The 56,881-nt window shown below is 54.2% G+C and carries 58 protein-coding genes; 28 read left to right on the top strand and 30 right to left on the bottom strand.

Going from position 1 to position 56,881, the window contains the following annotated elements; translation table 11 throughout:
- Positions 1-85: 85 nt before the first annotated feature.
- Entirely contained in the window at positions 86-991 is a 906-nt protein-coding gene (locus tag Y71_RS18315; RefSeq protein WP_007374068.1) for a flagellin N-terminal helical domain-containing protein, read from the bottom strand.
- Positions 992-1,809: 818 nt separating this feature from the next.
- Here Y71_RS18315 and Y71_RS18310 point away from each other — a divergent pair.
- Both Y71_RS18310 and Y71_RS18305 read left to right on the top strand, forming a co-directional pair.
- Positions 1,810-2,712: a LysR substrate-binding domain-containing protein gene (locus Y71_RS18310; protein ID WP_007374070.1), complete on the top strand. Its 903-nt coding sequence runs from the start codon at positions 1,810-1,812 to the stop codon at positions 2,710-2,712.
- Between the two features lie 188 nt (positions 2,713-2,900).
- Positions 2,901-3,359: a hypothetical protein gene (locus Y71_RS18305; RefSeq protein WP_233218358.1), complete on the top strand. Its 459-nt coding sequence runs from the start codon at positions 2,901-2,903 to the stop codon at positions 3,357-3,359.
- Positions 3,360-3,402: 43 nt separating this feature from the next.
- Here the strand turns inward: Y71_RS18305 and Y71_RS18300 are convergent, their stop codons facing one another.
- Positions 3,403-4,032, bottom strand: coding sequence for a glutathione S-transferase family protein (locus Y71_RS18300; RefSeq protein ID WP_007374072.1), 630 nt, complete (start codon positions 4,030-4,032; stop codon positions 3,403-3,405).
- Positions 4,033-4,266: 234 nt separating this feature from the next.
- Here Y71_RS18300 and dacC point away from each other — a divergent pair, with 234 nt between their 5' ends.
- Entirely contained in the window at positions 4,267-5,469 is a 1,203-nt protein-coding gene (dacC, locus tag Y71_RS18295; protein WP_007374073.1) for a serine-type D-Ala-D-Ala carboxypeptidase, read from the top strand.
- 30 nt (positions 5,470-5,499) lie between these two features.
- Here the strand turns inward: dacC and deoR are convergent, their stop codons facing one another.
- On the bottom strand, positions 5,500-6,258 hold the full coding sequence (gene deoR / locus Y71_RS18290) for a DNA-binding transcriptional repressor DeoR (protein WP_007374074.1): 759 nt from the start codon (positions 6,256-6,258) through the stop codon (positions 5,500-5,502).
- 65 nt (positions 6,259-6,323) lie between these two features.
- Positions 6,324-6,932, bottom strand: a complete 609-nt coding sequence (gene ybjG, locus Y71_RS18285) for an undecaprenyl-diphosphate phosphatase (RefSeq protein ID WP_007374075.1) — start codon at positions 6,930-6,932, stop codon at positions 6,324-6,326.
- A gap of 273 nt (positions 6,933-7,205) precedes the next feature.
- Here ybjG and Y71_RS18280 point away from each other — a divergent pair, with 273 nt between their 5' ends.
- Positions 7,206-8,438 (top strand): MFS transporter, encoded by a 1,233-nt coding sequence (locus Y71_RS18280; RefSeq protein ID WP_035885886.1) that lies wholly within the window; start codon positions 7,206-7,208, stop codon positions 8,436-8,438.
- Between the two features lie 23 nt (positions 8,439-8,461).
- On the opposite strand, the gene Y71_RS18275 is transcribed toward Y71_RS18280, so the two are convergent.
- On the bottom strand, positions 8,462-9,664 hold the full coding sequence (locus tag Y71_RS18275; RefSeq protein ID WP_007374078.1) for an MFS transporter: 1,203 nt from the start codon (positions 9,662-9,664) through the stop codon (positions 8,462-8,464).
- A 79-nt stretch (positions 9,665-9,743) separates the two neighbouring features.
- Between Y71_RS18275 and Y71_RS18270 the strand changes: the two genes are divergently transcribed.
- Entirely contained in the window at positions 9,744-10,286 is a 543-nt protein-coding gene (locus Y71_RS18270) for a TetR/AcrR family transcriptional regulator (RefSeq protein ID WP_007374079.1), read from the top strand.
- Here the strand turns inward: Y71_RS18270 and Y71_RS18265 are convergent.
- On the bottom strand, positions 10,257-11,006 hold the full coding sequence (locus Y71_RS18265) for a 2-phosphosulfolactate phosphatase (protein ID WP_007374080.1): 750 nt from the start codon (positions 11,004-11,006) through the stop codon (positions 10,257-10,259). The genes Y71_RS18270 and Y71_RS18265 overlap by 30 nt on opposite strands.
- A 47-nt stretch (positions 11,007-11,053) precedes the next feature.
- On the opposite strand from Y71_RS18265, the gene Y71_RS30090 reads away from it, so the two are divergent.
- Together Y71_RS30090 and Y71_RS18260 are read left to right on the top strand one after the other, a co-directional pair.
- A complete protein-coding gene (locus tag Y71_RS30090) occupies positions 11,054-11,311 on the top strand; it encodes a hypothetical protein (RefSeq protein ID WP_007374081.1) in 258 nt (85 codons plus the stop codon).
- Positions 11,271-12,260: an alpha/beta hydrolase gene (locus Y71_RS18260; RefSeq protein WP_007374082.1), complete on the top strand. Its 990-nt coding sequence runs from the start codon at positions 11,271-11,273 to the stop codon at positions 12,258-12,260. The genes Y71_RS30090 and Y71_RS18260 overlap by 41 nt, the downstream gene beginning before the upstream one ends.
- Before the next feature lie 240 nt (positions 12,261-12,500).
- On the opposite strand, the gene Y71_RS18255 is transcribed toward Y71_RS18260, so the two are convergent.
- Entirely contained in the window at positions 12,501-14,186 is a 1,686-nt protein-coding gene (locus tag Y71_RS18255; protein ID WP_035885883.1) for an aspartate:alanine antiporter, read from the bottom strand.
- A 274-nt stretch (positions 14,187-14,460) separates the two neighbouring features.
- Between Y71_RS18255 and ybjM the strand changes: the two genes are divergently transcribed.
- On the top strand, positions 14,461-14,820 hold the full coding sequence (gene ybjM, locus Y71_RS18250) for an inner membrane protein YbjM (RefSeq protein ID WP_035885882.1): 360 nt from the start codon (positions 14,461-14,463) through the stop codon (positions 14,818-14,820).
- Positions 14,821-14,853: 33 nt separating this feature from the next.
- Here ybjM and Y71_RS18245 read toward each other — a convergent pair whose 3' ends face one another.
- Positions 14,854-15,117: a GrxA family glutaredoxin gene (locus tag Y71_RS18245; RefSeq protein ID WP_007374085.1), complete on the bottom strand. Its 264-nt coding sequence runs from the start codon at positions 15,115-15,117 to the stop codon at positions 14,854-14,856.
- A gap of 177 nt (positions 15,118-15,294) precedes the next feature.
- On the opposite strand from Y71_RS18245, the gene nfsA reads away from it, so the two are divergent.
- The 11 genes from nfsA to Y71_RS18190 all read left to right on the top strand — a co-directional run bounded on the left by nfsA (position 15,295) and on the right by Y71_RS18190 (position 24,551).
- Positions 15,295-16,017: an oxygen-insensitive NADPH nitroreductase gene (gene nfsA, locus Y71_RS18240; RefSeq protein WP_007374086.1), complete on the top strand. Its 723-nt coding sequence runs from the start codon at positions 15,295-15,297 to the stop codon at positions 16,015-16,017.
- Positions 16,018-16,089: 72 nt separating this feature from the next.
- A complete protein-coding gene (rimK, locus tag Y71_RS18235) occupies positions 16,090-16,992 on the top strand; it encodes a 30S ribosomal protein S6--L-glutamate ligase (RefSeq protein ID WP_007374087.1) in 903 nt (300 codons plus the stop codon).
- Between the two features lie 84 nt (positions 16,993-17,076).
- Positions 17,077-17,562 carry a type III secretion system chaperone family protein gene (locus Y71_RS18230; protein WP_007374088.1) on the top strand — a complete coding sequence of 162 codons (486 nt, stop codon included), beginning with the start codon at positions 17,077-17,079 and terminating at the stop codon, positions 17,560-17,562.
- Positions 17,563-17,913: 351 nt separating this feature from the next.
- On the top strand, positions 17,914-19,026 hold the full coding sequence (gene potF / locus Y71_RS18225) for a spermidine/putrescine ABC transporter substrate-binding protein PotF (protein WP_007374089.1): 1,113 nt from the start codon (positions 17,914-17,916) through the stop codon (positions 19,024-19,026).
- Positions 19,027-19,166: 140 nt separating this feature from the next.
- Positions 19,167-20,300, top strand: coding sequence for a putrescine ABC transporter ATP-binding subunit PotG (gene potG / locus Y71_RS18220; protein ID WP_007374090.1), 1,134 nt, complete (start codon positions 19,167-19,169; stop codon positions 20,298-20,300).
- Between the two features lie 9 nt (positions 20,301-20,309).
- A complete protein-coding gene (gene potH / locus Y71_RS18215) occupies positions 20,310-21,263 on the top strand; it encodes a putrescine ABC transporter permease PotH (RefSeq protein WP_007374091.1) in 954 nt (317 codons plus the stop codon).
- Complete coding sequence (gene potI, locus Y71_RS18210) at positions 21,260-22,114, top strand: putrescine ABC transporter permease PotI (protein WP_007374092.1); 855 nt, start codon at positions 21,260-21,262, stop codon at positions 22,112-22,114. Before potH ends, potI begins: the two co-directional genes overlap by 4 nt.
- Positions 22,115-22,230: 116 nt before the next feature.
- Positions 22,231-22,650, top strand: a complete 420-nt coding sequence (locus Y71_RS18205; protein WP_090474329.1) for a YbjO family protein — start codon at positions 22,231-22,233, stop codon at positions 22,648-22,650.
- Positions 22,651-22,691: 41 nt separating this feature from the next.
- Positions 22,692-23,819, top strand: coding sequence for a 23S rRNA (uracil(747)-C(5))-methyltransferase RlmC (gene rlmC / locus Y71_RS18200; RefSeq protein ID WP_007374094.1), 1,128 nt, complete (start codon positions 22,692-22,694; stop codon positions 23,817-23,819).
- A 65-nt stretch (positions 23,820-23,884) separates the two neighbouring features.
- A complete protein-coding gene (locus Y71_RS18195; RefSeq protein ID WP_007374095.1) occupies positions 23,885-24,187 on the top strand; it encodes a type II toxin-antitoxin system RelE/ParE family toxin in 303 nt (100 codons plus the stop codon).
- Between the two features lie 22 nt (positions 24,188-24,209).
- Entirely contained in the window at positions 24,210-24,551 is a 342-nt protein-coding gene (locus Y71_RS18190; RefSeq protein ID WP_007374096.1) for a HigA family addiction module antitoxin, read from the top strand.
- Positions 24,552-24,601: 50 nt separating this feature from the next.
- Here the strand turns inward: Y71_RS18190 and artJ are convergent, their stop codons facing one another.
- From artJ to Y71_RS18160, 6 genes are all read right to left on the bottom strand, one after another.
- Positions 24,602-25,336, bottom strand: coding sequence for an arginine ABC transporter substrate-binding protein ArtJ (artJ, locus tag Y71_RS18185; RefSeq protein WP_007374097.1), 735 nt, complete (start codon positions 25,334-25,336; stop codon positions 24,602-24,604).
- A 170-nt stretch (positions 25,337-25,506) separates the two neighbouring features.
- Positions 25,507-26,175, bottom strand: a complete 669-nt coding sequence (artM, locus tag Y71_RS18180; protein ID WP_007374098.1) for an arginine ABC transporter permease ArtM — start codon at positions 26,173-26,175, stop codon at positions 25,507-25,509.
- Positions 26,175-26,891: an arginine ABC transporter permease ArtQ gene (gene artQ / locus Y71_RS18175; protein WP_007374099.1), complete on the bottom strand. Its 717-nt coding sequence runs from the start codon at positions 26,889-26,891 to the stop codon at positions 26,175-26,177. The genes artM and artQ overlap by 1 nt, the downstream gene beginning before the upstream one ends.
- A gap of 6 nt (positions 26,892-26,897) precedes the next feature.
- A complete protein-coding gene (gene artI / locus Y71_RS18170; RefSeq protein ID WP_007374100.1) occupies positions 26,898-27,629 on the bottom strand; it encodes an arginine ABC transporter substrate-binding protein ArtI in 732 nt (243 codons plus the stop codon).
- A gap of 19 nt (positions 27,630-27,648) precedes the next feature.
- Complete coding sequence (artP, locus tag Y71_RS18165; RefSeq protein WP_007374101.1) at positions 27,649-28,377, bottom strand: arginine ABC transporter ATP-binding protein ArtP; 729 nt, start codon at positions 28,375-28,377, stop codon at positions 27,649-27,651.
- 208 nt (positions 28,378-28,585) lie between these two features.
- On the bottom strand, positions 28,586-29,101 hold the full coding sequence (locus tag Y71_RS18160) for a lipoprotein (RefSeq protein ID WP_007374102.1): 516 nt from the start codon (positions 29,099-29,101) through the stop codon (positions 28,586-28,588).
- Between the two features lie 100 nt (positions 29,102-29,201).
- Between Y71_RS18160 and Y71_RS18155 the strand changes: the two genes are divergently transcribed.
- Genes Y71_RS18155 through Y71_RS18145 form a run of 3 tightly spaced genes read left to right on the top strand, consistent with a single transcriptional unit; the run spans position 29,202 to position 30,945 of the window.
- Positions 29,202-29,525 (top strand): heavy metal-binding domain-containing protein, encoded by a 324-nt coding sequence (locus Y71_RS18155; protein ID WP_007374103.1) that lies wholly within the window; start codon positions 29,202-29,204, stop codon positions 29,523-29,525.
- Positions 29,522-30,349 carry an N-acetylmuramoyl-L-alanine amidase gene (locus Y71_RS18150; RefSeq protein WP_007374104.1) on the top strand — a complete coding sequence of 276 codons (828 nt, stop codon included), beginning with the start codon at positions 29,522-29,524 and terminating at the stop codon, positions 30,347-30,349. The genes Y71_RS18155 and Y71_RS18150 overlap by 4 nt, the downstream gene beginning before the upstream one ends.
- Before the next feature lie 17 nt (positions 30,350-30,366).
- Complete coding sequence (locus Y71_RS18145) at positions 30,367-30,945, top strand: WG repeat-containing protein (protein WP_227135788.1); 579 nt, start codon at positions 30,367-30,369, stop codon at positions 30,943-30,945.
- A 4-nt stretch (positions 30,946-30,949) separates the two neighbouring features.
- On the opposite strand, the gene Y71_RS18140 is transcribed toward Y71_RS18145, so the two are convergent.
- From Y71_RS18140 to poxB, 4 genes are all read right to left on the bottom strand, one after another.
- Positions 30,950-31,963 (bottom strand): 3-beta-hydroxysteroid dehydrogenase, encoded by a 1,014-nt coding sequence (locus tag Y71_RS18140; RefSeq protein WP_007374106.1) that lies wholly within the window; start codon positions 31,961-31,963, stop codon positions 30,950-30,952.
- A gap of 94 nt (positions 31,964-32,057) precedes the next feature.
- Positions 32,058-33,494 carry a DUF2867 domain-containing protein gene (locus Y71_RS18135; protein WP_007374107.1) on the bottom strand — a complete coding sequence of 479 codons (1,437 nt, stop codon included), beginning with the start codon at positions 33,492-33,494 and terminating at the stop codon, positions 32,058-32,060.
- A 9-nt stretch (positions 33,495-33,503) separates the two neighbouring features.
- A complete protein-coding gene (gene ltaE / locus Y71_RS18130) occupies positions 33,504-34,502 on the bottom strand; it encodes a low-specificity L-threonine aldolase (RefSeq protein ID WP_007374108.1) in 999 nt (332 codons plus the stop codon).
- 37 nt (positions 34,503-34,539) lie between these two features.
- Positions 34,540-36,258: a ubiquinone-dependent pyruvate dehydrogenase gene (gene poxB, locus Y71_RS18125; protein WP_007374109.1), complete on the bottom strand. Its 1,719-nt coding sequence runs from the start codon at positions 36,256-36,258 to the stop codon at positions 34,540-34,542.
- Positions 36,259-36,408: 150 nt separating this feature from the next.
- Between poxB and Y71_RS18120 the strand changes: the two genes are divergently transcribed.
- Positions 36,409-36,837 carry a DoxX family protein gene (locus tag Y71_RS18120; RefSeq protein WP_007374110.1) on the top strand — a complete coding sequence of 143 codons (429 nt, stop codon included), beginning with the start codon at positions 36,409-36,411 and terminating at the stop codon, positions 36,835-36,837.
- A 93-nt stretch (positions 36,838-36,930) separates the two neighbouring features.
- Here Y71_RS18120 and hcr read toward each other — a convergent pair whose 3' ends face one another.
- The 4 genes from hcr to aqpZ all read right to left on the bottom strand — a co-directional run bounded on the left by hcr (position 36,931) and on the right by aqpZ (position 41,438).
- Entirely contained in the window at positions 36,931-37,899 is a 969-nt protein-coding gene (gene hcr / locus Y71_RS18115; protein WP_007374111.1) for an NADH oxidoreductase, read from the bottom strand.
- Positions 37,900-37,909: 10 nt separating this feature from the next.
- Positions 37,910-39,562, bottom strand: coding sequence for a hydroxylamine reductase (gene hcp, locus Y71_RS18110; RefSeq protein ID WP_007374112.1), 1,653 nt, complete (start codon positions 39,560-39,562; stop codon positions 37,910-37,912).
- Between the two features lie 148 nt (positions 39,563-39,710).
- A complete protein-coding gene (locus Y71_RS18105; protein WP_007374113.1) occupies positions 39,711-40,610 on the bottom strand; it encodes a LysO family transporter in 900 nt (299 codons plus the stop codon).
- A 132-nt stretch (positions 40,611-40,742) separates the two neighbouring features.
- Positions 40,743-41,438, bottom strand: coding sequence for an aquaporin Z (gene aqpZ, locus Y71_RS18100; RefSeq protein WP_007374114.1), 696 nt, complete (start codon positions 41,436-41,438; stop codon positions 40,743-40,745).
- A 351-nt stretch (positions 41,439-41,789) separates the two neighbouring features.
- Between aqpZ and Y71_RS18095 the strand changes: the two genes are divergently transcribed.
- The gene (locus Y71_RS18095; RefSeq protein ID WP_007374115.1) at positions 41,790-43,448 is read left to right on the top strand and encodes an ATP-dependent nuclease; all 1,659 of its coding nucleotides are present in this window, start codon (positions 41,790-41,792) and stop codon (positions 43,446-43,448) included.
- Here Y71_RS18095 and Y71_RS18090 read toward each other — a convergent pair.
- Positions 43,445-44,401: a VirK/YbjX family protein gene (locus tag Y71_RS18090; protein WP_007374116.1), complete on the bottom strand. Its 957-nt coding sequence runs from the start codon at positions 44,399-44,401 to the stop codon at positions 43,445-43,447. The genes Y71_RS18095 and Y71_RS18090 overlap by 4 nt on opposite strands.
- A gap of 161 nt (positions 44,402-44,562) precedes the next feature.
- Here Y71_RS18090 and macA point away from each other — a divergent pair, with 161 nt between their 5' ends.
- The gene (macA, locus tag Y71_RS18085) at positions 44,563-45,678 is read left to right on the top strand and encodes a macrolide transporter subunit MacA (protein ID WP_007374117.1); all 1,116 of its coding nucleotides are present in this window, start codon (positions 44,563-44,565) and stop codon (positions 45,676-45,678) included.
- Positions 45,675-47,621 carry a macrolide ABC transporter ATP-binding protein/permease MacB gene (gene macB, locus Y71_RS18080; RefSeq protein WP_007374118.1) on the top strand — a complete coding sequence of 649 codons (1,947 nt, stop codon included), beginning with the start codon at positions 45,675-45,677 and terminating at the stop codon, positions 47,619-47,621. Before macA ends, macB begins: the two co-directional genes overlap by 4 nt.
- A 64-nt stretch (positions 47,622-47,685) precedes the next feature.
- Here the strand turns inward: macB and cspD are convergent, their stop codons facing one another.
- Positions 47,686-47,907 (bottom strand): cold shock-like protein CspD, encoded by a 222-nt coding sequence (gene cspD / locus Y71_RS18075; protein WP_007374119.1) that lies wholly within the window; start codon positions 47,905-47,907, stop codon positions 47,686-47,688.
- A 328-nt stretch (positions 47,908-48,235) separates the two neighbouring features.
- On the opposite strand from cspD, the gene clpS reads away from it, so the two are divergent.
- Complete coding sequence (clpS, locus tag Y71_RS18070; protein WP_007374120.1) at positions 48,236-48,556, top strand: ATP-dependent Clp protease adapter ClpS; 321 nt, start codon at positions 48,236-48,238, stop codon at positions 48,554-48,556.
- Between the two features lie 31 nt (positions 48,557-48,587).
- A complete protein-coding gene (gene clpA / locus Y71_RS18065; protein WP_035885867.1) occupies positions 48,588-50,876 on the top strand; it encodes an ATP-dependent Clp protease ATP-binding subunit ClpA in 2,289 nt (762 codons plus the stop codon).
- 121 nt (positions 50,877-50,997) lie between these two features.
- Here clpA and Y71_RS18060 read toward each other — a convergent pair whose 3' ends face one another.
- From Y71_RS18060 to cydD, 6 genes are all read right to left on the bottom strand, one after another.
- Positions 50,998-51,462: an RES family NAD+ phosphorylase gene (locus tag Y71_RS18060; protein WP_007374122.1), complete on the bottom strand. Its 465-nt coding sequence runs from the start codon at positions 51,460-51,462 to the stop codon at positions 50,998-51,000.
- Entirely contained in the window at positions 51,459-51,902 is a 444-nt protein-coding gene (locus Y71_RS18055; protein ID WP_007374123.1) for an Xre family toxin-antitoxin system antitoxin, read from the bottom strand. Before Y71_RS18055 ends, Y71_RS18060 begins: the two co-directional genes overlap by 4 nt.
- A gap of 148 nt (positions 51,903-52,050) precedes the next feature.
- Positions 52,051-52,269, bottom strand: coding sequence for a translation initiation factor IF-1 (gene infA, locus Y71_RS18050; protein ID WP_001040187.1), 219 nt, complete (start codon positions 52,267-52,269; stop codon positions 52,051-52,053).
- A gap of 284 nt (positions 52,270-52,553) precedes the next feature.
- Positions 52,554-53,258, bottom strand: a complete 705-nt coding sequence (aat, locus tag Y71_RS18045) for a leucyl/phenylalanyl-tRNA--protein transferase (protein ID WP_007374124.1) — start codon at positions 53,256-53,258, stop codon at positions 52,554-52,556.
- Between the two features lie 105 nt (positions 53,259-53,363).
- A complete protein-coding gene (gene cydC, locus Y71_RS18040; protein ID WP_007374125.1) occupies positions 53,364-55,085 on the bottom strand; it encodes a heme ABC transporter ATP-binding protein/permease CydC in 1,722 nt (573 codons plus the stop codon).
- Complete coding sequence (cydD, locus tag Y71_RS18035; protein ID WP_007374126.1) at positions 55,086-56,852, bottom strand: heme ABC transporter permease/ATP-binding protein CydD; 1,767 nt, start codon at positions 56,850-56,852, stop codon at positions 55,086-55,088.
- Positions 56,853-56,881 lie beyond the last annotated feature (29 nt).

The following is a 56,881-nucleotide window of genomic DNA, read 5'->3' as shown; positions in this document are numbered from 1 at the left end:
GCCCTCATGGCAAAGCGGGGATGTATTACCTGAAATAACGTTTAAAACGATCCGCTATGAAGGAGGGTAACGGACCTTAGCCTGCTTAACGCAGCAGCGACAACATGGTTTGCGGAACCTGGTTCGCCTGCGCCAGTACCGAGCTGCCAGCCTGTTGCAGGATCTGCGCACGTGACATGTTGGAAACTTCCGTCGCGTAATCGGAATCCTGAATACGGCTGCGCGCGGCAGAGAGATTGTTGGTGGTGTTATTCAGGTTAGAGATGGTGGATTCAAAACGGTTTTGGGAAGCACCCAGCAGGCTGCGCTCGCTGTCCACCGCTTTGATGGCGGTATCCAGATCCGCCAGCGGGTTACCGTTTGTGCCGCCGGTGGCATCAACCACGCCCTGCAATACATCGAAGCCGTGCGCGTCAGTGGCACGCGCGCTGCCGTTGACAATTTGCCCGGTGGTGGAAGCCGTTGCGCCGGTGGTGCTGTAGAGGTTGAAGGCATCGCTGCTGCTGACGGTGATGCTGATGGTTTCGCCATCTTTCGCGCCAACCTGGAAGTTATACACGCTGTCGCCGGAACCGGTGTTCAGCACTTTCAGACCGTTGAAGTCCGTCTGAGTGGTGATGCGGTTGATCTCTTCCATGCGCTGGTTGACTTCGGCCTGAATGGAGTCAACGTCAGATGCGGAGTTGGAACCGTTTTGCGCTTGTACAGTCAGGTCACGAATACGTTGCAGGTTGTTGTTGACTTCGCTCAGTGCGCCTTCAGTGGTTTGCGCCAGTGAGATCCCGTCATTGGCGTTACGTGCGGCAACAGACAGGCCATTAATATTTGATGTAAAGCGGTTTGCAATTGCCTGACCAGCAGCATCATCTTTTGCGCTATTAATACGCAGACCGGATGACAGGCGTTCAATGGAGGTGCCCAATGAAGATTGCGATTTGCTCAGGTTATTTTGGGTCGTTAAAGACAAGGTGTTGGTATTAATAACAGCCATTTTATTTCTCCAGGAATATAGAATTAATCTATTAGTGTCGCCCTGATAATATCGCCGGGCTTCAATCATATCGGATGGGATTAATAAAACTTTAAATTTAAATGGAGAATATTTTTATTTTATAAATATCACTGTTCAACATAATGATTTTATAGCTAATAGGTAATTTGAATATATTAATTATGACAACGGTTAATTCTATTTGCAGATCTTCTATAGGCCATTGCAATTATAATTTTACCTAAGAGATGAAATATTGATTAGTCTGCGTTTAATTTAATGTAGTATTGCTTAACAATCAATTAAGCAACGATTATGATTTTATTGTTTGTTTATGCGGAGAGCGGGAGACACACTATAAATTAGCTTTTCTTAACTGTTCGATGCTGTTAGTCTCATATTTGAATATGCGTTCTGCTATCAGAATTCTCTGCTTAAAAGAAATCGGTGGGTAACTTTCTCCGTTCTTGTTGTTCATTAATGTGATGATTATAAAACAGGTGAAATAGTAGTCATAAAAGCACCACTAAAAGCAAATTTTCTATTTTTACATCGTTACATCCTATTGTGATTTTGACGATATAAATTACCGATTAAAGTTTTTACTTCTGTCATCGATTATTGATGCGTGTAAATTTGGGGTTTTGTATAAAACAAATAATTGATGAAAAGTGCTTTTGTGGTCCTTAAATTAAATTACGCATAAGAATTTACTTAAATGCCATCGGCAGGTTGTTTGTGTCGCTGGAAACATAAAAGACCTTATGCTCTGTAGTGTTTTGTTCTTTATTTTTTCTACACACGGGAGAGTTGACAATATGAGAACCCAGGATTTGGAATATTTTGTATCGTTGGTGCAACATATGAATTTCCAGAAAGCTGCCGAGGCGTGTGATGTTTCACAACCGACCCTCAGCATACAAATCAAGAAGCTGGAGGAAGAGCTGGGCATCCCTCTGCTGCACCGCAAAGGTAAAGGCTTTAGCCTGTCGCCAACCGGTCTGCATCTATTGCCGGTGATCGAAAATATTCTCCGTGAAGTTCATAACCTTCAGGAAATGGCGCGCTGGCTACGTTTTCAGCCGGTTGGTGTTATTAATATCGGCATTACCCCGACGCTGGGTTCTTACATTCATGATGATTTATTTAGCGTATTTAAAGAGAAATTTCCTGATAATGAAATCAAGTTGCATGAGGTCAATGAAGATAATCTATTGAGCATGCTGGATAAAGGGCAATTGCAACTGGGTTTGCTGATTGGCCCGATTGATAACGATCGTTTTTTCGAAGCCCAACTTTATGAAGAGCAATTTGTTCTGGGGGTGAATATCAGCCATCCGTTATCCAGCTATGAAGCTATTGAGCTCAAAGATTTGAAGAAGCATAAACTCATTATGACCAAGTCGATGCCAGAACATTTACAGCTTGAGCCAGGTAGTGAGGAGATTCTCAATCATGCGCGCAGTATTTCAAACGATCTGGAAACCATCAGATATATGGTGAGAAATTCTGATAATGTTTCTTTCTTTCCGAAATTGTCAACGCTTGGAAATGAGCAAAGCAGCATCAAATATATCAATATTAAGGATAATAATTTATCCCGCAAAGTATTTTTGATGATGCGCACGGGCGATATCATGAAAGAGAAATATTACAGTTTCGGCAATGATGTCGCAGGCAGGATTAGTGCCCGGCTTCGCCCTGTGCGCCAGGGAGTGTAACGATTGTTTTTCTGCGCACCAACGTGCGTTTAAATTTGAGGAGCAACACGTTGAGATGCAAACGTTTAAAAACGGCATAGCGTTTGTTTCTCAGCAATGCTGCTCTGTTTTCCGCACCCTTTAACATCGCATTTAGAAAAATATTCAGCTACCGCCATGAGTTTTGTATATTACTTTATGAGATTGAGATGATGGATATTGAAGTCACTGCACAGTTGGATCTTTCGTTAGAACGGGCAAGTTTTCTCAAAAAACGTTCGCAGTTATTTTTGGCTGTCGCCAGAACATCTGCGTTGTCAGATAACGCGGGCGATGAATTCGATGACGCATTGAGTGATGATCATGCTGCAGCTATTTCCGGTATGGGGCTCGGCGAAGAAGTCAATCTGGTGCTGGAGAGTTTACATAATATTGAGTTTGCGATGACGAAACTTGAGGCGATTGATAATGGCGAGCTTGTCGATGCGGACATCACGGTCTGCTGGCAGGATGCGATTGCCTTGCTGGATGAAGCCGAAGAAGTGCTGGAAGAGTGCTGCGGCATTGATCCGGTGCATTATGCCAGCGAGGAAATCGAATGGGATGAGAGCAACTTGTTCAAAGAAGATGAAGCACTATTTGCAGATGACGAAGGCGGCGAAGAGTAGGGCGCGGGGTTTACCGGGCTTCCCTGCCCGGTAACGTCGGGTATCAGGTTACCGGAATCATCACGGTTATGCGGAACCCCGGACGCTCGCACAGTTGCGCGTACCAGCGTTGCAGATTGGCGCGTGGCGCCCAGCTTAAGCCGGGAATCGCAAACAGGTTGTAGATAAACGGACCAACGGCGATATCGCTGCAGCCAAAAGTTTCGCCGGAAAACCAGCTCTGTTTTGCCAGCGCGTTATCGAGAATATCCAGCATTCCTTCGAGCGATTGTATTGCGGCAGCAATCGCGGCGTTATCCCGCTGCTCTGGCGGCGTGCGTACCAGCCCAATCATCACCTGGGAATATTTCGGCGCCAGGGTGCCAATCGTCCAGTCCATCCATTTTTCCCCTTCCGCACGCGCGGCGGGAGTTTCAATCCACAGGCGGTCCTGCCCGTACTGGGCGGCAAGATAACGCACGATAGTGTTTGATTCCCACAGCACAACGCCGGTTTCATCGTCGCGCAGCAGCGGCACCAGCCCGTTCGGATTCATCGCCAGATATTCGGCATCGTGATTCAGGCCAAATTGCCCGCCCGCCAGAATGTGCTCGTACGGCAACTCCAGTTCTTCCAGCAGCCAGCGAACTTTTTTGACATTAGTTGAGTTATTCCTGCCCCATAGCGTTATCATTTTTACCCCTTTGAAGTGGATCTCTGTCTGGGGATTTATGGTGGGGGAAAGTTAACGTTCTGGCAACGACTTAGAAAAAGATCGCACAAAGTGAGCGCAACACCCTGTTATTGCATAAACTTTAATAACTTTACTCACCGACGGTTTTTTTCGCTCCGTTTGTGCGCTATTACTCACCGTTTGTTGCGGCACGTGTTGTGACGTTTGTTTGAATGGATACTCGGGTGGCCATATATGACGCATTTCTCTTTATCCCTTCGCGGCCTGGCTGCGGGCTCCGCGCTGTTATTTCTCTTTTCTCCTTCACTCTATGCGGTTGAACAAAACCCGGCGGCGCCGCCGGTTGACGCCCGCGCATGGATCCTGATGGATTACGCCAGCGGTAAAGTGCTGGCGGAAGGTAATGCCGACGAGAAACTCGATCCCGCCAGCCTCACCAAACTGATGACCAGCTACGTGGTTGGTCAGGCATTGAAAGCCGGAAAAATTCACCTCACCGATACGGTAACCGTCGGTAAAGATGCCTGGGCGACCGGCAACCCGGTACTGCGCGGCTCCTCGCTGATGTTCCTGAAACCGGGCGATCAGGTGTCGGTCGCGGATTTGAATAAAGGGGTCATTATTCAGTCCGGCAACGATGCCAGCATCGCCATTGCCGACTATGTTGCCGGGAGCCAGGATTCATTCGTCAGCCTGATGAACAGCTACTCGCAGAAACTGGGGCTGACCAATACCACCTTTAAAACCGTGCACGGGCTGGATGCGCCGGGCCAGTTCAGTACTGCGCGCGATATGGCGCTGCTCGGCAAAGCCTTAATTCATGATGTGCCCGATGAGTACGCCATTCACAAGGAAAAAGAGTTCACCTTTAATAAGATCCGCCAGCCGAACCGTAACCGGCTGCTGTGGAACACCAGTATGAACGTGGACGGCATGAAAACCGGTACGACCGACGGCGCCGGTTACAACCTGGTGGCGTCCGCGACGCAGGGCGATATGCGCCTGATCTCGGTGGTGCTGGGCGCGAAAACCGACCGCATCCGCTTTAATGAATCCGAGAAACTGCTCAACTGGGGCTTCCGCTTCTTCGATACCGTAACGCCAATCAAACCTGATGCCACTTTTGTCACGCAGCGCGTCTGGTTTGGCGACAGCAGCGAAGCGAAGCTCGGCGCAGGCGAGGCGGGCTCGATCACTATCCCGAAAGGGCAGCTTAATAATTTGAAAGCGAGCTACACGCTGACGCAGCCGGAATTGCAAGCGCCGCTGAGCAAAGGCCAGGTGGTGGGGACGATCGATTTTCAGCTGAACGGTAAAACCATAGAACAGCGTCCTCTGGTGGTGATGGAAGCGGTGCAAGAGGCCGGGTTTATCGGCCGGATGTGGGATTTTGTTCTGCTGAAATTCCACCAGTGGTTTGGCGGCTGGTTCTCCTGACGTTAACAGGCCGTGCCCCGGCGGGCACGGTCAGTACATCAATGTGATTTGCTGCTGTTTTGCGAACTGCACCAGGCTGTCATCGGGACAGCAGTCGCTGGCAATCACGTCAAACTGGTTGAGCGCGCCCATGCAGGCCGGGCGCACTTTACCGAATTTGCTGTGATCCACCACTAGCACATGGTATTGCGCACTCTCCATTGCCCAGTGTTTCACTGGCAACTCTTCGAGATTAAAACAGGTCGCGCCCTGCTGCACATGCACGCCTGCCGCCGAATAGAAGGCGATATCCGGGCACAGATTTTTCAGCGTCTCATTAAAATTCAGCGGTTTGAAAATCGCGTTGCTGGCATGGAATTCGCCACCGCAGAGGATCGCGCGGCACTGCGGTTTTTCCTGTAAAGCCAGAAAAGTGTTCAGAGAGTAGCAAACGCCGATAAACGGCAAATCGTCAGGAATGGCATCAATCACCCACGGCATGGTGGTGCCGCAATCGAAGAAGGCCATCTGATGCGCGCGCAACAGCGCGGCAGCCTGCTTTGCGGCGCGGCGTTTCTCTTCGACCAGCCGGGTTTTTTGATCGCTTAACAGATAGTGGCTGGCCGCGCGCGGTTCCAGCACGATATAACCGCCCAGCAGAACCACCGGAGCGCTGTTGGCGCTGAGATCGCGGCGAATGGTCATCTCTGAAACGCCAAGCAGCGTTGCCGCCTCTTTCAGATGCAGCTTGTCACTGTGCCTGAGCGCCGTCAGCAGCTGGCTAATCCGTTCGTCACGTCTTGTTTCCATATTTCCCCTGAATAAAAGAAAGCCCTGCATTGAGCAGGGCGTTCATCTTACCTTTGGCGCTGGGCTTAGTCACGCACCCAGCCACGGCGAATCAGCGTTGCGAAGCAGAACCGATAAATCTGCTGAATGATACGGTAGAGCGTCGGACCAAAACCCTGCCACAGGATTTGCGCGCTCAGGCAGCCGCTGATACCGACTAACAGCGCGCCGAACATGTCCAGCGGCCAGTGGACGCCGAGATAGACGCGGGACCAGGCGATCGTCAGACCAACCGCCATCAGCACGGCACCCGACCACAGGCGGTGCCAGGCGAGGAACGCCACGGCAAAAGTAAAGATGACCGTACCGTGGTCGCTCGGGAAAGAACTGTCCGGTGCATGCGGCAGGAAGTTATAGCCGACATGATCGGCAAAGGGACGATCGTGCGGCAAGAAGTGGCCTAATAACAGTGAGATGCACATGCTGACTACGATCGCCATCGACACTTTAATCACCAACTGACGCTGGGCGCTAACCTGATGGCGCGGACCCCACAGCCAAAGGCCCACCGCCAGCAGCGGCACAATACTGATGAGATCGCTGGCGCTAAATTCGGCCAGCGCAATTAACCAGTGGGGGGAGTCGGGCGTTGCGTTAATCCAGTAGAACAGCGTGTAGTTGAGGCTCTCTAGCATAGGTTTGTTACTCTTTGATTAAACGACCACATTTGCGCGAAAGCGCCCACCTTAAAAGTGCGTCGGCAAACGGTAAAGGGGTTTTATCTTACTCCCAGGAGAGTTAGACGATTCTTAAACAAAACTGTAATAATGCGCACGCTACGCCCAGGCAATTAAGAAAACCTTAATTTGCCGAAAAGCGCTAAATTTAGGCAACGGCTGCAAATTCGCTATCACAGCCGGACAGCTTTTATTACACTCTGCGCGATTTTTCATAGATGAAGAGACAGCATGCAAAACCATTCCTTATCTGGCCAACGTCTGGGACGACGGGCGCTACTATTTCCCCTCTGCCTGGTGCTTTACGAATTCTCGACCTATATCGGCAACGACATGATCCAACCCGGCATGCTGGCGGTGGTGGAGCAGTACAACGCCGGGATCGAATGGGTGCCAACGTCCATGACCGCTTACCTGGCGGGCGGCATGTTTTTACAGTGGTTACTCGGGCCGCTGTCGGATCGCATTGGCCGCCGTCCGGTGATGCTGACCGGCGTGGTGTGGTTCATTTTGACCTGCCTTGCCACGCTGCTGGCGCAAAATATCGAACAATTCACGCTGCTGCGTTTTTTACAGGGCATTAGCCTGTGCTTTATTGGTGCGGTGGGCTACGCTGCGATTCAGGAATCCTTTGAAGAGGCCGTGTGTATCAAAATTACCGCGCTGATGGCCAACGTGGCGTTGATTGCGCCGCTGCTTGGCCCGCTGGTGGGTGCGGCCTGGGTGCACGCCGCGCCGTGGCAGGGGATGTTTGTGCTGTTCGCTGCGCTGGCGGCGTTCTCCTTTTTTGGTCTGCAAAAGGCGATGCCGGAAACGGCGACCCGCCTTGGCGAGCCGCTCTCACTGAAGGCGTTGTGGCGCGATTATGCTGAAGTCATGAAAAACCTGCGTTTTGTCGCCGGCGCGCTGGCGACGGGGTTTGTCAGCCTGCCGTTACTGGCGTGGATCGCCCAGTCGCCGATCATCATCATTAGCGGTGAGCAACTCAGCAGCTATCAGTACGGGCTGTTGCAGGTGCCGGTTTTCGGCGCGTTGATTCTCGGTAACCTGGCGCTGGCGCGTCTGACGTCGCGGCGCACCGTACGGGCGCTGATCATTATGGGCGGCTGGCCGATTGCTGCCGGTTTGCTGCTGGCGGCAGTCGCGACGCTGGTCTCTTCTCATGCTTATTTGTGGATGGCTGCCGGGTTGAGCCTCTACGCTTTTGGCATTGGGCTGGCGAATGCCGGGCTGGTACGGCTGACGCTGTTCGCCAGTGAGATGAGTAAGGGCACGGTGTCAGCGGCGATGGGCATGTTGCAGATGTTCATCTTTACTGTCGGGATCGAAATCAGCAAGCATGCCTGGCTGGCGGGCGGCAATGGTCTGTTCAGCCTCTTCAACCTGGCAAATGGCGTGTTGTGGATCGGCCTGATGGTGGTGTTTCTGCGCGATAAACGCGTGGGGAATTCGCTGGAAGTTTAAGGCGGCAGTGCGCCGCCTTGCTGTTAACAGGTTTCCGCTTGTGCTTCCGGAACCGGTTTTGCCACGGCGCGAGCGACCAGCGCGGCAATCAGCATCAGACTGAGTACCACCAGCATGGCGCTGCGCAGGCCGTAGTGCTCGCCGAGAAAACCGAGCAGCGGCGGGCCGACGAGAAAGGCCAGGTAACCGGTGGTCGCTACCACGCTAACGCGGGTAGGGGCGTCCGGGCCGGTATCGCTGGCGGCTGAGATGGTCAGCGGGAAGCCAAGCGATGCGCCAAGCCCCCACAAAATCACCGACACGCCTGCCACCCAGGCGCTGTCGACAAAGATAATCAAACCAATCCCCAGCGCGCCCATTAATGCGCTGGCGCGAACCACCGCAACGCGGCTGTAGCGGTCGATAAACCAGCCGCCGGTAAAACGGCCAACGGTCATACCGAGGGTGAAACCGGCGTAGATCAGTGAGCCGGAAGTGGGGCTAAAACCGTGACCGTCCACCATCAGCAGCGGCAACCAGTCGTTGGCGGAGCCTTCCGCAAACGCCATCGCCAGCACCACCACGCCAATCAGCAACAATTGGCTATCGCGCCAGAAGGGGATTCCCTTCTTCCCTTGCGCGTTCTCTTCTGCGGAGTTTTTGCCGGTGCCATCCGGAATAGCAGCAATCGCCAGGATAATCGGCACAATCGCCACCAGCGCCGCCAGCAGAATATGCACATTGGCGGTGAGGCCGAGTGCGGTTAGCGTCATGCCGATCCCTGCGCCGACCAGCGTGCCGAAACTGTAAAAACCGTGCATCATCGGCAGCACGGTTTTATTCATTTCACGTTCAACCACCGCGCCTTCAATATTCATCGCCACTTCGCCCGCGCCGAGGCTACCGCCGAACACGGCCAGCCCGAGGGCAAACAGCAGCGGTGAAGCGACCCACAACGCGAGGCTGAGGATCATCATGCCGAGCACGGAAAAGGACATGCTGGCGCGGATCACTTTGCGCGCGCCGAAGCGTTTAACCAGCCACGCGGAAGAGAGAATGCCGCTCATCGAACCGATCGACAGGCCAAACAGCACGCCGCCCATTTCCGCTGTCGAGACGGACAAAATATCGCGGATTGCAGGCGTACGCGTTGCCCAGGAGGCCATCAGTAATCCGGGCAGAAAAAAGAAAGTAAACAGCGCCCATAGACGGTTGCGCAGGGCATTGCGGGAGGCAATTACGGTCATAACTTCACGTCGGAAAATGAAAAGGTGAGACAACACTAGCAAGGAAGTGTACATTTGTACATAATCAGTGAGAGGATCTATGGCACGACGACCGAACGACCCGCAGCGGCGCGACCGCATTCTTGAAGCGACGCTGGACACCATCGCCGAATGCGGCATCCAGGCGGTAACCCACCGCAAAATCGCCAGCTGTGCGGATGTGCCGCTCGGCTCGATGACCTACTATTTCTCCGGCATTGACGCGCTGCTGGAAGAGGCATTCAGCCGTTTTACCGGGCAGATGTCGGCGCAGTACGCCGCTTTCTTTGACGGTGTTGATAGCCCGGCGCGGGCCTGTGATGCGGTCACGGATCTGATTTACGGCGCGCAGGTTACCACCGCGCGCAATATGGAACTGATGTACCAGCTTTACGCCTTTATGAGCCGCCAGCCGGTGCTGAAAAGCGTGATGCAAAACTGGATGCGCTCCAGCCAGACAACCCTTGAACGCTGGTTTGATCCGAGCACGGCGCGCGCACTGGACGCCTTTATCGAAGGGATGACGCTGCACTTTGTGACCGACAGGCAACCGCTGAGCCGCGAAGAGATCCGCCTAATAATTGGCCGGATCGCCGGGCTCTGAGCGGTATGCGTTATCCTGCAACCGGCAGGCGCGGCGGCTGGCATCCAGCGCCAGGCACAGCGCGACATCGCGGGCAAAACCTCGCTCCTGAAGCTCTCTTGCTGAGGCGCAGTGATGCAAATCAGCGAGGCTGCTTTCACGAAATGCCGCGGCTGCGGCTTGTGCTTCCGGCGAAAGATGGCGTTTGCCGAGGGCGGCAATAATCGCTCCCGCCGCCAGATAATCTTCTACCGCCGGGCGCAGGCTACCATCCGGCCAGCGCTCTCCGGCCGGGATCAGCAAAATACGTTGAAAACCGGCGCAAGCCTGTGCGGTGGCGGTCCGGTTACGAAAGCAGCCGCTAAATACCGCCGCGCCACAGTCGCGCGCTTTGAAGGCGATCGTCGAACCGTTCGGCGAGGGCAGCACCAGCCGGTGCCCGGCGGGAATATCGCGCAATGAAGTGGGTGAGAGCGTATAGCGCTCGCCGCTGAACGTGCGCTCGAAACTGGCGACATCGGCACCATTCTCCTGGGCGTAGCGCAGCGCGCTGTCATCTTTCCACGGCCATGGATAGATAAGTGCGTCGTTATCATTTGCCAGGCTGACGCAGGTGGAAAACGACATCACATCGACAATCACCACGCAATCGGCTTCGTGCGCCAGATGTTCCGCTGCCGCTAACCCCCACTCCAGCCGCACGTCAAACGGGTTTTGGTTGAACCAGGCGTTGCTCATCATGGGAGGCCTCTGTGAGTTGTGGTTCAGTAATAAAGCAGAATCGCGCGATGAAAAACAATCCGCTGGCGATTTCTCTGGAAAAGGTCTGCATATATTCATCTAAAATTCAGATGAATTTCATTCGCTTATTGGGTTTGACGTTAAAAAAATCGCTGGTAACGTTTGTGTCGACCATTCCCGCTTTGCCCACTCTCGCTTATTTTTTTAATGAGAATGGAGAGGTGCATAATGCGAGGTCGATTCACGGTAGCGGGGTGGTTTCTGATGGCGAGTATTTCGGGTTCTGCATTGGCTGCCAGCCATGAGCTGGCGGGTAATACGCCCGGCGCGGAGGTTATTAATGTTGAAAAATCCCGCGGGCAGATCGATTTACTGAGCAATATCGTTTACAGCCAGATTCGGAATGTGCGTTCCGTTCGCCAGTTAAACATGTCGCTACTGGTTCCGCGCACCAGCGCGCTGAAACCAGCTATCGTCTACTTTCCCGGAGGCGGTTTTACTTCCGCTGATTACGATAAATTTATTGAAATGCGTATGGCGCTGGCGGAAGCGGGGTTTGTTGTCGCCGCGGCGGAGTACCGTGTTGTACCGAATACTTTCCCGGCGCCGCTGGAAGATGGTAAAGCCGCAGTGCGCTATTTGCGCGCACATGCGAAGGAGTACAACATCGATCCGCAACGAATCGGTGTGTTGGGGGATTCTGCTGGTGGCTGGCTGGCTCAGATGCTCGGCACCACCAACAATCTAAAAACCTTCGATACCGGCGATAACACCGATCAATCGTCGGCAGTGCAGGCGGTTGCGACGTTATATGGCATTTCAAACTTGCTGAATATCGGTGAAGGATTCCCGCAAGAGATCCAGCAAGTGCATCGTTCCCCGGCGGTCACCGAATCGCTGTTGGTGAACGGCGCGGCGTTCAGGAATTTCCCCGGCGCGACCATCGACAGCGATAAACAAAAAGCGTTGAATGCCAGCCCGATGGGGCATATCAGCGGTAATGAGCCACCGTTCCTTATCATGCACGGCAGCGCCGACACGCTGGTGTCGCCGGAGCAGAGCGCGCAGCTTTACAATGCGCTGAAAGAGAAACATGACAAGGCGAAATACATTCTGGTCAGGGGCGCGGAGCATGGCGATATTTCCTGGTTCCAGCCTGCGGTGATCAAAACGGTGGTCGAATGGTTCAAGCAGACACTGGGCGCGCCTAACGGTGAAGGTAAAGCGGCAAGCGGTAAAGATAGTAACCTGTAAGCGGAGTAATAAAGGCCACCGGAGCGCGGTGTGATTTCAGAAAACGAAATCCGCAGAGCAGGGCTGAATGTCTTAGGGAGTGAATTCCAGGCAACAAAAAACCCATCAACCTTGAACCAAAATGGCGGGGTTGATGGGCTCCACAAAATGGGGACATCAAAGAAAAGCAGTGGCACTAGTTATGACTGACACCCCAGAAAAAAGTTCTGCGCATAACTGAAATATTTTTCAGCTTAGGAGTTATCCGAGTCCCGGCCAGATGATGATAATCAGCGTCCCCGCCAGGGTTAACAACACGTTGGCAATCGCGTAGGTTCCGGCGTAGCCCAGCGCCGGGATATTGCTGCGCGCGGTATCGCTGATGATCTCCATGGCGGGCGCGCAGGTACGTGCGCCCATCATCGCGCCAAAGAGCAGAGCGCGGTTCATTTTCAGCACGTAAGCGCCGAACAGGAAACAGATCAGCACCGGAACGAGGCTTACGATCAACCCGGCAATCAGCATCTGCCCGCCGACGGCGCCCAGACCATGACCAATGCCGCTACCGGCGCTTAAGCCGACACCGGCCATAAACACCATCAGGCCAAACTCTTTCACCATCATCAGCGCACCCTGCGGGATATAGCCGAACGTCGGGTGGTTCGCACGCAGGAAGCCAAGCATGATACCGGCAAACAGCAGACCGGCGGCATTACCCACGCCAAAACTGAACGAGCTGAACTGGAAGGTGATCATGCCGATCATCAGGCCAACAATAAAGAAGGCGCAGAAGGCGAGCAGATCGGTCACCTGGCTGTGAATCGAGATAAAGCCGATACGGTCGGCAATGGTTTTCACCCGGCGGGCATCGCCGCTGATTTGCAGCACGTCGCCTTTATTGAGCACGATATTGTCGTCGATCGGCATCTCAATCTGGCTACGGATCACGCGGTTAAGAAAGCAACCGTGATCGGTCAGTTTTAACTGTGCAAGACGGCGGCCAACCACATTGTGGTTCTTCACCACTACTTCTTCCGTCACGATGCGCATATCCAGCAGATCGCGATCGAACACCTCTTTACCGTTGCGGAAACTGGGATCGAGGCGTGCATGTGCGTCCGGGTAACCGACCAGCGAGATCTCATCGCCCATTTGCAGCACCGCGTCACCGTCCGGACTGGCGAGAATACCGTTGCGGCGAATACGCTCAATATAACAACCGGTCTGGCGATAGATCCCCAGCTCGCGCAGGTTCTTGCCGTCGGCCCAGGCCACCAGCTCCGGCCCGACGCGGTAAGCGCGGATCACCGGCAGATACACTTTGCGATGGGCATCGGTATCGAGGCCGCGTTCGCGAGCGATCTGTTGGGCGCTGGTTTGCAGATCCTGGTGTTGCAGCTTCGGCAAATAACGCGCGCCGAAAATCAGGCTGACCAGACCAATCAGGTAGGTTAACGCGTAGCCAAGGCTGAGGTTATCCAGCGCGCTGGCAAGATTACCGCTCTCCATCGAAGCATGGCGCAGTGTATCGCCAGCGCCGACCAGAACCGGGGTTGAGGTCATCGAACCTGCCAGCATCCCGGCGGTGAGGCCAATATCCCAGCCGAACAATTTTCCCAGCCCTAAAGCAATTAATAGCGCACTGCCAACTAATACCAGCGCGAGCATCAGATAATTCTTACCGTCGCGAAAAAAAATCGAAAAAAAGTTGGGACCGGCTTCAACACCCACACAAAAAATAAACAGCATAAAGCCAAGATTTAATGCATCTGTGTTTATGCTGAAATGCTGTTGACCTAATAATAACGAAACGACTAAAACGCCAATGGAATTACCGAGTTGTACCGAACCCAGACGTAATTTACCAAGACAAAGGCCGAGTGCCAGTACGACAAACAATAACAGTATGTAATTCCCGTTTAACAAATCTGCGACGTTTATATTCACGGAGGCTAACTTCTTGTTTACTTGTAAGTTGTTGAAAGGAATGGTTATTTGAGCTAGTGTTTTGAATGTGCGCTGGCATTAAAAAGCGGTCTTGCACCATGCATTCTTCGCAAAACAAAAACAGGGCGATAGTTTAATCGGATTAGATTACAACGGCTAGTGAGAATCGCGTGTTTACGGCCTGGCCATTTCAGGTATGGATTGCCGTCACCCTTTATCTGTCCGGACATTCTTTTGAACGAACTGGTGTGTGATAGAGAGTCAGGAGGATTGTTTGAAGCTCAGGCGACGTCGGCTCGGTGTTATTTGTAGTTTTCTACTCTTTATTGCGGTATGCCTTTCTTTGGTTGTAAGCATGAAAGGGGATTTACCCGGTTCTGGTAAACCCGAAACAGGTTTGTTGTTTTTTATATTGCCCGGTATTGCCAGCGGCCTTGTTGCCCGTCGTCGCCGGGTGGTTATTGCGTTGCTGGGTGCGCTACTGGCGCTACCATTCTGCTATGTACTGATTCATCTGTTTCTGCTGCCGTCGCGTTCGGTCTGGCAGGAGTTGGCCTGGCTGTTCAGCGCGGTGTTCTGGTGTGGGATTGGCGGTCTGGCGTGTCTGTTTGTGGGCAGGATGTTCAGGCACTAAACGCCCCCGAAAGTGGGGGCGGGCGTCGGATCGTTATGCAAACAGGCCGAAATGCTGTTTGGCGTAGGCTTCAAAATCAGTGCAGCCGCCAATGTGTTGCTGGTCGAGGAAAATTTGCGGTACGGTTTCTACCGGTTTACCGACGGTTTTTTCCAGATCGGCTTTCGTGATTCCTTCTGCGTGAATATCGACATAGCGATAGTTGAAATCATCACGTTCGGCAGTCAGTTTTTCTGCCAGTTCTTTTGCGCGCACGCAGTACGGGCAGCCCGGGCGGCCAAAAATTACAGCAAACATACTCTCTCCTTAAACCTGAAGGTTAATGGTCGCTATCATGACCAACCCCCGGCCTGTTGGAAAGCAGGTTTTGCCTGTTGCATTAATCTCTGCAACCTTTCAGGACAATTTCGGTTTACTGCGATCCTGTGTCTCTGTCCTATACTCGGGGTCTTGTTTATACGGGGATTCTTCATCATGACACCAACGATTGACTTGCTGTGCGCCCATCGTTCCATTCGCCACTTTACCGATCAACCAGTCACACAGGAGCAGCGTGAAGCGATTATCGCCAGCGCGCAGGCGACCTCCAGCTCCAGCTTTTTACAATGCAGCTCGATTATTCGGATAACCGATAGGGCGATGCGTGAGCAACTGGTGACATTGACCGGCGGGCAGCAGCATGTCGCTCAGGCGGCTGAGTTCTGGGTGTTCTGCGCGGATTTCCATCGTAACTTTGAGATCAGCCCGGAAGCGAAACCCGGTCTTGCGGAACAGCTGCTGCTGGGTGTGGTGGATACCGCGCTGATGGCGCAAAACGCCTTTACGGCTGCGGAATCTCTGGGGCTTGGCGGTGTTTATATCGGCGGGATTCGTAACAATATCGAAGCGGTGGGTGAACTGTTACAGGTGCCAAAACATGTGCTGCCGCTGTTTGGCCTGTGCCTTGGCTGGCCGGCGGACGATCCGGGGTTAAAACCGCGGATGCCAGCGTCGCTGCTGGTGCATGAAAACCATTATCAGCCGCTGGATCGCGATGTGCTGGCGCAGTATGACGAAGAGATCGCTAACTACTATCTGACGCGTGGCAGCAATACGCGCCGCGATACGTGGAGCGATCATATCCGTCGCACGCTGATTAAAGAGAATCGTCCTTTTATTCTCGATTATTTGCATAAACAGGGATGGGCAACACGCTAATTCCCGTTCATCCTGCTCTTCGCTGCGTGTATGATACGCGAGCTTTAACGGCTCTTTTTAGCGAGGTGCAGGGTGAGAATTGCCATATTGTCCCGGGACGGAACGCTCTATTCATGTAAACGCCTGCGCGAAGCGGCTACGCAGCGCGGCCATCTGGTCGAAATTTTCGATCCACTCTCCTGTTACATGAATATCAGCCCTGCGGCATCGTCCATTCACTATAAAGGGCGTCAGCTCCCGCATTTTGATGCGGTGATCCCACGCATTGGCTCCGCCATTACCTTTTACGGTACGGCTGCGCTGCGCCAGTTTGAAATTCTGGGCAGCTATCCGCTCAATGAATCCGTCGCCATTACCCGCGCCAGAGATAAACTGCGCTCGCTGCAACTGCTGGCACGCCAGGGGATCGATTTACCGGTGACCGGTATTGCGCATTCGCCGGATGACACCAGCGATCTGATCGATATGGTCGGCGGCGCGCCGCTGGTGGTAAAGCTGGTGGAAGGCACGCAGGGGATTGGCGTGGTGCTGGCGGAAACCCGCCAGGCGGCAGAAAGCGTGATTGACGCGTTTCGCGGCCTGAATGCGCATATCCTGGTGCAGGAGTTTATCGCCGAAGCCAAAGGGTGCGATGTCCGCTGTCTTGTTGTCGGCAATGAAGTGGTTGCGGCCATTGAACGCCGGGCGAAAGAGGGGGATTTTCGCTCCAACCTGCACCGCGGCGGGCAGGCGACTGTCGCCAACATCACGCCGCGCGAACGCGAAATCGCGCTGGCTGCTGCGCATACTCTGGGGCTGGATGTGGCGGGCGTGGATATTCTGCGCGCCAGTCGCGGGCCGCTGGTGATGGAAGTGAACGCGTCGCCGGGGCTGGAAGGCATCGAAAAGGCCACCGGCATCGATATCGCCGGGCGAATGATCCAGTGGATTGAGCGTCAGGCAACGCCTGGATTTTGCCTGAAAACAGGCGGCTAGGGCATTTCCCTGCGCTATTAATGGTGCTTGCCGTGCTTTTTGCGTAAGCTATGGGTAATTTTTTCAGTAAGAGAGTATTACGTTATGGATTCACTCGTCGTTCCTGGTCTGGACACGCTTCGTCACTGGCTCGACGAACTGGGCATCACTTTTTTTGAGTGTGATAACTGTCAGGCGCTGCACCTGCCGCATATGCAAAATTTTGATGGCGTGTTCGATGCGAAACTTGACCTGGTTAATGACATCATGCTGTTTACGGCGATGGCGGAAGTTAAACCTTCGGCGCTGCTGGCGCTGTCAGCGGATCTCTCTGCCATTAACGCCAGTTCGTTGACCGTAAAAGCGTTTCTCGATATTCAGGATGATAATCTGCCGAAGCTGGTGGTATGTCAGTCTTTATGCGTTGGGCCGGGAGTCACCTTCGAGCAGTTCGCCTGGTTTATGCGCCAGAGCGAGGAGCAGATTTCTATGGTGATTATGGAAGCCAACGCGCACCAGCTGCTGTTTCTTGCGACAGACAGCGAGGAAGAGGCCGTCATGGGCGACGCAACGCGCAATTTTCTCCACTGACTCTTTGCCGCAATTCATGCAGTCGCTGCCAGCGCGGCTGCAAAATAAATATTTTTATTCTGCTTTTAACCTTTCTTTAAAGAACTATTCACCGCAATTCCGGCGGTGAAGGCTTATCCCATAGACAGATCCTGCATAAAAAATTGATAAACCGCGTTTTTTAATCTGACCTATAGCCTCAAACCCTGGCTACAGTTATTCTTGCGCTGCTTACAACAGCATGCGGTGTCTGCCGGAAGAGTTTTCTCCTCCGAGGCTGTGCAGAGTGACAAAATATGCATGATTCTTGCATACCTTAAAATGCGTACATTTGGTTCGTATGTTAACGGGCTTTTCCAGAAGGAATGAGATATGACCGCCTTGAGCAAAAAATGGGTATCAGGTCTTGTCGCGGGTGCGTTGATGGCTGTCTCTGCCAGCACGCTCGCAGCCGAGCAAAAGACGCTGCATGTTTACAACTGGTCTGATTATATTGCGCCGGACACCGTCGCAAATTTCGAAAAAGAAACCGGTATTAAAGTCGTTTATGACGTGTTTGACTCCAACGAGGTGCTGGAAGGCAAATTGATGGCGGGCAGCACCGGCTTCGACCTGGTGGTGCCGTCGGCAAGCTTCCTTGAGCGCCAGCTGGCAGCCGGCGTGTTCCAGCCGCTGGATAAGAGCAAGCTGCCAAACTGGAAGAACCTCGATCCAGACGTGCTGAAAATGGTTGCCAAGCATGACCCGGGCAACAAATACGCCATGCCGTACCTGTGGGCGACCACCGGTATTGGTTATAACATCGATAAAGTTAAAGCTGCCCTGGGCAAAGATGCGCCGGTGAACAGTTGGGATCTGGTGCTGAAGCCGGAAAACCTGGAAAAACTGAAAAGCTGCGGCGTCTCTTTCCTCGATGCGCCGGAAGAGATTTTTGCCACCGTGCTGAACTACCTCGGCAAAGATCCGAACAGCAACAAAGCGGATGATTACACCGGTCCGGCAACGGATTTGCTGCTGAAGCTGCGTCCGAATATCCGTTATTTCCACTCTTCGCAATACATCAACGATCTGGCTAACGGCGACATCTGCGTGGCGATTGGTTGGGCAGGGGACGTATGGCAGGCCGCTAACCGCGCGAAAGAAGCGAAAAACGGCGTCAACGTGACCTACACCATTCCGAAAGAGGGCGCGCTGGCATTCTTTGACGTCTTCGCGATGCCTGCTGATGCGAAAAATAAAGATGAGGCTTATCAGTTCCTTAACTATCTGATGCGCCCGGATGTGATTGCTCATATCAGCGATCACGTGTTCTACGCGAACGGCAACAAAGCCTCTGTCCCACTGATCAGCGAAGAAGTGCGTAACAATCCGGCAATCTTCCCGCCGCCGGATGTCTTCGCCAAACTGTTTACGCTGAAAGTCCAGGATCCGAAGATTGACCGCGTAAGAACCCGCGCATGGACTAAAGTTAAAAGCGGCAAGTAAATCAATTACCTGACCGGTGATTTGAATGCACCAACATGGTGCGATTGCCCCAAAGCTGGACAGAGGTACTGCGCCTCTGTTCAGCCATTTGTAAGTCAACCTGTTGAAACAGGGTGATGTTTATGCCGGAGAGCACTGGATTGAACGACGCTATTCCCCGCCCGCAGGCGAAGAGCCGCAAGGATCTGACGCCGCTGCTTGAAATCCGCAATCTGACCAAATCGTTTGACGGCCAGCATGCCGTTGATGATGTCAGCCTCACTATCTACAAAGGCGAAATTTTTGCACTGCTAGGCGCGTCCGGCTGCGGCAAATCGACCTTGCTGCGTATGCTGGCCGGTTTTGAGCAGCCAACGCAGGGGCAAATTATGCTCGACGGCGTCGATCTGGCGCACGTGCCGCCATATCTGCGCCCCATCAATATGATGTTTCAGTCTTATGCCCTGTTCCCGCATATGACGGTTGAACAGAACATCGCGTTCGGGCTGAAACAGGACAAGTTGCCGAAAGCGGAAATTGCCAGCCGCGTGGCGGAGATGCTCAATCTGGTGCATATGAGCGAGTTCGCCAAACGTAAGCCGCATCAGCTTTCCGGCGGGCAACGTCAGCGCGTGGCGCTGGCGCGCAGTCTGGCGAAACGCCCGAAATTGCTGCTGCTGGATGAACCGATGGGCGCGCTGGATAAAAAACTGCGCGACCGCATGCAACTGGAAGTGGTGGATATCCTCGAGCGCGTTGGCGTGACCTGCGTAATGGTAACGCACGATCAGGAAGAGGCGATGACCATGGCTGGCCGTATCGCCATCATGAACCGTGGTAAATTCGTGCAGATTGGCGAGCCGGAAGAGATTTATGAGCATCCGACCACCCGCTACAGCGCTGAATTTATCGGCTCGGTCAATGTCTTCGAAGGGTTGCTGAAAGAGCGTCAGGATGATGGCCTGGTGGTCGAATCTCCTGGGCTGGTGCATCCGCTGAAGGTCGATCCGGATGCATCGGTGGTGGACAACGTGCCGGTGTACGTGGCGCTGCGCCCGGAAAAAATCATGCTCTGCGACGAGCCGCCAGCCGATGGCTACAACTTTGCCGTCGGCGAAGTGGTGCATATTGCCTACCTTGGCGACCTTTCTATTTATCACGTGCGTGTGCAAAGCGGGCAGATGATCAGCGCCCAGTTGCAAAACGCGCATCGCTACCGTAAAGGCGCGCCAACCTGGGGCGACGAAGTTCGTCTCTGTTGGGATGCCGATAGTTGTGTGGTTCTGACGGTTTAAGGAGCGGTGATGAGTACACTGGAGCCGCCGGCCCGCGTTGAAAAACCGGGCGGTTTAACACTGTGGCTGGCGCGTATGCAGATGCGCCACGGGCGTAAGTTGGTGATTGCGCTGCCCTATGTCTGGCTTATTTTGCTGTTTCTGCTGCCGTTTTTGATTGTCTTCAAAATCAGCCTTGCAGAGATGGCGCGCCAGATCCCGCCGTATACCGATCTGATTGAGTGGGCCGACAGCCAGCTTACGGTCACGCTGAATATCGGCAACTTCCTGCAACTGACCGACGATCCGCTCTATATCGAGGCGTACCTGCAATCGCTGGAAGTGGCGGCGATTTCCACGCTGTGCTGTTTGCTGCTTGGTTATCCGCTGGCCTGGGCGGTGGCGCACAGTAAGCCGTCAACGCGCAATATTCTGCTATTGCTGGTGATTCTGCCGTCGTGGACCTCGTTCCTGATCCGCGTGTACGCGTGGATGGGCATTTTGAAAAGCAACGGCGTGCTGAATAACTTCCTGATGTGGCTGGGCGTTATCGATCAGCCGCTGAATATTCTGCACACCAACCTGGCGGTCTATATTGGCATCGTTTACGCCTATCTGCCGTTTATGGTGCTGCCGATTTATACCGCGTTAACGCGTATCGACTATTCGCTGGTGGAAGCCTCGCTGGATCTCGGCGCGCGACCGCTGAAAACCTTCTTCAGCGTGATTGTGCCGCTGACCAAAGGCGGGATTATCGCCGGGTCGATGCTGGTGTTTATCCCGGCGGTGGGGGAGTTTGTGATCCCGGAACTGCTTGGAGGCCCGGACAGCATTATGATTGGGCGCGTGCTGTGGCAGGAGTTCTTTAATAACCGCGACTGGCCGGTGGCTTCTGCGGTGGCGGTGATCATGCTGTTGTTGCTGATTGTGCCGATCATGTGGTTCCACAAACATCAGCAGAAACAGGCGGGGGATCACGCATGAACAACTTACCGGTAGTGCGATCGCCGTGGCGTATCCTGATTCTGGTGCTTGGGTTCTCATTCCTGTATGCGCCAATGCTGATGTTGGTGATCTACTCGTTCAACAGTTCGAAGCTGGTCACGGTATGGGCGGGCTGGTCAACGCGCTGGTACGGCGAACTGTTCCATGATGATGCGATGATGAGCGCGGTGGGTTTAAGCCTGACCATTGCCGCCTGTGCGGCCACCATGGCGGCGATCCTCGGCACCATAGCCGCTGTTGTGATGGTGCGTTTTGGCCGCTTCCGTGGTTCCAACGGTTTTGCTTTTATGATCACTGCGCCGCTGGTGATGCCGGATGTGATTACCGGTCTGTCGCTGCTGCTGCTGTTTGTCGCCCTCGGGCATGCGATTGGCTGGCCTTCGGATCGCGGGATGTTAACCATCTGGTTGGCGCACGTCACGTTCTGTACTGCTTATGTGGCGGTGGTGATCTCCTCACGCCTGCGTGAACTCGATCGCTCGATTGAAGAGGCGGCGATGGATCTGGGCGCCACACCGCTGAAAGTCTTTTTTGTTATTACGCTGCCGATGATCATGCCTGCGGTGATCTCCGGCTGGCTGCTGGCCTTTACGCTGTCGCTGGATGATTTGGTGATCGCCAGCTTTGTCTCCGGGCCGGGCGCGACAACGTTGCCGATGCTGGTCTTCTCCAGTGTGCGCATGGGGGTGAACCCGGAAATCAACGCGCTGGCGACGCTGATCCTTGGCGTGGTCGGGATTGTTGGTTTAATCGCCTGGTATCTGATGGCGCGCACGGAAAAGCAGCGGATTCGCGATATCCAGCGTGCAAGACAAGATCATTCTCATTAAAATCGGGAAATTGTGTCGCTGATGCCGCGCTTGTCGCGGCATTTTTTCACAGGGAAATCACAGGATTGGGCTTCTTTAAGAAAACCACTCATCACGCGAAACTGAATGTACCCGCGATGGTGCAGGTGGCGGCTATTGCCATCATCACCATTCGCTGTGTCGATGTGCTGATGGTGCTCAATGTACTGGGCGGACGCGGTATTATCGATTTTGTCCAGCGCAGCGCACAGACCTGGGCGCTGACGCTGATTTTTCTCGGCAGCCTGTTGCTGGTGTTTATCGAGATCCTTTGTGCGTTTTCGGTAGTGAAAGGGCGCAACTGGGCGCGCTGGCTCTATCTTCTGACGCAGCTTATCGCTACCGGCTATTTGTGGGCCGCCTCGCTCGGCTATGGTTATCCGGAGCTGTTCAGTATTGCCGGTGGATCGCGCCGGGAGATTTTCCGTTCGCTGATGCTGCAAAAACTGCCTGATATGCTGGTGCTGTTCCTGCTGTTTATCCCCACGCCCAGTCGACGCTTTTTCCGCCTGCAATAACGGTGGTACAATCCCGGCCCCGCAAAACGAAAGGCTTTATTATGCAGTGCGCTCTCTACGATGCTGGTCGCTGTCGCTCCTGTCAGTGGATCGAACAACCGCTTGCCACCCAGCTTACCGCTAAGATGGACGATCTCCGTCACCTGCTGGCAGGGTTGCCGGTGGCAGAGTGGCGCACGCCGGTGAGTGGCCCGGAGCAGGGGTTTCGCAATAAAGCCAAAATGGTGGTCAGCGGCAGCGTAGAAAAACCGCTGCTCGGTATGCTGCACCGCGACGGTACGCCGGAAGATCTCACTGATTGCCCGCTCTATCCCGACTCTTTTGCCCCGGTTTTTGCTGCGCTTAAACCCTTTATTGCCCGCGCGGGGTTAACGCCCTACAACGTGACACGCAAGCGCGGCGAACTGAAATACCTGCTGCTGACCGAAAGCCAGCAGGATGGCGGCATGATGCTGCGTTTTGTATTGCGTTCCGAAGTTAAGCTGGCGCAACTGCGCGCCGCGCTGCCGTGGTTGCAGGCGCAATTACCGCAGTTAAAGGTTATTTCGGTAAATATTCAGCCGGTGCATATGGCGATCATGGAAGGGGAGACGGAGATTTTCCTCACCGAACAGCAGGCGCTGGCGGAAAATTTCAATGGTGTGCCGCTGTGGATCCGCCCACAAAGCTTCTTCCAGACTAACCCTGCCGTCGCCAGCGCGCTGTACGCCACCGCCCGTGACTGGGTGCGTGCTTTACCGGTCGCGCATATGTGGGATCTGTTCTGCGGCGTTGGCGGTTTTGGTCTGCACTGCGCTACACCTGAAATGCGGCTGACCGGCATCGAGATCGCCCCGGAAGCGATCGCCTGCGCAACGCAGTCGGCGCAGGTGCTGGGATTGCATAATTTGCATTTTCAGGCGCTCGATTCTACACAGTTCGCCACTGCGCAACAGGACGTGCCGGATCTGGTACTGGTTAACCCACCGCGACGCGGCATCGGGGCGGAATTATGCGACTACTTAAGCCGTATGGCGCCGCCTTTTATCGTCTATTCAAGCTGTAATGCGCAATCAATGGCGAAAGATATTCGACAGCTTCCAGGCTATCGCATCGAACGCGTGCAACTGTTTGATATGTTTCCGCATACCGCGCATTACGAGGTGTTGACGCTGTTGGTTAAAATGTAAAAGCACTTGTGCACAGTGCGGGTGTGCAATAGTATCATTGGTATGAACGCGGCAAGGAGGCTGCAATGCCAAAGAAAATAAGCATCAGATATTTTCGGGATGCATGGCTTGATGAATTCTTTCATCACACCACGCCGCACCGGAAAATTCCGGCCGATATTCACACTACGCTGGCCCGCAAGCTGGATATCATTAATGCCGCGACGTCTCACCGTGATCTTCGTTCGCCGCCGGGCAATCGCTATGAAGAGTTATCGGGGAAACTGCTCGGTTATTCTTCCATCAGGGTTAATAAGCAGTACCGGTTAATTTTCAGATGGGTTAACGGAAAGGCGGATGACCTCTATCTGGATCCGCATATCTATTGAGCCATAACGCTAAGGATTTAACATGAAACAGGCGACCAGAAAGCCAACAACGGTGGGCGACATCCTGCTGTATGAGTACCTGGAACCTCTTGAGCTCAGGATTAACGAGCTGGCGGAGATATTGCATGTGCATCGTAACTCCGTCAGTGCGTTGGTTAATAACAACCGGCGGCTGACGGCGGAGATGGCCTTTCGTCTCGCCAAAGCGTTTGACACATCCGCTGATTTCTGGCTCAACCTGCAAGCGGCCGTCGATTTATGGGAAGTTGAGAATAATATGCGAGCCCAGGAAGAGCTGAGCCGGATTGAATCGGCGGCGAATTTTATTGCTCGCCGTGAGGCAGGGACAAAAAAAGTCGCATAAGCGACTTTTTTATCGCCCGGTAAGCGCGACGCTACCGGGCAAGGCTGCACTTACTGCGGGAACCACTGGTTGCTGATTTTCTGGTACGTACCGTCAGCTTTGATCGCTTTCAGGGCGGTATTCAGTTTTTCCAGTAGCGCCTTGTTTTCCGGGCGAACAGCAATGCCGAGGCCGGTGCCGAAATATTGCGGATCGGTCACTTTCGGTGTTGCAACGCCAAGCTGCGGGTTGGTTTTCAGCCACTCATTAACCACTGCGGTATCACCAAACACGCCATCGATACGGCCATTTTTCAGGTCGATAATCGCGTTCTGATAGCTGTCATAAGCCACGGTTTTCACTTCCGGGTGCTTATCCTGCAAATATTTCTGATGCGTGGTGCCGTTTTCCATACCGATGCGTTTGCCTTTCAAATCGTCGAAAGATTTAAACGCGTCTTTTTTCGCAATCACCACGGCGGAGTTCGCGTAGTACGGATCGGTGAAAGAGACCTGTTTGGCGCGCTCTGGCGTAATATCCATACCGGAGATCACCGCATCATATTTTCTGAATTTCAGCGATGGGATCAGGCTGTCAAACGCGTGGTTAGTGAAGGTGCAGTCTGCCTGCATCTGTTTGCACAGCGCATTTGCCAGGTCGATATCAAAACCGACGATTTTATTGTTCGCGTCCAGCGATTCAAACGGCGGGTAAGTGGCGGAAACGCCGAAATTGATTTTATCAGCAGCAGAGGCGCTTGCAGCGAAAGTCGCGATCAGGGCGGCGGCCAGCATCAGTTTTTTCATTTTCGAACTCCTGTCGATCAATCTTATTGTTTTTGCCGTGTCTTCAGCATGGCGTTTACGATGCCATTAATTGAATTTATATGCAATAAAAATGCTTAAATATATTTTATTGGGTATAAAAAAGGCGAGATATTAAAGCATTATCTCGCCGTTGATTATTATTTATGCAATTAGCTGCGGCGTTCGAAAGCCAGCGCTTTGCGTTCAATCAGGCGCATCATTAGCGTCAACAGACCGTTCACCACCAGATAAATCAACCCGGCTGCGCCAAACACCATTACGTCATAGGTGCGGCCGTACAGCAGCTGGCCGTGCCCCATCACCTCCATCAACGTGATGGTGTAAGCCAGCGATGTACTTTTAAACACCAGCACCACTTCGTTGGAATAGGACGAAAGGGCGCGTTTAAAGGCATAAGGCAGCAGGATCGCCAGCGTGTCTTTCTTGCTCATGCCCAGCGCGCCGCAGGATTGCCATTGACCTTGCGGAATCGCGCGGATCGCGCCGTAAAACAGCTGCGTGGTATACGCCGCACTGTTCAGTGACAGCGCCAGCAGCGCACACAGCCACGGCTGCGACAGCAGATGCCAGATGAACGGATAGTTCTGCAACGACGGGAACTGGCCGGGGCCGTAGTAAATCAGGAAGATCTGCACCAGCAGCGGCGTACCGGTAAACAGCGTGATATAGCCGCGTACGATGTGCGTCAGCACCGGCGTTTTCAACGTCAGTATGACGGTAAACAGTAGCGACAAGATCAGCGCCACAATCAGTGACGCGATGGTCAGCGTCAGGCTGGTATGCAGGCCTTTAAACAGCTCTGGTAAATAGGCAAGCATTATCCCGGCCTCCGTTCAAAGCGCGTCGCACGCAGGTCAATACGTTTGAGGATCCACTGGCTGAACAGAGTGATCACCAGGTAAATCGCCGCCGCCACAATGTACCAGGTGAAAGGCTCCTGAGTACGGGTCGCAATGCTTTTGGTTTGCAGCATCAGATCGTTAACGCTGATCAGCGACACCAGCGCGGTATCTTTCAACAGCACCAGCCACTGGTTACCCAGACCCGGCAGCGCATGGCGCCACATTTGCGGCATCACCAGACGGAAGAAGATCGCTCCTTTCGACAGACCGAGCGCCTGGCCGGATTCCCGCTGACCGTCCGGCACAGCTTTTAATGCACCGCGCAGGGTTTGTGAGGCGTAAGCCGAATAGAGCAGAGAGAGCGCGATTACGCCGCACAGAAACGGGCTGACATCGAAGTTTTCAATCTGTACCTGCACCGGGATCTGCACCACGCCCAGATTGATGGTGAAACCATCAGAGAGCGTCAGCAGTAACTGCGAGGCGCCGAAATAGATAAACAGCACCACGAGGATTTCCGGCAGGCCGCGCAGCAGCGTGACCAACGCGGTACCGATCCATGCAATGGGACGCCACTTAACGGACTCCCAAACGGCAAAGATCATCGCCAGCACCAGGCCGATGAGCAGCGCACAAACGGCAAGGCCGACGGTCATCCCGGCGGCGCTTGCTAATGGAAACATTTCGTTCATTAAGGATTACTTCTGGAACCATTTGCTGTAGATGGTCTGGTAAGTCCCATCTTTCTTCACTTTTTCCAGCGCAGCGTTGAATTTCTGCTGCAATTCAGTGTTGCCCTGGCGTACGGCGATACCCAGACCGGTACCGAAGTACTCTTTGTCCGTCACTTTATCGCCTACTGCTGCCAGTTTGGCATCGGCTTTCAGCCATTCGGTGACCACTGCGGTGTCACCAAAGACAGCATCAATACGGCCGTTTTGCAGATCCAGACGCGCGTTCTGGTAGCTGTCGTAAGGCACGGTGGTGATTTCCGGGTGTTTATCGTTGATGAATTTCTGGTGTGTGGTGCCGTTCTGCACGCCAACACGTTTGCCTTTCAGCTGATCGATGCTGGTGAATTTACCCTGCTGGCCGACGAACAGCGCAGAGTTGTCGTAGTACGGTGTGGTAAACAGAACCTGTTTTTCACGCTCTGGCGTGATATCCATACCGGCCATTACCGCGTCAAAACGGCGGAATTTCAGGCTCGGGATCAGGCTGTCAAAGGCCTGGTTGGTAAAGGTACAGGTCGCATCGATCTCTTTACACAATGCATTCGCCAGATCCACATCAAAGCCGACGATCTTGTTGTTGGCATCGGTGGATTCAAACGGAGGGTAGCTCGCTTCTGTCGCAAAACGAATGGTCTGGGCTGCTGTAGCGCTAAGGCTGATGCTGGCAAGTAGTGCGGCAATCAGTACTTTTTTCATTGTCTTTATTCCCGAGTCTTCAGTGAGATAGGTAGTATTTAAACGCATCGGTCTGCGGCGCGGCAAAGCAGCTGGCATCCCCTTGCTCAACAATGTGACCGTTTTCCATATACACCACGCGGCTGGCGGTTTTGCGCGCCACTTCCACTTCGTGGGTCACGATGACCTGCGTAATGCCGGTTTCCGACAGTTCGCGAATGATGCTGACAATTTGCGCGGTGATTTCCGGATCGAGTGCGGCGGTAGGTTCATCAAACAGCAGAACCTGCGGCTCCATCATCAGCGCACGGGCGATGGCGACACGCTGCTGTTGTCCGCCGGACAGGTGCAGCGGATAGCGATCGCTATAAGGTTTAAGACGTAAACGCTCCAGCAGCTTTTCGGCGCGCGCCAGCGCCTGATCTTTGCTTAAACCGAGCACGCGGCACGGCGCTTCAATCAGGTTTTGTTGCACGGTCAGATGCGGCCAAAGATTATATTGCTGGAACACCATGCCCACGTTCTGGCGCAATTCACGAATCGCTTTATCTGACGGGGTTTTGGCAAAATCAAAATGGTTGCCTGCAATGCTTAACTGGCCGGAACGCGGCATTTCGAGCAGGTTGAGTACGCGCAACAGCGAACTTTTACCCGCACCGCTTGGGCCGAGCAGCACCAGAGTTTCACCCTGTGGGCAATCCAGTGTGATGTCGAAGAGCGCCTGGTGTGCGCCATAAAAGCAATTGATGCTGTTTAATTTAATACTCATCGAAGCAGTCTGATAGCAATTGAGGCCGCAAATAGTAACGTTGACAGAATAGTTATGCAATATTTGTGCGTTAAAACTTAAAAATAAACCAGGTTATGCGATAAAGTTAGCACAAAATACCGGGCGGTGAGGGAACCAGGCATAAATGTCGGCATTCCCCGGGGAATGCCAGACAATTTACGGGGGTTACCACATGTTGTGATAACCGTTAGCGATGTTCTACCGACTGGCGCAGCGTCCCGGCGGGCGCATGTACCGAGCCGCCCAGGTAGCGGACATCGTCCACCGCCCAGCACTGTCCTTCGCGGATCATCAGTACTTCATCCTGCCAGCTCTGGCTGCCCTGGCTTAGCGTTACGCGCAGCGGAATATTCCGCGCATCGCTATTAGGAATGGTGGAAGCGCTGGCGACGTCGGCATGATCGGCGGCAACGCTACGGCTGGAGAAGGGATCGGTTTTTAGCAACGCAGCGGTTTGCGGATCGCGGCTGGCGTTATTCAGCATTTTTGCCAGGTCGTCACTCAGGTATGGGCGCAATGCTGTCAGGTCGCTGCCCGGATGAGCGATGCGGTAGTCATAAAATTGTTGTGCAACGCTGTCCGGACCGCCTTCCACACACTGCCCGCTATGGGCGCCAATATCTTTATAGGCCGGGGTTACGGTGGTACAGGCGCTCAGCAGCAGCGCGCACGGCATTACAAGAGTCAAAACTGAATAGCGCATGTTGATTTCCTTATTTCTCTTCAGAAGACACGACCTTTCAAGAATAGTGTATTGATCTGATAATGTGTCTCGTAACGTGCGCAATCAAAAGGAGAACCTTATGCAACTTTCAACCACGCCGACACTCGAAGGACAGCCGATTATCGAGTATTGCGGCGTCGTGACGGGCGAAGCGATTCTGGGCGCCAATATTTTCCGCGATTTTTTTGCCGGTATCCGCGATATTGTCGGCGGACGTTCTGGTGCTTATGAGAAAGAACTGCGTAAAGCGCGGGAAATTGCCTTTCGTGAACTGGGCGACCAGGCGCAGCAGCTTGGCGCAGATGCGGTGGTCGGTATTGATATCGATTATGAAACTGTAGGCAAAGACAGCAGCATGCTAATGGTGAGCGTCAGCGGTACGGCGGTTAAAACGCGCCGATGAAAAAGTATGCATTAGCAATGCTGGCGCTGCTTCTGGCTGGCTGTGCGAGTGAAAAAGGGATTATCGATAAAAACGGCTACCAGCTGGATACGCGGCGTCAGGCGCAGGCAGCCTATCCACGTATCAAGGTGCTGGTGATTCATTACACGGCGGATGATTTTGATGTCTCGCTGGCGACGCTCACCGACAAGCAGGTGAGCGCCCATTACCTGGTACCCGCCAGGCCGCCGCTGTACCACGGTAAACCGCGCATCTGGCAGCTGGTGCCGGAGCAGGATCTTGCCTGGCACGCGGGGGTGAGTTTCTGGCGCGGCGCGACGCGCATCAACGATACCTCCATCGGCATTGAGTTAGAAAACCGCGGCTGGCAACGAAGCGAGGGAGGAAAAACCTTCGCGCCTTTTGCTCCTGAGCAAATTAGTGCATTGATACCACTGGTAAAAGATATTATCTCGCGGTACAACATCGCGCCGCAAAACGTGGTGGCGCATGCCGATATCGCGCCGCAGCGTAAAGACGATCCCGGCCCGTTATTCCCGTGGCAGGCGTTGGCCGCTCAGGGGATTGGCGCCTGGCCGGATGCGGCGCGGGTAGCATTTTACCTGAATGGTCGTTCTCCTCATCAGCCGGTGGAAACGGCGTCGCTGCTTGATTTGTTGGCGCGCTACGGCTACGAAGTGAAACCGGAAATGACGTCTGCGCAGCAGAAACGAGTGATTGAGGCGTTTCAGATGCATTTCCGTCCGGGGTTATGGCACGGTGTTGCGGATGCCGAAAGCCAGGCCATTGCCGAGGCATTACTGGAAAAATATGGCCAGGGGTGACTGCCGCTGGTTTTTTTATGACGAGGTCAATGGAAATGGTGTTTCGCATCATGACAGGTGCACTGCTGATGGCGGCTTTTGCTGTCCACGCTGCGCCAAACCCGCCGTACGCATGTTCCTACTGGGACAAACAAACTGACAGTGTGGAAACGCTGGATGAGTGCGCCGTACTGAAAGACGGCAAGCTGGTATTTTTACCCGCGCTATTTGCCAAAACCCATGATGTCGATGGCATGTCGTGGGTCGGGCTGCACAATTATACCCGTGGAGCGGGGGAGCAGGATGCGGATTATTATGTGCGTTCTGCGCACGAGTATTTGCCAGTGATTCATTTCGATAACGGGCCGGACTGGTTTGTTGAGGGACTGGTGCGCTCAACGCAGAACGGCAAAGTGGGCTACTGGGATGACAGTTTTCGCAACCGCATTGCCGCCCGCTATGATTACGCTTCGCAGTTTGAGGGTGGCAAAGCGCTGGTCTGCATCGGGTGCAAACCGCAGCGTGAAGGCGAGCATATCTCGTTGAGCGGCGGGGAGTGGTACTACATTGATAAGAGCGGCCAGCGGGTGTCTGAGATTAAATCCGGGCCGTTCTGATCTGTTAGCGGTGTAGTTTACCGTGATCTTTTAACCAGTGCGCCGTGCGTTTGATGCCTTCATCCAGCGTCACGATCGGCGCATAGCCCAACTCTTCCTGCGCGCGCGTGATATCCAGCGTGAAATCAAAATTGAGCTTCGACACGCCATAGTGGGTGAAGGCGGGTTCTTTCGCGCGCTTATCGCCAAAACGCTCCATGCTGCGGGCCAGCATATCCAGCATGGTGTAGGGTACGGAGCGAATGCGGCAGGAGATCGCCAGATCGTCAATCAGCCGCTGTACGATGCTGCGCAGCGAGCGCGGCTCGCCGTTAGTGATGTTATACGCCCGCCCTGAGGGTAACGTGTCGCACTGTTGCTGGCTGGCGAGCCACATCGCATGCACTGCATTTTCGTAGTAGGTCATATCCACCAGCGCATCACCACCGCGCGGCAGTAACACGCTGCGGTAGTGGTGCATCATCTGCGCCAGACGTGGGATAAATACTTTGTCGTGCGGACCAAACAGGCTTTGCGGGCGCAGAATGGTAAAACGGGTATTGGGGTTCGCCTGCGCCAGCAGATCGATGACCTGCTCGCCAGCGGCTTTGCTGCGGGCAAATTCGTTGGCGAAACGCGCCGGGCGAAAATCTTCCGGGATATCGCGATGGTGGTGATAATCGAAGTAGAGCGAAGGCGAGGAGATATGGATAAAGTTGCGTACGCCCCAGGCGACAGCCCATTCACCCAGACGGCGCGTGGCACGCACATTCGCCAGGTCAAACGCTTCCTGCGTTCCCCACGGTGAGGTGAAGCTGGAGCAGTGCCACAGCGTATCGATATCAGCGAGCATGATTTTAGCCTGCGATGAAACCAGCTCGGTTAAATCTGCATGCACAAACTCGGCGCCCATCTTGCTCAGCAACTTGCCCATCGCTTCGTTGCGGCCCGTCGCCCTGACGCTGATCCCTTTTTGACGCAGATATTCGACGGCGTTTCGGCCTAAACCGCTGGTTGCGCCCGTGACCAGTACCTTCATATCAATCCACTGTGTTGAAAAGCAATTATCGCGCGCATTCTTCCGTGAATTACGCCGCGATGCAATGGGAGAAGTAAAAGAAAAAGGTTAACCGTCAGACTTTTTCGCTATTTTTTTCTGCCAGACGGGCAATTTGTTGCGCCATACCACGAAAGATGAACAGATGAGCCGGGAACATCAGCAGCCAGTAAAACAAACCCGGCATGCCGTGCGGATGCCACCAGGCGCGGACATCCAACAGCCGGTGATCGCCTTTGTCGCTTAACGTAAAGGCCAGCCGCCCCAGCCCCGGCGCTTTCATGCCAAACAATAATGCCAGTTGCTGCTCCGGCTCGGCGATGATCACTTTCCAGCTATCTACCGCATCACCGGTTTGCAGCCAAGCGCGATCGGAACGCCCGCGCGGCAGTGGGTGACCAATTAAACGATCGAGCGCCGCGCGGGTTTCCCATAGCAGATTGCCGAAAAAGTAGCGCTCTTTGCCGCCGATACGGTTAACCACTTCCCACAGCGCGCTGAGGCTGGCTGCGGTTTTTACCTGATAACCAGCCTGTTTCGGAAAGTAGCCGTATTGCGGACGCCAGCGTGAGAAGGCCTGCGGGTCATAGCCCCAGTCGGCGGAATTCACCAGCTTTTCTTCTTCCTGCAACGTCTGACGCACTGCGTCATCAAAGCGGATCAACGTTTGCGGGATCAAACGGCGCAATGCGCGATCGTCGGCCAGCAGATCGTGCTTCAGCCCCTGGATCAGCGCCTTTGCGATGCCTGGCGGCACGGAAGTGATGAGATGTAAAAACCAGACGGAGATCAGCCGCGTTGGCAGCGGAATGGGGATCAGCGGGCGGTGTACGCCGCTGACGCGCATAAAGTGCTCGAACTGTTGCTGATAGCTCAGCACTTCCGGCCCGGCAGCCTCAAACACGCGGTGTTCCGCCGCCGGATGATGCAACAACTCCAGCAGGTAATACAGCAGGTTTTCCAGTGCAATCGGCGTGGTACGAGAACGCACCCAGCGCGGCGGCGTCAGCACCGGCAGGTTAAATACCATATCGCGCATCACTTCAAAGGCCGCCGAACCCGCGCCGACAATAATTCCGGCGCGCAATTCGGTAACCGGCACACCGGCTGCCCGCAGCAGATCGCCGGTATATTGCCGCGCCAGTAGATGGTCAGAATCCGTTGCTCCTTTTGCCTGCAACGAACTGAGGAAAATAACCTGTTTGACCGGCGTTTCCCGCAGCGCATCGCGCACATTCAGGGCGATTTGCCGTTCATGCGCCACAAAATCGCTGCTTTCGCCCATGCTATGCACCAGATAGTAGAGCGTATCAATATCGGCCAGCAGCGCCGGAAGATCCTGTGGCCAATAGAGATCGATAGTGTGGCAGGTCACGCCGGGCAACCGCTGCTTTTGCAGGCGCGTTAACTGGCGCGCCGCCGCTTTGACCTGGTGGCCTTGCTGACTGAGCGCGGCCACCAGCCGCTGCCCGATATAACCGCTGGCGCCAAGCACCAGGATCCGCTGCGCCACATCTGCTCCTTAGCGCTGTAAAAAAGCCTGCCAGTGGCGAACCACCTCGGTGAGCTGCTGGCGATTGACGTCGAGATGGGTGACCAGTCGCACCACCGGCGAAGCGTTGATTAACACATCGCGTTCGCGCATAAACGCCCCCAACGCTGCGGCCGGTTCGCCAACACGAACGAACAACATGTTGGTGTCGTGGCGCATCACGTCGGCGCCAATCTCCTGTAGCTGAGCAGCCAGCCAGGCGGCGTTCTCGTGATCCTCTTTCAGCCGCGAGACGTTGTGCTTCAGCGCATACAGGCCCGCTGCGGCAAGGATCCCGGCCTGGCGCATGCCGCCGCCGGTCATTTTGCGCCAGCGGTTGGCGCGGGTGATATAAGCTTTGTCGCCCACCAGTAATGAACCGACCGGCGTGCCGAGGCCCTTTGACAGGCAGATGGTGAAGGAGTCGCAATATTGCGCGATCGCGCTAAGGTCGCAGCCGTATTCCACGATGGCGTTAAAGATGCGTGCGCCATCAACGTGCAGTGACAGCCCGCGCTCGCGGGTAAATTCCCACGCCTGTTTCAGGTAGTCGCGCGGCAGCACTTTGCCGTTGTGGGTATTTTCCAGACTGAGCAGTTTGGTGCGCGCGAAGTGGATGTCATCGGCTTTGATTTTTGCCGCAACTTTGTCCAGCGGCAGTGTCCCGTCGGCGGCGGCATCAATGGGCTGCGGCTGAATGCTGCCGAGCACTGCGGCTCCACCCGCTTCGTAGAGATAGTTATGCGCTCCCTGGCCGACAATATACTCTTCGCCGCGCTCGCAATGGCTTAACAGCGCCACCAGGTTGGCTTGCGTACCGGTCGGCAGAAACAGTGCGGCTTCTTTACCGCTGAGTTCCGCCGCGTAACGCTGCAGTTCGTTAACGGTGGGATCATCACCGTAAACATCGTCCCCGACCGGGGCGGCCATCATCTCTTCGAGCATGGCGCGCCCCGGGCGGGTTACGGTATCACTACGTAAATCAATCACGGCATTTCCTTTCTCTGGCTCAGGTTAAGCTTCTGTTTTACCTGAGCCAGTTGGTTTTCGCCAGTTCGATGACTTCATCGCCGCGTCCGCTGATAATGGCGCGCATCATATAGAGGCTGAAACCTTTGGCCTGCTCCAGTTTGATTTGCGGCGGGATCGCCAGTTCCTCTTTGGCGACCGTGACATCCACCAGCACCGGGCCATCGATCGAGAAAGCGCGCTGGAGCGCTTCGTCAACATCGGCGGATTTCTCCACGCGGATCCCGGTAATGCCACAGGCCTCGGCGATGCGGGCAAAGTTGGTGTCCTGCAACTCCGTACCATCTGTTAAATAGCCGCCCGCTTTCATCTCCATCGCCACAAAGCCGAGCACGCTGTTATTAAAGACGATAATTTTCAGCGGCAGCTTCATCTGCACAACAGAGAGAAAATCACCCATCAGCATGCTGAAACCGCCATCGCCGCAGAGCGCCACGACTTGTCTTTCCGGGTGGGTTGCTTTTGCCCCGAGCGCCTGCGGCATGGCGTTGGCCATCGAACCATGGTTAAAGGAACCGAGCAGGCGGCGCTTGCCGTTCATTTTCAGATATCGCGCTGCCCACACCGTTGGCGTGCCGACATCACAGGTGAAAATCGCGTCATCCGCGGCAAAATGGCTGATTTGTTGCGCCAGATATTGCGGGTGAATCGATTTCTCGCTCGGCTTCGCTAAGTCATCCAGCCCTTTGCGGGCCTCGCGGTAATCCGCCAGCGCTTTATCAAGGAAGCGGCGATCGGTTTTTTCTTCCAGCAACGGCAGCAACGCGGCAAGGGTGGCTTTGATATCGCCCACCAGCGCCATATCCACTTTGCTGTGCGCGCCAATGCTGGCCGGATTGATATCGATCTGGATGATTTTGGCATCAGTGGGGTAGAAGGCGCGATAGGGGAATTGCGTGCCGAGCAGCACTAAGGTATCGGCATTCATCATGGTGTGGAACCCGGAAGAGAAACCAATCAGCCCGGTCATGCCGACATCGTATGGGTTGTCGTACTCCACATGTTCTTTACCGCGCATCGCGTGGACAATGGGCGCATTCAGTTTCCCGGCGAAAGCCAACAGCTCTTTGTGCGCACCGGCGCAGCCGCTGCCACACATCAGGGCGATATTGCTGGAGTAGCGCAGCAACTGCGCCAGTTTTTGTAACTCTTCTTGTGTCGGTGTGACCACCGGTTGCGGCGCACTGTACCAGTGGCTGCTGGCGCTTTCCGGCGCGGGTTTCAGCGCCACGTCGCCAGGCAGTACCACGACGGACACGCCTTTATTAAGCACGGCTTTGCGCATGGCGATCGCCAGCACTTGCGGGATCTGTTCCGGATTGGAAACCAGTTCGCAATAGTGGCTGCATTCGCGAAACAGCTCCTGAGGATGGGTTTCCTGGAAGTAGCCGCTACCGATTTCGCTGGAGGGAATGTGGGCCGCAATGGCCAGCACCGGAACATGGTTGCGGTGGCAATCGAAAAGACCGTTGATCAGATGTAAATTTCCCGGCCCGCAGGAACCGGCACAAACCGCCAGCTCGCCGGTCAGTTGCGCTTCCGCCCCGGCGGCGAAGGCGGCGACTTCTTCATGACGCGTTGGCATCCAGTGAATGGTACCCATGCGATTCAGGCTGTCGCTCAGCCCGTTAAGAGAATCACCGGTTACCCCCCAAATCCGTTTAACGCCCGCTTGTTCAAGGGTTTTAGCAATATAAGCAGCCACTGTCTGTTTCATGGAAAGCTCCTTTTGTGATCTTGATTACAAGCTTAGACAATGATTCTGCCTGGAATGAGATTAACGATGCCCTTTTTTAAAACAGGGGTTTATTTCAGTTACACTCCGTAATACTCTGAAAAAGGTCGATGAAAACAGGAATCATTTCAAATGGTTAAATCATTGTTAAATGCAGTTAATAATATGTTTTCGCATGAAGATCTTGGCCGACTGTTGCTGCGTTTGTTGGTTGGCGGATTGATGTTGTTTCACGGGCTGCACAAATTAATCGGCGGTATTGATGGTATTGCGGGCATGCTGGTGGCAAAAGGGTTACCGGGTTTTATTGCTTACGGCGTGCTGATTGGCGAAGTGCTGTGCCCGATTCTGATCATTCTGGGCGTTCTGACTCGCCCCGCCGCGCTGGTGCTGGCATTTACGATGTTGGTGGCGTGGTTACTGGTCGGCATTGGTAAAACGGGCGCTCTGGATGCGACTGGAGCGTGGGCGATTGAAAGTATTGTTTACTTCTTTATTGCTGCGCTGGTGATTGCTTTTATTGGTGCGGGCCGCTATTCCGTGGCGCCAGCGTGGAAGTAGTGCAGAGTTAACAGCGTACCGGAACGATACCCGGTCAATGAGATCCAAAAAACGCCCTCCAGATGAAGGGCGTTTTATTTTGTGCAGAAAGCGTTACGCCAGCACCAAATCCCCCCGGGGATGGCAGGAGCAGGCCAGCACATATCCGGCGGCAATCTCCTGCTCCGTCAGCGTCATGGTGCTGCTGACGGTATACTCACCGGAAATCACCTGCGTTTTACAACAGCCGCACACACCGGCGCGGCAGGCGGCATTCACTGGCATCTTATTGCTCTCCAGCGCTTCCAGCAGCGTGCTGCCCACAGGCGCGTAGAAGGTTTTCATCGGCGAGAGTTTGCTGAACTTCAACCCACTGGTGGCAGCCTGCGCGACAGGGGTAAAGAATTTCTCTTTAAAGAAACGCGTTACGCCCAGCGCTTTCACTTCGTTCTCAACCCAATCCATGTACGGCGCCGGGCCGCAGGTCATCACCGTGCGCGCGGCCAGATCCGGCACCTGGCTGAGCAGTTCGCGGCTCAGACGGCCAGAAGCAAAACCTGCGCTGGCGTCATTTTCCGCCACCAGCGTGACAGGATATTCGCGCCACTCATCAGCGAAAATCACATCCTGCGGCGAACGCACATTGAAGATCACCTGCACATCGGCCTGCGGGCGATACTTCGCCAGCCAGCGGCGCATCGACATAATCGGTGTCACGCCGCACCCTGCCGCCAGCAGCAACAGCTTATCGTTCGGTTCGTTATCACAGGTAAATTCCCCCTGCGCATCGGAAAGCCACAGATAATCGCCGCGTTTTACTTCCTGGGTCAGCCACCGGGAACCTGCGCCATCATCAATACGGCGAACGGTCAGCGTAATGTATTCGCTCACGCCCGGCGTGGATGAAAGGGTGTAAGCACGCAGCGTGTCGGCGCTGTTGCGAATGCTTACCAGCGCGTATTGCCCGGCGCGATACGGATAGTAATCGTGGCATAACAGCGACAGCGTCCAGACATCCGGCGTTTCCTGATGGATATGGTGAACCTGCATGCGCCACGGGCATTGAGGGGTTGGCATGGTCATCGTTATCTCCTTATGCGCTCAGCAACTGCTGCATATCCTGTTCAACGGTCGTGACCTGGCGCAGGCCAAATTTCTCATTCAGCACGGCCAGCAGATCCGGCGTCAGGAAGCCCGGCGCGGTCGGGCCGGTAACGATATTGGTGACGCCCAGCGACAGCAGAGTCAGCAGGATGACGATCGCTTTCTGTTCAAACCAGGAGAGTACCAGTGACAGCGGGAGATCGTTCACGCCGCAGCCCAGTTTTTCCGCCAGCGTTACCGCCAGAATAATCGCCGAGTAGGCGTCATTACACTGACCAGCATCGATCAGACGCGGCAGCCCTTCGATATTGCCGAAGTCGAGTTTGTTGAAGCGATATTTCCCACAGGCCAGCGTCAGGATCAGGCAGTCATCCGGTACCTGGGTGGCGAAATCGGTGAAGTAATTACGTTCGCCGCGTGCGCCGTCGCAGCCGCCGACGAGGAAGACGTGGCGCAGTTTTTCGCGGCTCACCAGATCTATCAGCGAATCCACCGCACCAAGCAGGGTCTGGCGACCAAACCCGACAGTGATCAGGTGTTCGATTTCGCTGAATGGGAAACCGGACATCTGCTGTGCCTGGCGGATCACCGGAGCGAAATCGTCGCCTTCGAGGTGGTTCACGCCCGGCCAGCCAACAATGCTGCGGGTCCAGATACGGTCGTCATAAGAACCGACGGTCGGATCAATGATGCAGTTGGAGGTCATCACGATCGGGCCGGGGAAGCGGGCGAATTCCACCTGCTGGTTCTGCCAGCCACTACCGTAGTTGCCGACCAGATGTTTAAATTTACGCAGTTCAGGATAACCGTGTGCCGGTAACATTTCACCGTGGGTATAGACGTTAACGCCGGTGCCTTCGGTTTGTTGCAGCAGGTTGTAGAGATCTTTCAGGTCGTGACCAGAGATCAAAATGCATTTCCCGGCGACGGCTTTAACGTTCACCTGGGTCGGCGTTGGATGGCCGTAAGTGCTGGTTTCACCGGCATCGAGGATGCTCATGACGCTGAAGTTCATCTGGCCAATTTCCATTGAACATTCAAGCAGAGCGTTCATGTCCGCAGGCCAGGTACCCAGCCAGGCCATAATTTTATGGTAGCGGGCATAAATAGCGTTGTCGTACTGGCCGAGTACGTGCGCATGCTCCATATAAGCGGCTGCGCCTTTCAGACCGTACAGGCAGAGCAGACGCAGGCCAAGGATATTTTCGCCAATCGTGGCTTTGTCTTTGTTCGGCGTGAATTCTGCTGCCTGGCGCTGTAATTCGCCCAGATCGTCACTGACCAGTTGCAGTTCGGCCATCGGGTTATCAACGCTGGCGTTCGGGTCGATAGAAAGGCAGAGCGCTTTCAGCGCTTCACGTTTGGCTATCGCTTCACGGGCGTAACCGACAATGCGTACGGAGTCGAAGTTGACATTGGTCAGCGTCGAGAAGAAGGCGCGCGGCGCGAAGCTGTCGATTTCATGATCGATGAGATCGTAGTCACGGGCTTTGCAGGCCCAGGCAGAGAGCCCTTGTAACGCGGCAATCAGCAAATCCTGGAGGTCGGACGTTTCGGCGGTTTTACCGCACATCCCCTGCGCATACGCACAGCCATTACCCGCCGGGGTTCGAATGGTTTGTTCACATTGCACACAAAACATGGTCACACCTTCACTGTTAAAGTTATATTTAAAATACATGTTTAAGATTATGCTGGTGAGAGAAGCCTTAAAAGCGCTTTTTAGTGCAACTTACAGGGAGATTGATTTAGCGCAATTTTGGCGGCAAAAAGTTACCGCCAAAGAGGTATCAGGCAGAGAAGAAGGCCATGAGCAATGGCACCAGCAGGCTGAGGATAAAGCCGTGAACAATGGCCGCAGGTACCAGCTCCAGACCGCCGCTGCGCTGGAGCACTGGCAGGGTAAAATCCATTGACGTTGCACCGCACAGACCGAGCGCCGTGGATCGGCTGCGGCGTACTAAGCCGGGGATCAACATGATGGCGATCAATTCGCGCGCCAGATCATTAAAGAAGGCTGCACTGCCAATGACCGGGCCAAAAGATTCGGTCAGCAAAATGCCGGACAGCGAATACCAGCCAAAACCGGAGGCCATCGCCAGACCTGCCTGGAGCGGCAGGCCAAGCAGTAATGCGTTGATGGCGCCGCCAACCAACGAACTGAGCGCCACCACTACGGCGATGATCATTCCGCGGCGGTTGAGGACAATCTGCTTCAGCGTCATACCGCTGTTGCGTAGCTGGATGCCGACCAGCAACAGCAGGAAGATCAGCGTATATTCGCTGGCTTCCGTGGCATGCTGTAAAAACGCCAGCCCGCTGAGGCCAATGGCAAAACCGGCAACCACCACACCGCACAGACGCAGGGATTCCAGCGCCATGGCAAGACGCGAAGGCAATTTTTCCTGCTGATGCTGGTGCTGCCAGGGAAGAGTACGCTCCAGCCATAACAGTGCAACGGCATTGCACAGCAGGATCACCACGATACTCACCGCGGAATAGTGAAATATTGATAGCAGATTGGCGCTGAGATTATCGAGGAACGCGAGGCTGATCCCCATAAAAAATAGGATCAGGTAAACAATCCAGCTCAGTAATTTATTGATCAGTTTAAGAGCCGCAGTATGACGCAGGGGAATAAGGTAGCCGACGATCAGCGGCAGAAGAATAATTAGCAATCCTGAAAGCATGAACAGCCCGAATCCTTGCAAAAATGAGTAAGCGCCGGACACACTACCGAAAGGTGGGAACTGAGTAAAGCCACGAAAAGACGCAGTAATAATGTAAAAAAAAGCCCGGCGTGCTTGCCGGGCCTGATTTTATTAATCGCGTTTTTCCAGCAATGTGCGGTAAATCACCCCACCCAGAATGCCGCCGATAATCGGCATTACCCAGAAGAACCATAATTGCTGCAATGCCCAGCCGTCCTGGAATATTGCGACGGCGGTACTGCGCGCCGGGTTAACGGAAGTATTGGTCACCGGAATACTGATTAAATGGATAAGCGTCAGCGCCAGACCAATGGCAATAGGGGCAAAGCCCGCCGGCGCGTGTTTATCCGTGGCGCCATGGATTACCAGCAGAAAGCCGCAGGTCAGCACGATTTCAATCAGCATCGCGGAGTAAATGGAGTATCCCCCCGGCGAATGTTCGCCATAACCGTTCGAGGCAAAACCACTGGCTGTTGCATCGAAGCCCGCTTTGCCGCTGGCGATAAAATAGAGTGCCGCCGCTGCCACAATGCCGCCAACGACCTGCGCGACAATATAACCAATCACGTCTTTCGCCGGAAAACGACCGCCTGCCCACAGGCCTATTGTCACTGCAGGATTAAAATGCCCGCCTGAAATATGACCAACGGCAAAAGCCATGGTCAGCACCGTTAAACCAAACGCCAACGCAACCCCGGCGAAACCAATACCGGTTTGCGGAAACGTTGCGGCCAGCACTGCGCTGCCGCAGCCGCCAAACACCAGCCAAAATGTGCCAAAGCACTCTGCTGCTAATTTTCTGAACATAGCCACCTCGATAAGAACAGAACCGGGCAAACGCCCTTGCCATAGGTAAAGCACCAATAAATGCGCGGTTATTCTAATCCCGGTGGTAGTTAAAACAACTGATAAATTAAAATAAATTGAAATATAATATATGTTCTATAGGACTATTTTGGTATTGAGTTTTGATATTTGATTGATGATTGGGTTCTTGTTCTTTTTATTTGTTTGCGTTGTACTTCCCTCAACCGCATTTGCGCTTTGCTACATATTTTTCAATAAAATTTTGTACTTAGCGCATGACCTGGCGCTTTCCGCCCCGCTATACTTCTCAGAAAGCATAGACGAGAAAGACGAAAACAGCCGGAGGGAAGAATGATTCTGGAGCGTGTAGACATTGTCGGATTCCGCGGCATCAATCGTTTATCGTTGCAGCTTGAGCAGAATAACGTGCTGATTGGTGAGAACGCCTGGGGTAAATCCAGCTTGCTTGATGCGTTAACGTTATTACTGTCACCGGAAACCGATCTCTACCATTTTGTTCGGGAAGATTTTTGGTTCCCGCCGGGAGATATCCAGGGGCGTGAGCACCATCTGCACATTATTCTGACTTTCCGTGAATCTGAGCCGGGACGCTACCGCGTGCGACGCTATCGTCCTCTTGCTGAATGCTGGGTGCCCAGTCACGACGGATACCATCGCTTGTTTTATCGCCATGAAGGCGAACTGTCTGATGATGGCAGTGTGCTGACATTGCGTGGTTTTCTGAATGAACAGGGGGAGTTGCTCGATCTTCCCGATATCGACGAGTGCGCCCGTCATCTGGTGCGTTTGATGCCGGTGTTGCGTCTGCGCGATGCGCGATTTTTACGGCGTATCCGCAGCGGTACGATGCCTGATACACCCGAAATGGAAACTACCGCCCGGCAGCTTGATTTCCTCTCCCACGAGCTGGTTTCCCGACCACAAAATTTGACGGACGGGCAGATCCGCCATGGTCTCTCCGCAATGGTGCAACTGCTGGAACACTACTTCGCTGAACAGGGCAGTGGGGCTTCGCACCAGCGTCTGATGCGGCGTCGCTCTCATGATGAGCAGCGTAGCTGGCGCTATCTGGATATTATCAACCGCATGATCGACAAACCCGGCGGCCGTATGTACCGGGTGATCCTGCTGAGTTTTTTTGCCACCTTATTGCAGGCGAAAGGAACGGTGCGCCTCGACCGCGACGCGCGGCCATTGCTGCTGGTGGAAGATCCTGAAACACGGCTGCACCCGATTATGTTGTCGGTCGCCTGGCAACTGCTGAATTTGTTGCCATTGCAGCAGGTGACGACGACCAATTCTGGTGAGCTGTTGTCGATGACGCCGGTTGAGCAGGTCTGTCGGCTGGTGCGCGAATCGTCGCGCGTTGCGGCCTGGCGTCTTGGGCCCGGCGGCTTAAATTCCGAGGATGCGCGGCGTATCGCTTTCCATATCCGCTTCAACCGCGCCTCTTCGCTGTTTGCCCGCTGTTGGCTGCTGGTGGAAGGGGAGACAGAAACCTGGGTGATTAACGAACTGGCGCGCCAGTGCGGCCACCATTTCGATGCCGAAGGGGTGAAAGTCATTGAATTCGCCCAGTCCGGATTAAAACCGCTGGTTAAGTTTGCCCGCCGTATGGGGATTCAATGGCATGTGCTGGTGGACGGCGATGAAGCGGGGAAAAAGTACGCCGCCACGGTGCGCAGCCTGCTGGATAATGATCAGGTTCAGATACGGGAGCATCTGACCGAGTTGCCGGCGCGTGATATGGAACATTTTATGTACCGGGAAGGTTTTGCTGATATCTATCATCGAGTGGCGCAACTGCCGGAAAATGTGCAGATGAATATGCGTCGGGTGATCATCAAAGCGATTCATCGTTCATCGAAGCCGGATCTGGCGATAGAAGTGGCGATGGAAGCGGGGCGCCGCGGGATAGATGCTGTACCGCCCCTGTTGCGCAAGATGTTTTCCCGCGTGCTGTGGCTGGCGCGCGGGCGCGCGGATTAATTCCGGCAGAGTCTGGCAGTCTGGCTATGCAGACTATCGAGTAATTCGTAACGGCGTCGATACTCTGCGCGTTTTTTACTGGCGATCGCCTCCATCGGTTTACGCGGCATTGCCAGTGGCAGGATATAATCGCCGGACGCGTCAGCTACGGCGCCCAATGATTGCCAAAAACTATTGTAATCTGCGTGCAGTTGCCCCTGCTTTTTTCGACGGTAACGAATATTGCGATAGATATGGGTTTCGTTGCTGACAGCGCGGATCTGCTGCACGTTCAGGAACTGGCTCAGCGTCATCGCGGCCTCTACCAACAGACGTTTTGGAAAGAGACCGTGGCAGGATTTGGTCGCAGCCTGAATAAGTTCATGCGGCACGTGGGCTTTGGCTCCCTGTAACCCGCCAATATACAGCGTGTTTTTGCCGGTAAACTGACACAGGGTAAATGTCAGCCCGGCCAGTACGGTATTCTGTGCATCGCAGAATACCAGCGTTGCTTCACCTTCCTTGTCCAGCATGGCTTCCGAACACAGACGCAACGAATAATGCTGCTCATCTTTACCGTTCAACAGTGCAACGGTGATTCCCGGCTTGTTAAGATAGCCATTAACCAGCCTGGCGGGCAGCAGGGCCGCGATCGTGTTGTAATGCCAGCACAGCGCGTCGCACGTTTGTGCACGATTGATATTCATCGACAACCATGGGCGATGCAGGCGGCAAGGTAAACCTGGCTGCACCTGTAACATTTTGGCCAGCATGGGCTGACGTATCAGGCGTGTGAGAAAATGGGCGGTGCTGAACGGCGTGGCCAGCGAACGTAGCAGAAATTTGCGGCGATAGGCAGGATGATGCCATGCCAGTCCTGGCATCAGTTCGCCCGAAGCAAGAGAATAAAAGAGTTGCCATGCCGTTTTCGGCAGTGGCATATCGGTATGTATCGTGTCGGCGATGGTGGACATATTGAAATCCGGGTATCTCACAGAGATCGCCATTCCATCAGCCAGCGCTTCAACAACATCTAAATGAATAATGGAGAGATTAAGAATTTTCTGTTTCGTTGATATTTTGTTTGGTTAAGAATGTTATCTACAGGCCGCGTGTCAGATTATCCGGGATTTTTATGAAACTTAAGGGAAAACGCAGGACGGTATTTATCGTACTGGCGGTCGTCATTTTACTGGCCGTCTTTTGGCTGTGGGGAAAATTAAACGCGCCGGTGGTGCAGTATCAGACGCTGATTGTCCGCCCTGGCGAATTGCAACAGAGCGTACTGGCGACGGGCAAGCTTGATGCATTACGTAAAGTTGACGTTGGCGCACAGGTGAATGGCCAGTTAAAAACGCTGTTGGTCAATATTGGCGATAAAGTCAAAAAGGATCAGTTGCTCGGGGTTATCGATCCTGACCAGGCAGAAAACCAGATCAAAGAAGTGGATGCCACGCTGATGGAACTGCGCGCGCAACGCCGTCAGGCGCAGGCGGAACTGAGGCTGGCGCAGGTGACACTGGCGCGTCAGCAACAACTGGTGAAACGCAATCTTATCTCCCGCCAGGATCTGGATACCTCGGCCACCGATGTGGCAGTCAAAGAGGCGCAGATCGGCACTATTGATGCACAGATAAAGCGCAACCAGGCGACGCTGGATACCGCGAAAACCAATCTCGACTACACACGCATTCTGGCGCCGATGGCCGGTGAGGTGACGCAAATTACCACCTTGCAAGGGCAAACGGTGATTGCGGTGCAACAGGCGCCGAACATCCTGACGCTGGCCGACATGAGCACTATGCTGGTTAAAGCGCAGGTTTCAGAGGCGGATGTTATCCATCTGAAACCCGGACAAAAAGCGTGGTTCACCGTGCTGGGCGATCCCGGCACCCGCTATGAAGGGGTACTGAAAGATATTCTGCCGACGCCGGAGAAGGTCAATGACGCTATTTTCTATTACGCCCGTTTTGAAGTGCCGAACCCGCAGGGCATATTGCGCCTGGATATGACCGCGCAGGTGCATATTCAACTGAACGGCCTGAAAAATGTGCTGACCATTCCACTGGCGGCGCTGGGCGATCCGGTTGGTGATAATCGCTATAAAGTGAAAGTGCTGCGCAACGGTGAAACCCGCGAGCGCGAAGTGATGCTGGGTGCACGTAATGATACCGATGTAGTGGTGGTGAAAGGGCTGGATGCTGGTGAAGAAGTGGTGATCGGCGAGCTGAATCGCGGGGCCGCGCAATGACGGTACTGCTGGAACTGAAGGATATTCGCCGCAGTTATCCTTCTGGTGACGAGCAGGTGGAGGTGCTGAAGGGCATTACTCTCAGTATCAATGCCGGTGAAATGGTGGCGATTGTCGGGACTTCGGGTTCCGGTAAATCGACGCTGATGAACATACTCGGCTGTCTGGATAAACCCTCCAGCGGTACATATCGCGTTGCCGGAACGGATGTCTCCACGCTTGGCGGCGATGCGCTGGAGCAACTGCGGCGTGAACATTTTGGTTTTATCTTCCAGCGTTATCATCTGCTTTCGCATCTGACGGCCGCGCAGAACGTTGAAGTGCCTGCGGTATACGCCGGAAGCGATCGTAAAGCGCGGCTGATACGCGCCAGAGAGTTACTGACGCGCCTCGGCCTGGGCGAGCGGACGGATTATCAGCCTTCTCAGCTTTCTGGCGGCCAGCAGCAGCGCGTCAGCATCGCCCGGGCGTTGATGAACGGAGGGCAGGTCATTCTGGCCGATGAACCCACCGGTGCGCTGGATAGCCACTCAGGCGAAGAGGTGATGGCGATCCTTCACCAGCTGCGCGATCGTGGGCATACGGTGATTATCGTCACCCACGATCCGCAAGTGGCGGCACAGGCTGAGCGAGTGATTGAAATTCGCGATGGCGAACTTATCAGTAATCCTCCGGCCCGTGAACGAGCGGTAACGGCGGGTAACCGCGATGCCGTGTCTGTGCAGGTGGGTGGGTGGCGGCAGTTTATCAGCCGTTTTCATGAAGCGCTGACTATGGCCTGGCGCGCAATGGCGGCGAATAAGATGCGCACGCTGTTGACCATGCTCGGCATTATTATCGGTATCGCCTCCGTGGTCTCGATTGTGGTAGTGGGCGATGCGGCGAAGCAGCTCGTGCTGGCGGATATCCGTTCGATCGGCACCAACACCATTGATGTCTATCCCGGTAAGGATTTTGGCGATGACGAGCCGCAATACCAGCAGGCGCTGAAATATGACGATCTGCTGGCGATCCAGAAACAGCCGTGGGTGCGATCGGCGACACCGTCGGTTTCGCAAAACCTGCGTCTGCGCAATGACAATATTGATGTCGCGGCCAGCGCGAATGGTGTGAGCGGGCAGTACTTTAATGTTTATGGCATGACCTTCAGCGAAGGCGCGTCGTTCAATGCCGAGCAGGAGAAGGGACGGGCGCAGGTGGTGGTGCTCGACAGCAATATCCGCCGCCAGCTCTTTCCCAATAAAGTCAGCGTGGTGGGTGAGGTTATCCTGGTCGGCAATATGCCGGCAACGGTGATTGGCGTGGCGGAAGAGAAGCAATCCATGTTCGGTAGCAGCAAAATCCTGCGCGTCTGGCTGCCCTACACGACCATCTCCGGGCGTATTATGGGCCAGTCGTGGCTAAACTCTATTACCGTTCGGGTGAAAGATGGCTACAGCAGTGAGCAGGCTGAACAGCAGCTCACCCGATTGCTGAATTTGCGGCACGGGAAAAAAGATTTCTTCGTCTGGAATATGGACGGGGTATTGAAAACTGCGGAAAAGACCACACGTACTCTTCAATTGTTCCTGACGCTGGTAGCGGTGATTTCCCTGCTGGTTGGTGGTATCGGTGTGATGAATATCATGCTGGTCTCTGTGACCGAGCGAACCCGCGAGATCGGCATCAGGATGGCGGTGGGTGCCAGAGCGGGCGATGTGTTGTCGCAGTTTCTGATTGAGGCGGTGTTTGTTTGCCTGGTCGGTGGTGCGCTCGGCGTAACGCTTTCGATGTTGATCGCGTTTACGTTGCAGCTCTTTTTACCAGGCTGGGAAATTGGTTTTTCACCGGTTGCGTTGATTACTGCCTTTTTGTGTTCAACGTTTACCGGGGTGCTGTTTGGCTGGTTGCCGGCACGCAATGCGGCGCGCCTGGACCCGGTGGATGCGTTGGCTCGCGAGTAATAAAAATGCCAGCCGATTGGGCTGGCATTTTAACTGCGGCATGTACACAATGAGGTTGCTGGCGTCAGGCCATGGCTTCCACTTCGACGGGCACGATAACGCTGGCGTGATTGCCTTTAGGGCCCTGGTGTACATCAAACCGGACTGTCTGTCCGGCTTTTAACGTTCTGTAACCATCCATCTGAATGGTGGAGTAATGCGCGAAGATATCTTCGCCGCCGCCTTCAGGGCAAATAAAACCAAACCCTTTGGCATTGTTGAACCACTTAACAGTACCCGTTTCCATGCTTCGACATCCTTCGTAAATCTTATTTAAGTAAGATGGAATGAACCGGTGGCAGAGCGAGTGGGCTGTTCAAAACCTCACCAACTCTCGACTGTACAATTTAGATAAATCGTATAATGCGTCAAGCGTTTGGCAGGGGTTCTGGGAGGCGGCGCATCAAAATTTTGAAGCAGTTAACGCTATGACAACAGAATGTGACAGCCGTCGCGGATGGCAACGATAGATGATTGTTATCTGACATCTGATGTAGATTAAAAATACATCTAGACTCATGTAATCGGCCGATTAAAGACCGCCGGAACCTGTAACCTAAGATGAAGCGCTAACGATGGGTAAGAGTAATAGCTGGCTCGATTTCGACCAATTGGCGGAAGAAAAATTGCGCGATGCGCTAAAACCGCCATCCATGTATAAAGTCATGTTAATGAACGATGATTACACGCCGATGGAATTTGTTATTGACGTGCTACAAAAGTTCTTTTCTTATGATGTAGAACGTGCAACGCAACTGATGCTTACAGTTCACTATCACGGCAAGGCTATCTGCGGTGTTTTCACCGCCGAAGTTGCAGAGACTAAGGTCTCGATGGTGAACAAGTATGCGAGGGAGAACGAGCATCCGTTGCTGTGTACGCTGGAAAGAGCCTGAATGCAGGCATGAAACTTGGGGGAGGTGCCCTATGCTCAATCAAGAACTGGAACTCAGTTTAAATATGGCTTTCGCCAGAGCGCGCGAGCACCGACATGAGTTTATGACCGTCGAGCACTTGTTACTGGCATTGCTCAGTAACCCCTCGGCCCGCGAAGCGCTTGAAGCGTGTTCCGTGGACCTGGTGGCGCTGCGGCAGGAACTCGAAGCCTTCATCGAACAAACCACACCCGTTCTACCTATGAGCGAAGAGGAGCGCGACACGCAGCCGACGCTCAGCTTCCAGCGTGTTTTGCAGCGCGCGGTGTTTCATGTTCAGTCCTCTGGTCGTAGTGAAGTCTCCGGGGCGAATGTGCTGGTTGCCATTTTTAGCGAGCAGGAGTCGCAAGCGGCTTATCTGTTGCGCAAACATGAAGTGAGCCGCCTCGACGTGGTGAACTTTATTTCTCACGGTACGCGTAAAGACGAACCGGGACCGTCATCGGATGCAGGTAGCAGCAGTAGCAGCCAGGTGAACAGCGAAGAGCAAGCAGGCGGGGAGGAACGTATGGAAAACTTCACCACCAACCTTAATCAGCTTGCTCGTGTTGGTGGCATCGACCCGCTGATTGGCCGCAGCAAAGAGCTTGAGCGCGCGGTGCAGGTGCTGTGTCGCCGCCGTAAAAACAACCCTCTGCTGGTTGGGGAGTCCGGGGTCGGTAAAACGGCGATTGCCGAAGGCCTTGCCTGGCGGATTGTGCAGGGTGACGTGCCGGAAATTATGGCCGACTGCACTATCTATTCACTGGATATCGGTTCGCTGCTGGCGGGTACCAAATACCGCGGTGATTTTGAAAAACGTTTCAAAGCGCTGCTGAAACAGCTTGAGCAGGACAACAACAGCATTCTGTTTATCGATGAGATCCACACCATCATCGGTGCAGGCGCTGCGTCCGGCGGGCAGGTCGATGCTGCTAACCTGATTAAGCCGCTGCTTTCCAGCGGTAAAATCCGTGTGATGGGATCGACTACCTATCAGGAATTCAGCAACATTTTCGAAAAAGATCGCGCCCTGGCGCGCCGCTTCCAGAAAATTGATATTACTGAACCGTCCGTTGAGGAAACGGTGCAGATTATCAACGGTCTGAAGCCGAAGTATGAAGCGCATCACGATGTACGTTACACGGCGAAAGCGGTGCGTGCAGCGGTGGAACTGGCGGTGAAATACATCAACGACCGTCATTTGCCGGATAAAGCGATTGATGTGATCGATGAAGCGGGCGCGCGTGCGCGTCTGATGCCGGTGAGCAAGCGTAAGAAAACCATCAACGTGGCGGATATCGAATCGGTTGTTGCGCGCATCGCGCGTATTCCTGAGAAAAGCGTTTCTCAGAGTGACCGCGACACGCTGAAAAATCTCGGCGATCGCCTGAAAATGCTGGTGTTTGGCCAGGATAAAGCCATTGAGGCATTAACCGAAGCCATTAAAATGAGCCGCGCAGGGCTGGGTCAGGACCATAAACCGGTCGGCTCCTTCCTGTTTGCTGGTCCAACCGGTGTGGGTAAAACCGAGGTGACCGTACAGTTGTCGAAAGCGCTGGGTATTGAGCTGCTGCGCTTCGATATGTCCGAGTATATGGAGCGTCACACCGTCAGCCGTTTGATTGGTGCGCCTCCGGGATATGTCGGCTTCGATCAGGGCGGTCTGCTGACCGATGCGGTGATCAAACATCCGCACGCGGTGCTGTTGCTCGATGAAATCGAAAAAGCGCACCCGGATGTCTTTAACCTGCTGTTGCAGGTGATGGATAACGGTACGCTGACCGATAACAACGGGCGCAAAGCAGATTTCCGCAACGTGGTGCTGGTAATGACCACCAACGCCGGGGTGCGTGAAACCGAGCGTAAATCCATTGGTCTTATCCACCAGGATAACAGCACCGATGCGATGGAAGAGATCAAAAAGATCTTTACGCCGGAATTCCGCAACCGTCTGGACAACATTATCTGGTTCGATCACTTGTCTACCGAGGTGATCCATCAGGTGGTCGACAAATTTATCGTCGAACTCCAGGTGCAGCTGGATCAGAAAGGCGTGTCACTGGAAGTCAGTCAGGAAGCCCGCAACTGGCTGGCCGAGAAAGGCTATGACCGTGCAATGGGGGCTCGCCCGATGGCGCGTGTTATCCAGGACAATCTGAAAAAACCGCTGGCCAACGAACTGCTGTTCGGCTCGCTGGTTGACGGTGGTCAGGTAACCGTGACGCTGAATCAGGAAAAAGATGTGCTGGAGTATGACTTCCAGAGTGCCCAGAAGCACAGACCGGAAACCGCCCACTAATCTCTGTCATTAACTCACAAAAACCGGGTCACTGAACCCGGTTTTTTTATGTCTGCGATTTGCCTGCTGGTGGCCGGATCAGATAAGTGTGTTATCCAGTAAATCAGGTTCCCGCCAGCGATCAGGATGAAGCCAGACGCGCATCAAACGAAAAAGGAAGCTCTTTTACTGATTTGAGTAACTTGCTGAATCCAGCGTGCTGTGGATTGAGGATGGCATTGTTTTCCAGAGGAATGACGCAGGAAGGAACTACCAGCGCGACGGCGCTGTTGGCTTCCAGCCAGGCGGTTCCCAGATCCATCGTTGAAAGCGGAGCCGGGTTTTCCTGCCAGTCCGGCGGCAGCCACTGTTTATCCAGATATTCAATCTCTTTATCGGGAATGTCGATACTGAACAGGCCGTACTGGCTAAGGATCGTGTCGCTGCGTACATGCACCAGCATTTCCAGCGCGGCGAGGGAAACGGATGAGGCAATATAAACCGCCGGGTGACCTTTGTGATTCCATCTGCCGCCATATTGATTCGCACCGCTGCCGGTCCAGGCTTCGCTGGCGTAGCGGCGCGACACAAGGCGATAAAAAATCACGCAAATACTCCGTGCTCCAGGCGGCCAATCAGATCGGTGACTTCCAGTGCGCCACTTTCAGTCGCAATCAGGGAGATAGGAGCAACGTTACCGAGGCCGCGTACCGGCGCTTGCAGCCAGGCGTACGCCATTTTTTTATCACCAAAAAACTGAACGGCGGCGTCGATCACGCGAACCAAGCGGGCGATCCGCTCGCTCTCTTCCGGCGTTAAGGTGCGTCCCGCGCTCTTACGGCGGGCGACATTGCGCTCGTTAATACCGGTGACACGCAGGATGTCGGAGCGAGACATCTCCGTCCACTCATGGATATTATCCAGAATGCTGACAGGCAAACCCTCATTCAACATCTGAACAAGTTTTATACCGCGGTTAGCGGGGAAACCGGCGAAACGCCAGAGTGCATTTTCAACCGGTTTTTGTTCCGGGCTCCAGGTTCTCATTTTTCCTCCTCTTTGCAGACATTTGTCATGGTTCAGTATAGACATTTGTCCTGAGTTGCGAAAGGAAAGAAGAACTCAGAAAAACAAAAGGCCGGGGTTTTACCCGGCCTTTAATATCAGGTGCACTTAGTTGTGCTGGCGGAAGATCTTAGCGGCTACGGAAGACAATGCGGCCTTTGCTCAGGTCGTACGGGGTCAGTTCCACAGTCACTTTATCGCCCGTCAGAATACGGATGTAGTTTTTACGCATTTTACCGGAGATATGCGCAGTGACCACGTGACCGTTTTCCAGTTCTACGCGGAACATCGTATTAGGTAACGTTTCAAGAACGGTACCCTGCATTTCAATATTGTCTTCTTTGGCCATCTAATCCTCGGGGGTATCACTACCATAATTTTTGAACCGGCAAGATAATGCCGAAGTTCGTGTGTTAAGTAAAGATTTGTGCTGATAAAACGCAGCAAAACGACTTTTGCCAGTTACCCTCACGCCACAGCCAGGACGCGCTAAATGCGCAACCGTAAAGGGGAGCGATGGAATAAAACGAAGGGCATCCCTGATACGAACGACTCCCGGATGGGGCGGGGCAACAGGCAAAAGCTGCTTTGAGCGTCCATTATAACACCCTGATAAAAAATGTGCCGAAAACATTATTCAGGAGATAAAAACAGCGTTCGCGGCACCCAAAAATGTGAAGGCAAAGGGACTGCACGCAATTCGGCAAGCTGGAGTAAATAATCTCTGCGCGGTATTTCTACTGCGCCCAGCGATGAGGTGTGATTATTCAGCACCTGGCAATCAATCAATTTGCCGCCCTGACGGAGAAACTCGTCGCAGAAAACAAGCAGCGCCGTTTTCGAGGCGTTAATGCGGCGGCTAAACATCGACTCGCCGCAAAACAGCAAGCCCTGCGCCACGCCGTACATTCCACCGACCAGTTCGTCGCCTTCCCACACTTCAATTGAGTGTGCATGACCAAGCTCGTGCAGGCGATGGTAGGCCATCACGATATCGGGCGTAATCCAGGTGCCTTCGTCGCGATCCTGCGCGCAACCGTCAATCACTTTGCCAAAGGCATGATTGAGGGTAACTCGGTAGGGAGAAGATTTATGAAAGCGTTTCATGCTGCGGCTGATATGAAACGTCTGCGGCCACAGTACGGCGCGCGGATCGGGCGACCACCAGAGAATCGGATCGCCGGGAGAAAACCAGGGGAAAATGCCGCGCTGATAGGCCATCAGCAACCGGGCCGGGCTTAAATCTCCGCCCAGCGCCAGCAGACCATTAGGTTCGCGTAGCGCCGCTTCAGGCGAAGGAAAAGCGATAGAGTGACGAGAAAGCTGAACCAGGCGCATGACAACAACGCTCCACAACGCGACAAGGGACCCCTTTTAATATCGTCATTTTGCCATTTCACTTTAATCGCGCTGCGGCAGAAGCGGCAAAATGACGAATATCAACTACAGACGCTGCTTAAACTGGTAATACCGACCCTGTTTCGCCATTAACGCTGCGTGATTACCTTGCTCAATTATTTGTCCGTTGTCCATCACAATTATGCGATCAAAAAACGCCAGCCCGCGCAGACGATGCGTGACCATTAACAGCGTTTTGTCTTTCATCACTTCACGAAGTAATTCAAGCACCTGGCTTTCTGTTTCAGCGTCCAGCCCTTCGGTTGGTTCATCCAGTAAGACCAGCGGAGCGTCATGCAACAGCGCGCGGGCAATTGCCAGGCGGCGCAATTCACCGCCGGAAAGCTGGCGACCACCTTCACCTAACCACGCGTTCAAACCGCCATCATCGAGCAGTTTTTCCAGCCCGACGCGCGTCAGCATCGCGCTTAACATTTCATCGCTGGCCTGCGGCGCCGCAAGCAACAAGTTATCTCGCAGCGTAGCGCTAAACAGATGTACGCGCTGTGGAACCATGCTAATGAGTGAACGCAGCGTTGCTTCGGCAATCTCGCTCAGCGGCCGATCGTTCAGCCGAATTTCGCCCTGCTGAGGATCCCAGGCGCGCGTAAGCAGTTGTAGCAGCGTTGATTTGCCGCAGCCGGTACGGCCCAGAATGGCGACATGTTCACCCGCGGCTATCGACAATGCGATATTCTCCAGCGCACGCTGCGGCTGCCCGGGATAGCTAAAAGCCAGATCCTTAAATTGCACCGCAACATGCTCTGATACAGGCATACTGGATTGTGGGAAAGTCACATCTGGCGGGCAGTCGGTGATTTGCGTAATGCGGGTGGCGGAAGCGATCACCTGGCCAAGGTGCTGGAAAGCGCCAGTAACCGGCGCCAGCGCTTCAAACGCCGCCAGCGCACAGAAGACGAACAGCGCGATTAATGCGCCTGGCTGCGTATTGCCGCCAACATCGCCGGAAGCAAACCATAGCATGACGATGACCGCTACGCCGCTAATCAGCAACATCAGCGCCTGCGAAACGGCACTCAGGTCAGACTGACGGCGCTGGGCGTCGTGCCAGTTTAACTCTGTATTCTCCAGTTGTTCACGGTAGCGCTGGCTGGCACCAAAAATGGTCAGTTCCGCCTGGCCCTGTAACCAACTGGTTAATTGCTGACGATACTGGCCGCGCAGAGCTGTCAGGTTCTCGCCGGTTGGTTTTCCCGCCCGGTAAAAGAGTGGCGGCAATGTAAGCAGCGTTGCCAGCATGATACCGCCGAGCATCAGCGCCAGAGAGACATCCAGAACGCTTAAACCGACCATCACCACAATGATGACCACCAGTGCGCCGACCAGCGGAGAGATGACGCGCAAATAAAGATGGTCGAGTGTATCGACATCGGCTACCACCCGGTTCAGCAATTCCCCCTGGCGAAAACGCGCCAGCCCGGCAGGGGAGAGGGGTAACAGTTTGCTGAAAGTGGCGACGCGCAAATGTTCCAGTACGCGGAAAGTGGCCTCATGGCTGACCAGACGCTCAAAATAACGTCCGGCGGTACGGGTAATAGCCGCGCCACGAACCCCGGCCGCAGGCAGCATATAGTTAAAACTGTAAAGCCCGGCAACGCCAACGACCGCAGAGGCCGACAGGAACCACCCGGAGAGCGTTAACAGCCCGATACTGGCCAGTAGGGTGATAATCGCGAGGATCACGCCCAGCAGCAACATCCATTTGTGGCGTTTATACAGCGCGAGATAAGGTAACAAAGCACGCATTTAAATCTCCTCCTGGCGGTGGGCGAGAAGGTCGGCAAACGTTCCCTGCGCCGTTGAAAGTTCCGCATAGCTGCCTTGCTCAATGATCTTGCCATCCTGCATCACCCAAATGGCATCCCATTCGTTCAGATTTTCCAGTTGGTGAGTAACCATCAACGTGGTTTGCTGGTGGGAAGATTCAGTCAACGCCTGCATAACCCGTTGCTCACTATGGGCATCCAGGCTGGCGGAAGGCTCATCCAGCAACAGTAATTTGCACGGTGAAAGTAGCGCACGGGCTACGGCGACACGCTGCGCCTGACCAACAGAGAGGCGTACGGCCTGGTCGGCAGGCTGCGTTTCCAGCCCTTCCGGCAACAGAGGTAAAAATTCGCTGACCCAGGCTTTATCCAGTGCCGTTTGCAGTTCAGCAGCGCTGGTATTTGGCCGCGCCAGCAGGACGTTTTCCCGTAACGTGGTTGCCGGAAGCTGTGGGTTTTGCCCCACCCAGCTTATCGCTTCGCGCCAGCTATCCGGCTCAAGCGCGCTCAGCTCAATCCCATTTACGCGCAGTGAGCCCTCATAGGGCAAGAAACCAGAGAGAACATTAATCAGTGAGCTCTTACCGGAACCGCTTTTACCTACCACTACCACACGTTTTCCGGCGGCAAGAGTGAAGTTGAGCGGCCCGGCGAGTTCTGCGCCTTCGGCAGACTTTATTATCAAATTGCTTGCGGTGAGTGTGACAGGCTCATCGCTTGCTAACCGGGTTTCACCGCGTTGTGGCTGAGCCAGCGGTGCTTCCATAAACGTTTTTAGGCTGTCGGCAGCGCCGATAGCCTGCGCCTTGGCATGATAGAAGGTACCCAGATCGCGTAGCGGCTGGAAAAACTCCGGTGCCAGCACCAGAGCAAGGAAACCGGCGAACAGCGTAACGCCGGTGCCATAATGACCAAAATTCAGCTCGCCGAGATAAGAGAAGCCGAAGTAGACCGCGACCAGCGCAATCGATAGCGAAGCGAAAAACTCCAGCACGCCGGAAGATAAGAAGGCCAGACGCAATACTTCCATAGTCCGGCTACGGAAATCCTGAGATGCGCGACGGATACTCTCGGTTTCCGCTTCACCGCGACCAAAGATACGCAGCGTTTCCATACCTCGCAGGCGATCAAGAAAATGACCGCTCAAACGCGCCAGCGCTTTAAAGTTACGGCGGTTAGCATCGGCGGCCCCCATTCCAACCATCGCCATAAACAGCGGGATAAGGGGAGCTGTACCGAGCAAAATAAGCGCGGCGGCCCAATTGACGGGGAATAAAGTGAGAACTATTAACAGCGGCACGCTGGCCGCAAGGGCCATCTGCGGTAAATAGCGGGCATAGAAATCGTGCATATCGTCAATTTGTTCAAGTATCAGCGTTGCCCAGCTCCCGGTGGGTTTACCCTGAATCCAGGCCGGACCCGCCTGGTGCAGGCGATCCAGCACTTGTCGACGGATTTCAAAACGAATGTGCGCCCCGGCATGAAATCCCACCCGTTCACGCAGCCAGACAACCCAACTACGCAGGATGAAGATCAGCACCAGTAAAGTGAAGGGTAGCAGCAACGCCTCACGCGGAATATTTTCCATAATCATATGATTAAGGATGCGCGCCAGTATCCAGGCCTGCGCCACAATCAGTGCGCCGCTGACCACGCCGAGAAGGCGGGAAAGCATTAACCAGCGGCGGGAAATAATGCTTTGCTGTTTCAACCAGCGAGTGAGTTCTTGTTGACGGGTTTTATTCATTGCGCGCTTAGCAGGTGAAGTTATCGGAA

It is taken from the genome of Kosakonia radicincitans DSM 16656, assembly GCF_000280495.2.
In the GTDB taxonomy this organism is placed as follows: Bacteria; Pseudomonadota; Gammaproteobacteria; order Enterobacterales; family Enterobacteriaceae; genus Kosakonia; species Kosakonia radicincitans.
The sequence above is the reverse complement of the archived record's forward strand: the minus strand, read 5'-3'. Positions and strand labels throughout refer to the sequence as shown.

Coding starts and splice junctions, on each gene's coding strand:
- macA (WP_007374117.1), top strand. CDS start 44,563: ATGAAACTTAAGGGAAAACGCAGGACGGTATTTATCGTACTGGCGGTC.
- aat (WP_007374124.1), bottom strand. CDS start 53,258: ATGCGCCTGGTTCAGCTTTCTCGTCACTCTATCGCTTTTCCTTCGCCT.
- clpS (WP_007374120.1), top strand. CDS start 48,236: ATGGGTAAGAGTAATAGCTGGCTCGATTTCGACCAATTGGCGGAAGAA.
- dacC (WP_007374073.1), top strand. CDS start 4,267: ATGACGCATTTCTCTTTATCCCTTCGCGGCCTGGCTGCGGGCTCCGCG.
- cydC (WP_007374125.1), bottom strand. CDS start 55,085: ATGCGTGCTTTGTTACCTTATCTCGCGCTGTATAAACGCCACAAATGG.
- Y71_RS18260 (WP_007374082.1), top strand. CDS start 11,271: ATGGCGAGTATTTCGGGTTCTGCATTGGCTGCCAGCCATGAGCTGGCG.
- Y71_RS18120 (WP_007374110.1), top strand. CDS start 36,409: ATGGTTAAATCATTGTTAAATGCAGTTAATAATATGTTTTCGCATGAA.
- Y71_RS18270 (WP_007374079.1), top strand. CDS start 9,744: ATGGCACGACGACCGAACGACCCGCAGCGGCGCGACCGCATTCTTGAA.
- Y71_RS18155 (WP_007374103.1), top strand. CDS start 29,202: ATGCAACTTTCAACCACGCCGACACTCGAAGGACAGCCGATTATCGAG.
- Y71_RS18305 (WP_233218358.1), top strand. CDS start 2,901: ATGATGGATATTGAAGTCACTGCACAGTTGGATCTTTCGTTAGAACGG.
- Y71_RS18205 (WP_090474329.1), top strand. CDS start 22,231: ATGGTGCAGGTGGCGGCTATTGCCATCATCACCATTCGCTGTGTCGAT.
- Y71_RS18310 (WP_007374070.1), top strand. CDS start 1,810: ATGAGAACCCAGGATTTGGAATATTTTGTATCGTTGGTGCAACATATG.
- Y71_RS18095 (WP_007374115.1), top strand. CDS start 41,790: ATGATTCTGGAGCGTGTAGACATTGTCGGATTCCGCGGCATCAATCGT.
- cydD (WP_007374126.1), bottom strand. CDS start 56,852: ATGAATAAAACCCGTCAACAAGAACTCACTCGCTGGTTGAAACAGCAA.
- Y71_RS18160 (WP_007374102.1), bottom strand. CDS start 29,101: ATGCGCTATTCAGTTTTGACTCTTGTAATGCCGTGCGCGCTGCTGCTG.
- Y71_RS18245 (WP_007374085.1), bottom strand. CDS start 15,117: ATGTTTGCTGTAATTTTTGGCCGCCCGGGCTGCCCGTACTGCGTGCGC.
- hcp (WP_007374112.1), bottom strand. CDS start 39,562: ATGTTTTGTGTGCAATGTGAACAAACCATTCGAACCCCGGCGGGTAAT.
- Y71_RS18230 (WP_007374088.1), top strand. CDS start 17,077: ATGGATTCACTCGTCGTTCCTGGTCTGGACACGCTTCGTCACTGGCTC.
- Y71_RS18145 (WP_227135788.1), top strand. CDS start 30,367: ATGACGAGGTCAATGGAAATGGTGTTTCGCATCATGACAGGTGCACTG.
- rlmC (WP_007374094.1), top strand. CDS start 22,692: ATGCAGTGCGCTCTCTACGATGCTGGTCGCTGTCGCTCCTGTCAGTGG.
- Y71_RS18140 (WP_007374106.1), bottom strand. CDS start 31,963: ATGAAGGTACTGGTCACGGGCGCAACCAGCGGTTTAGGCCGAAACGCC.
- potH (WP_007374091.1), top strand. CDS start 20,310: ATGAGTACACTGGAGCCGCCGGCCCGCGTTGAAAAACCGGGCGGTTTA.
- Y71_RS18265 (WP_007374080.1), bottom strand. CDS start 11,006: ATGATGAGCAACGCCTGGTTCAACCAAAACCCGTTTGACGTGCGGCTG.
- Y71_RS18195 (WP_007374095.1), top strand. CDS start 23,885: ATGCCAAAGAAAATAAGCATCAGATATTTTCGGGATGCATGGCTTGAT.
- Y71_RS18315 (WP_007374068.1), bottom strand. CDS start 991: ATGGCTGTTATTAATACCAACACCTTGTCTTTAACGACCCAAAATAAC.
- Y71_RS18275 (WP_007374078.1), bottom strand. CDS start 9,664: ATGACCGTAATTGCCTCCCGCAATGCCCTGCGCAACCGTCTATGGGCG.
- Y71_RS18190 (WP_007374096.1), top strand. CDS start 24,210: ATGAAACAGGCGACCAGAAAGCCAACAACGGTGGGCGACATCCTGCTG.
- poxB (WP_007374109.1), bottom strand. CDS start 36,258: ATGAAACAGACAGTGGCTGCTTATATTGCTAAAACCCTTGAACAAGCG.
- clpA (WP_035885867.1), top strand. CDS start 48,588: ATGCTCAATCAAGAACTGGAACTCAGTTTAAATATGGCTTTCGCCAGA.
- Y71_RS18105 (WP_007374113.1), bottom strand. CDS start 40,610: ATGCTTTCAGGATTGCTAATTATTCTTCTGCCGCTGATCGTCGGCTAC.
- hcr (WP_007374111.1), bottom strand. CDS start 37,899: ATGACCATGCCAACCCCTCAATGCCCGTGGCGCATGCAGGTTCACCAT.
- Y71_RS18280 (WP_035885886.1), top strand. CDS start 7,206: ATGCAAAACCATTCCTTATCTGGCCAACGTCTGGGACGACGGGCGCTA.
- deoR (WP_007374074.1), bottom strand. CDS start 6,258: ATGGAAACAAGACGTGACGAACGGATTAGCCAGCTGCTGACGGCGCTC.
- potF (WP_007374089.1), top strand. CDS start 17,914: ATGACCGCCTTGAGCAAAAAATGGGTATCAGGTCTTGTCGCGGGTGCG.
- Y71_RS18055 (WP_007374123.1), bottom strand. CDS start 51,902: ATGAGAACCTGGAGCCCGGAACAAAAACCGGTTGAAAATGCACTCTGG.
- potI (WP_007374092.1), top strand. CDS start 21,260: ATGAACAACTTACCGGTAGTGCGATCGCCGTGGCGTATCCTGATTCTG.
- nfsA (WP_007374086.1), top strand. CDS start 15,295: ATGACACCAACGATTGACTTGCTGTGCGCCCATCGTTCCATTCGCCAC.
- Y71_RS30090 (WP_007374081.1), top strand. CDS start 11,054: ATGAAAAACAATCCGCTGGCGATTTCTCTGGAAAAGGTCTGCATATAT.
- artI (WP_007374100.1), bottom strand. CDS start 27,629: ATGAAAAAAGTACTGATTGCCGCACTACTTGCCAGCATCAGCCTTAGC.
- artP (WP_007374101.1), bottom strand. CDS start 28,377: ATGAGTATTAAATTAAACAGCATCAATTGCTTTTATGGCGCACACCAG.
- artQ (WP_007374099.1), bottom strand. CDS start 26,891: ATGAACGAAATGTTTCCATTAGCAAGCGCCGCCGGGATGACCGTCGGC.
- artM (WP_007374098.1), bottom strand. CDS start 26,175: ATGCTTGCCTATTTACCAGAGCTGTTTAAAGGCCTGCATACCAGCCTG.
- Y71_RS18090 (WP_007374116.1), bottom strand. CDS start 44,401: ATGTCCACCATCGCCGACACGATACATACCGATATGCCACTGCCGAAA.
- artJ (WP_007374097.1), bottom strand. CDS start 25,336: ATGAAAAAACTGATGCTGGCCGCCGCCCTGATCGCGACTTTCGCTGCA.
- Y71_RS18300 (WP_007374072.1), bottom strand. CDS start 4,032: ATGATAACGCTATGGGGCAGGAATAACTCAACTAATGTCAAAAAAGTT.
- cspD (WP_007374119.1), bottom strand. CDS start 47,907: ATGGAAACGGGTACTGTTAAGTGGTTCAACAATGCCAAAGGGTTTGGT.
- macB (WP_007374118.1), top strand. CDS start 45,675: ATGACGGTACTGCTGGAACTGAAGGATATTCGCCGCAGTTATCCTTCT.
- infA (WP_001040187.1), bottom strand. CDS start 52,269: ATGGCCAAAGAAGACAATATTGAAATGCAGGGTACCGTTCTTGAAACG.
- aqpZ (WP_007374114.1), bottom strand. CDS start 41,438: ATGTTCAGAAAATTAGCAGCAGAGTGCTTTGGCACATTTTGGCTGGTG.
- Y71_RS18150 (WP_007374104.1), top strand. CDS start 29,522: ATGAAAAAGTATGCATTAGCAATGCTGGCGCTGCTTCTGGCTGGCTGT.
- ybjG (WP_007374075.1), bottom strand. CDS start 6,932: ATGCTAGAGAGCCTCAACTACACGCTGTTCTACTGGATTAACGCAACG.